The 46,987-nt window shown below is 65.0% G+C and carries 53 protein-coding genes; 38 read left to right on the forward strand and 15 right to left on the reverse strand.

The features are described 5' to 3' along the window. Positions 1 to 244 precede the first annotated feature (244 nt). On the reverse strand, positions 245 to 1,615 hold the full coding sequence (locus Q0139_RS06995; RefSeq protein ID WP_298019593.1) for a hypothetical protein: 1,371 nt from the start codon (positions 1,613 to 1,615) through the stop codon (positions 245 to 247). Between Q0139_RS06995 and Q0139_RS07000 the strand changes: the two genes are divergently transcribed. Further along, positions 1,571 to 2,347: an esterase-like activity of phytase family protein gene (locus Q0139_RS07000; RefSeq protein WP_298019595.1), complete on the forward strand. Its 777-nt coding sequence runs from the start codon at positions 1,571 to 1,573 to the stop codon at positions 2,345 to 2,347. The two genes, Q0139_RS06995 and Q0139_RS07000, sit on opposite strands and share 45 nt — an antisense overlap. A 23-nt stretch (positions 2,348 to 2,370) precedes the next feature. Here the strand turns inward: Q0139_RS07000 and rpmB are convergent, their stop codons facing one another. Beyond that, a complete protein-coding gene (rpmB, locus tag Q0139_RS07005; RefSeq protein WP_298019498.1) occupies positions 2,371 to 2,661 on the reverse strand; it encodes a 50S ribosomal protein L28 in 291 nt (96 codons plus the stop codon). A gap of 145 nt (positions 2,662 to 2,806) precedes the next feature. Here rpmB and Q0139_RS07010 point away from each other — a divergent pair, with 145 nt between their 5' ends. The 3 genes from Q0139_RS07010 to Q0139_RS07020 all read left to right on the forward strand — a co-directional run bounded on the left by Q0139_RS07010 (position 2,807) and on the right by Q0139_RS07020 (position 3,872). After that, positions 2,807 to 3,055 carry a hypothetical protein gene (locus Q0139_RS07010; protein ID WP_298019500.1) on the forward strand — a complete coding sequence of 83 codons (249 nt, stop codon included), beginning with the start codon at positions 2,807 to 2,809 and terminating at the stop codon, positions 3,053 to 3,055. 104 nt (positions 3,056 to 3,159) lie between these two features. Continuing rightward, on the forward strand, positions 3,160 to 3,375 hold the full coding sequence (locus tag Q0139_RS07015; RefSeq protein ID WP_298019502.1) for a hypothetical protein: 216 nt from the start codon (positions 3,160 to 3,162) through the stop codon (positions 3,373 to 3,375). Between the two features lie 44 nt (positions 3,376 to 3,419). After that, on the forward strand, positions 3,420 to 3,872 hold the full coding sequence (locus Q0139_RS07020) for a nucleoside deaminase (RefSeq protein WP_298019504.1): 453 nt from the start codon (positions 3,420 to 3,422) through the stop codon (positions 3,870 to 3,872). Between the two features lie 89 nt (positions 3,873 to 3,961). Here the strand turns inward: Q0139_RS07020 and msrA are convergent, their stop codons facing one another. Further along, a complete protein-coding gene (msrA, locus tag Q0139_RS07025) occupies positions 3,962 to 4,663 on the reverse strand; it encodes a peptide-methionine (S)-S-oxide reductase MsrA (protein ID WP_298019506.1) in 702 nt (233 codons plus the stop codon). Positions 4,664 to 4,702: 39 nt separating this feature from the next. Further along, complete coding sequence (gene msrB, locus Q0139_RS07030; protein ID WP_298019597.1) at positions 4,703 to 5,182, reverse strand: peptide-methionine (R)-S-oxide reductase MsrB; 480 nt, start codon at positions 5,180 to 5,182, stop codon at positions 4,703 to 4,705. A 174-nt stretch (positions 5,183 to 5,356) separates the two neighbouring features. On the opposite strand from msrB, the gene Q0139_RS07035 reads away from it, so the two are divergent. From Q0139_RS07035 to Q0139_RS07050, 4 genes are all read left to right on the forward strand, one after another. Continuing rightward, positions 5,357 to 6,208 (forward strand): prephenate dehydrogenase/arogenate dehydrogenase family protein, encoded by an 852-nt coding sequence (locus Q0139_RS07035; protein WP_298019508.1) that lies wholly within the window; start codon positions 5,357 to 5,359, stop codon positions 6,206 to 6,208. Continuing rightward, complete coding sequence (locus Q0139_RS07040) at positions 6,205 to 7,098, forward strand: prephenate dehydratase domain-containing protein (RefSeq protein ID WP_298019510.1); 894 nt, start codon at positions 6,205 to 6,207, stop codon at positions 7,096 to 7,098. The genes Q0139_RS07035 and Q0139_RS07040 overlap by 4 nt, the downstream gene beginning before the upstream one ends. A gap of 10 nt (positions 7,099 to 7,108) precedes the next feature. Then, complete coding sequence (locus tag Q0139_RS07045) at positions 7,109 to 8,287, forward strand: aromatic amino acid transaminase (RefSeq protein WP_298019512.1); 1,179 nt, start codon at positions 7,109 to 7,111, stop codon at positions 8,285 to 8,287. Between the two features lie 107 nt (positions 8,288 to 8,394). Then, complete coding sequence (locus tag Q0139_RS07050; protein WP_298019513.1) at positions 8,395 to 9,126, forward strand: hypothetical protein; 732 nt, start codon at positions 8,395 to 8,397, stop codon at positions 9,124 to 9,126. Here Q0139_RS07050 and Q0139_RS07055 read toward each other — a convergent pair. Beyond that, a complete protein-coding gene (locus tag Q0139_RS07055) occupies positions 9,115 to 9,555 on the reverse strand; it encodes a cupin domain-containing protein (protein ID WP_298019515.1) in 441 nt (146 codons plus the stop codon). The two genes, Q0139_RS07050 and Q0139_RS07055, sit on opposite strands and share 12 nt — an antisense overlap. Positions 9,556 to 9,587: 32 nt before the next feature. Here Q0139_RS07055 and Q0139_RS07060 point away from each other — a divergent pair, with 32 nt between their 5' ends. From Q0139_RS07060 to Q0139_RS07080, 5 genes are all read left to right on the forward strand, one after another. After that, entirely contained in the window at positions 9,588 to 9,908 is a 321-nt protein-coding gene (locus Q0139_RS07060) for an antibiotic biosynthesis monooxygenase (protein ID WP_298019517.1), read from the forward strand. Positions 9,909 to 9,915: 7 nt separating this feature from the next. Beyond that, positions 9,916 to 10,734: a DUF72 domain-containing protein gene (locus Q0139_RS07065; RefSeq protein ID WP_298019518.1), complete on the forward strand. Its 819-nt coding sequence runs from the start codon at positions 9,916 to 9,918 to the stop codon at positions 10,732 to 10,734. A gap of 2 nt (positions 10,735 to 10,736) precedes the next feature. Further along, positions 10,737 to 11,195, forward strand: a complete 459-nt coding sequence (locus Q0139_RS07070) for a hypothetical protein (RefSeq protein ID WP_298019519.1) — start codon at positions 10,737 to 10,739, stop codon at positions 11,193 to 11,195. A 98-nt stretch (positions 11,196 to 11,293) separates the two neighbouring features. Further along, positions 11,294 to 11,524, forward strand: coding sequence for a hypothetical protein (locus Q0139_RS07075; protein ID WP_298019521.1), 231 nt, complete (start codon positions 11,294 to 11,296; stop codon positions 11,522 to 11,524). Between the two features lie 151 nt (positions 11,525 to 11,675). Beyond that, positions 11,676 to 13,763: a TonB-dependent siderophore receptor gene (locus Q0139_RS07080; RefSeq protein WP_298019523.1), complete on the forward strand. Its 2,088-nt coding sequence runs from the start codon at positions 11,676 to 11,678 to the stop codon at positions 13,761 to 13,763. On the opposite strand, the gene Q0139_RS07085 is transcribed toward Q0139_RS07080, so the two are convergent. Continuing rightward, entirely contained in the window at positions 13,760 to 14,317 is a 558-nt protein-coding gene (locus Q0139_RS07085; RefSeq protein WP_298019525.1) for a hypothetical protein, read from the reverse strand. The two genes, Q0139_RS07080 and Q0139_RS07085, sit on opposite strands and share 4 nt — an antisense overlap. Before the next feature lie 226 nt (positions 14,318 to 14,543). Between Q0139_RS07085 and Q0139_RS07090 the strand changes: the two genes are divergently transcribed. Then, entirely contained in the window at positions 14,544 to 14,822 is a 279-nt protein-coding gene (locus tag Q0139_RS07090; protein ID WP_298019527.1) for a hypothetical protein, read from the forward strand. Between the two features lie 31 nt (positions 14,823 to 14,853). Here the strand turns inward: Q0139_RS07090 and Q0139_RS07095 are convergent, their stop codons facing one another. Beyond that, positions 14,854 to 15,084, reverse strand: a complete 231-nt coding sequence (locus tag Q0139_RS07095) for a hypothetical protein (protein WP_298019529.1) — start codon at positions 15,082 to 15,084, stop codon at positions 14,854 to 14,856. Positions 15,085 to 15,194: 110 nt separating this feature from the next. Between Q0139_RS07095 and Q0139_RS07100 the strand changes: the two genes are divergently transcribed. After that, positions 15,195 to 17,003, forward strand: coding sequence for an ABC transporter ATP-binding protein/permease (locus Q0139_RS07100; protein ID WP_298019531.1), 1,809 nt, complete (start codon positions 15,195 to 15,197; stop codon positions 17,001 to 17,003). Between the two features lie 123 nt (positions 17,004 to 17,126). Here Q0139_RS07100 and Q0139_RS07105 read toward each other — a convergent pair whose 3' ends face one another. Continuing rightward, entirely contained in the window at positions 17,127 to 17,909 is a 783-nt protein-coding gene (locus Q0139_RS07105; RefSeq protein WP_298019533.1) for a LytTR family DNA-binding domain-containing protein, read from the reverse strand. A gap of 152 nt (positions 17,910 to 18,061) precedes the next feature. Here Q0139_RS07105 and Q0139_RS07110 point away from each other — a divergent pair, with 152 nt between their 5' ends. The 4 genes from Q0139_RS07110 (at position 18,062) to Q0139_RS07125 (ending at position 22,981) form a co-directional block, all read left to right on the forward strand. Next, the gene (locus Q0139_RS07110; RefSeq protein ID WP_298019535.1) at positions 18,062 to 18,550 is read left to right on the forward strand and encodes a DUF2306 domain-containing protein; all 489 of its coding nucleotides are present in this window, start codon (positions 18,062 to 18,064) and stop codon (positions 18,548 to 18,550) included. 40 nt (positions 18,551 to 18,590) lie between these two features. Further along, on the forward strand, positions 18,591 to 20,243 hold the full coding sequence (locus Q0139_RS07115; protein WP_298019537.1) for an NAD+ synthase: 1,653 nt from the start codon (positions 18,591 to 18,593) through the stop codon (positions 20,241 to 20,243). 2 nt (positions 20,244 to 20,245) lie between these two features. After that, complete coding sequence (gltX, locus tag Q0139_RS07120) at positions 20,246 to 21,577, forward strand: glutamate--tRNA ligase (protein ID WP_298019539.1); 1,332 nt, start codon at positions 20,246 to 20,248, stop codon at positions 21,575 to 21,577. Positions 21,578 to 21,649: 72 nt separating this feature from the next. Further along, complete coding sequence (locus tag Q0139_RS07125; RefSeq protein WP_298019541.1) at positions 21,650 to 22,981, forward strand: serine hydrolase; 1,332 nt, start codon at positions 21,650 to 21,652, stop codon at positions 22,979 to 22,981. Positions 22,982 to 23,109: 128 nt separating this feature from the next. Here Q0139_RS07125 and Q0139_RS07130 read toward each other — a convergent pair whose 3' ends face one another. Further along, positions 23,110 to 23,544, reverse strand: coding sequence for a thioesterase family protein (locus Q0139_RS07130; RefSeq protein ID WP_298019543.1), 435 nt, complete (start codon positions 23,542 to 23,544; stop codon positions 23,110 to 23,112). Between the two features lie 97 nt (positions 23,545 to 23,641). Here Q0139_RS07130 and Q0139_RS07135 point away from each other — a divergent pair, with 97 nt between their 5' ends. The 10 genes from Q0139_RS07135 (at position 23,642) to Q0139_RS07180 (ending at position 32,285) form a co-directional block, all read left to right on the forward strand. Next, the gene (locus Q0139_RS07135; protein WP_298019545.1) at positions 23,642 to 24,553 is read left to right on the forward strand and encodes an acyl-CoA thioesterase II; all 912 of its coding nucleotides are present in this window, start codon (positions 23,642 to 23,644) and stop codon (positions 24,551 to 24,553) included. Between the two features lie 10 nt (positions 24,554 to 24,563). Continuing rightward, positions 24,564 to 25,814, forward strand: coding sequence for an MFS transporter (locus Q0139_RS07140; protein ID WP_298019547.1), 1,251 nt, complete (start codon positions 24,564 to 24,566; stop codon positions 25,812 to 25,814). A gap of 131 nt (positions 25,815 to 25,945) precedes the next feature. Further along, complete coding sequence (locus Q0139_RS07145) at positions 25,946 to 26,548, forward strand: energy transducer TonB (RefSeq protein WP_298019549.1); 603 nt, start codon at positions 25,946 to 25,948, stop codon at positions 26,546 to 26,548. Positions 26,549 to 26,653: 105 nt separating this feature from the next. Further along, positions 26,654 to 27,097: a hypothetical protein gene (locus Q0139_RS07150; protein WP_298019551.1), complete on the forward strand. Its 444-nt coding sequence runs from the start codon at positions 26,654 to 26,656 to the stop codon at positions 27,095 to 27,097. 10 nt (positions 27,098 to 27,107) lie between these two features. Continuing rightward, a complete protein-coding gene (gene ribD / locus Q0139_RS07155) occupies positions 27,108 to 28,076 on the forward strand; it encodes a bifunctional diaminohydroxyphosphoribosylaminopyrimidine deaminase/5-amino-6-(5-phosphoribosylamino)uracil reductase RibD (RefSeq protein ID WP_298019598.1) in 969 nt (322 codons plus the stop codon). 173 nt (positions 28,077 to 28,249) lie between these two features. Beyond that, a complete protein-coding gene (locus tag Q0139_RS07160; protein WP_298019553.1) occupies positions 28,250 to 29,275 on the forward strand; it encodes a histidine kinase dimerization/phosphoacceptor domain -containing protein in 1,026 nt (341 codons plus the stop codon). A gap of 63 nt (positions 29,276 to 29,338) precedes the next feature. Further along, positions 29,339 to 29,956, forward strand: a complete 618-nt coding sequence (locus Q0139_RS07165; protein ID WP_298019555.1) for a riboflavin synthase — start codon at positions 29,339 to 29,341, stop codon at positions 29,954 to 29,956. A gap of 56 nt (positions 29,957 to 30,012) precedes the next feature. After that, positions 30,013 to 31,287: a 3,4-dihydroxy-2-butanone-4-phosphate synthase gene (gene ribB, locus Q0139_RS07170; protein WP_298019557.1), complete on the forward strand. Its 1,275-nt coding sequence runs from the start codon at positions 30,013 to 30,015 to the stop codon at positions 31,285 to 31,287. A gap of 136 nt (positions 31,288 to 31,423) precedes the next feature. Then, complete coding sequence (gene ribH, locus Q0139_RS07175; RefSeq protein ID WP_298019559.1) at positions 31,424 to 31,843, forward strand: 6,7-dimethyl-8-ribityllumazine synthase; 420 nt, start codon at positions 31,424 to 31,426, stop codon at positions 31,841 to 31,843. A 4-nt stretch (positions 31,844 to 31,847) separates the two neighbouring features. Further along, positions 31,848 to 32,285, forward strand: coding sequence for a hypothetical protein (locus tag Q0139_RS07180; protein ID WP_298019561.1), 438 nt, complete (start codon positions 31,848 to 31,850; stop codon positions 32,283 to 32,285). 70 nt (positions 32,286 to 32,355) lie between these two features. Here the strand turns inward: Q0139_RS07180 and Q0139_RS07185 are convergent, their stop codons facing one another. Further along, positions 32,356 to 33,474, reverse strand: coding sequence for an alkene reductase (locus Q0139_RS07185; protein WP_298019563.1), 1,119 nt, complete (start codon positions 33,472 to 33,474; stop codon positions 32,356 to 32,358). Between the two features lie 145 nt (positions 33,475 to 33,619). Here Q0139_RS07185 and Q0139_RS07190 point away from each other — a divergent pair, with 145 nt between their 5' ends. From Q0139_RS07190 to Q0139_RS07205, 4 genes are all read left to right on the forward strand, one after another. Continuing rightward, on the forward strand, positions 33,620 to 34,288 hold the full coding sequence (locus Q0139_RS07190; protein ID WP_298019565.1) for a COQ9 family protein: 669 nt from the start codon (positions 33,620 to 33,622) through the stop codon (positions 34,286 to 34,288). 1 nt (position 34,289) lies between these two features. Then, positions 34,290 to 35,312 carry an LLM class flavin-dependent oxidoreductase gene (locus Q0139_RS07195; protein WP_298019567.1) on the forward strand — a complete coding sequence of 341 codons (1,023 nt, stop codon included), beginning with the start codon at positions 34,290 to 34,292 and terminating at the stop codon, positions 35,310 to 35,312. A gap of 201 nt (positions 35,313 to 35,513) precedes the next feature. Continuing rightward, positions 35,514 to 35,960: a peptidylprolyl isomerase gene (locus tag Q0139_RS07200; protein ID WP_298019569.1), complete on the forward strand. Its 447-nt coding sequence runs from the start codon at positions 35,514 to 35,516 to the stop codon at positions 35,958 to 35,960. Positions 35,961 to 35,964: 4 nt separating this feature from the next. Further along, positions 35,965 to 36,726, forward strand: a complete 762-nt coding sequence (locus Q0139_RS07205) for an SDR family oxidoreductase (RefSeq protein WP_298019571.1) — start codon at positions 35,965 to 35,967, stop codon at positions 36,724 to 36,726. Here Q0139_RS07205 and Q0139_RS07210 read toward each other — a convergent pair. Continuing rightward, on the reverse strand, positions 36,707 to 37,633 hold the full coding sequence (locus tag Q0139_RS07210; RefSeq protein ID WP_298019573.1) for a LysR substrate-binding domain-containing protein: 927 nt from the start codon (positions 37,631 to 37,633) through the stop codon (positions 36,707 to 36,709). The genes Q0139_RS07205 and Q0139_RS07210 overlap by 20 nt on opposite strands. A 335-nt stretch (positions 37,634 to 37,968) precedes the next feature. On the opposite strand from Q0139_RS07210, the gene Q0139_RS07215 reads away from it, so the two are divergent. From Q0139_RS07215 to Q0139_RS07230, 4 genes are all read left to right on the forward strand, one after another. Next, positions 37,969 to 40,287: a CDC48 family AAA ATPase gene (locus Q0139_RS07215; RefSeq protein ID WP_298019575.1), complete on the forward strand. Its 2,319-nt coding sequence runs from the start codon at positions 37,969 to 37,971 to the stop codon at positions 40,285 to 40,287. Between the two features lie 32 nt (positions 40,288 to 40,319). Beyond that, positions 40,320 to 41,108, forward strand: a complete 789-nt coding sequence (locus tag Q0139_RS07220) for a hypothetical protein (protein WP_298019577.1) — start codon at positions 40,320 to 40,322, stop codon at positions 41,106 to 41,108. 276 nt (positions 41,109 to 41,384) lie between these two features. Further along, entirely contained in the window at positions 41,385 to 42,377 is a 993-nt protein-coding gene (locus tag Q0139_RS07225) for an HWE histidine kinase domain-containing protein (protein WP_298019579.1), read from the forward strand. After that, positions 42,374 to 42,733 carry a response regulator gene (locus tag Q0139_RS07230; RefSeq protein ID WP_298019581.1) on the forward strand — a complete coding sequence of 120 codons (360 nt, stop codon included), beginning with the start codon at positions 42,374 to 42,376 and terminating at the stop codon, positions 42,731 to 42,733. The genes Q0139_RS07225 and Q0139_RS07230 overlap by 4 nt, the downstream gene beginning before the upstream one ends. A gap of 3 nt (positions 42,734 to 42,736) precedes the next feature. Here Q0139_RS07230 and Q0139_RS07235 read toward each other — a convergent pair whose 3' ends face one another. Genes Q0139_RS07235 through Q0139_RS07250 form a run of 4 tightly spaced genes read right to left on the reverse strand, consistent with a single transcriptional unit; the run spans position 42,737 to position 46,152 of the window. Continuing rightward, the gene (locus Q0139_RS07235; RefSeq protein WP_298019583.1) at positions 42,737 to 43,426 is read right to left on the reverse strand and encodes a nitroreductase; all 690 of its coding nucleotides are present in this window, start codon (positions 43,424 to 43,426) and stop codon (positions 42,737 to 42,739) included. Next, positions 43,423 to 44,034, reverse strand: coding sequence for a 2-hydroxychromene-2-carboxylate isomerase (locus tag Q0139_RS07240; RefSeq protein WP_298019585.1), 612 nt, complete (start codon positions 44,032 to 44,034; stop codon positions 43,423 to 43,425). The genes Q0139_RS07235 and Q0139_RS07240 overlap by 4 nt, the downstream gene beginning before the upstream one ends. Positions 44,035 to 44,044: 10 nt before the next feature. Further along, positions 44,045 to 44,776: an SDR family oxidoreductase gene (locus Q0139_RS07245; protein ID WP_298019587.1), complete on the reverse strand. Its 732-nt coding sequence runs from the start codon at positions 44,774 to 44,776 to the stop codon at positions 44,045 to 44,047. Then, positions 44,773 to 46,152 (reverse strand): MFS transporter, encoded by a 1,380-nt coding sequence (locus tag Q0139_RS07250; RefSeq protein ID WP_298019589.1) that lies wholly within the window; start codon positions 46,150 to 46,152, stop codon positions 44,773 to 44,775. Before Q0139_RS07250 ends, Q0139_RS07245 begins: the two co-directional genes overlap by 4 nt. Before the next feature lie 103 nt (positions 46,153 to 46,255). Between Q0139_RS07250 and Q0139_RS07255 the strand changes: the two genes are divergently transcribed. Next, positions 46,256 to 46,870, forward strand: a complete 615-nt coding sequence (locus Q0139_RS07255; RefSeq protein ID WP_298019591.1) for a class I SAM-dependent methyltransferase — start codon at positions 46,256 to 46,258, stop codon at positions 46,868 to 46,870. The last annotated feature ends 117 nt before the right edge of the window (positions 46,871 to 46,987 follow it).

Genomic DNA, 46,987 nt, shown 5'->3' on the forward strand with positions numbered 1-46,987 from the left:
TCAGCGGCGCTGCGTTGCGTTTCGGCTTATGCCGGTACGACTTGGCGTCGGCTTCGAGGTCCTCAAGTAGGACTTCGAGCAGCGGAGCCGCCACCTGCGAGGCATGCAGCTTGCGCGCCCACGGCTGGCTCGTCGAGCCGGTGCCGACCCACCCGCACGGACCCGGCGGCCATCACCACTAGTCGTTCGCGCGTAGCTTTGCGCCCGGCGCGTTAGGGTGCGAGGGCTTCCAGCTCGGCGCCTCCTATATGCCGAACATCAATCCCAAGCTGGAAGGCACGATCCACAGCGCCGCCGAGGCGGTGATCACCGTTTCGCGGCTGATCTGGTCGGGATGAAGGGCGACTCCGAAGGCGTGGCGTACCAGGATGGCCAGCTTGTCGGCCGCGTCATAGCCGTCCACATCGGCGCTTGGATCAGCCTCGGCAAAGCCCAGGCGCTGGGCCTCCGCGACCGCCTCGGCGAGGGGGACACCCCGGCCCAGCTGGCCGAGGACGAAATTGCAGGTCCCGTTCAACACACCTTCGACCGACAGCAGGGTGTCATTGGCGGCGAGCAGATCGACCAGTTCGAGGATGGGAACACCGCCGCCAATCGTGGCGGAATAGCGCAGCGAACGGCCATTCTCTTCGGCCAGCTCGTGCAGGCGTTCGAAATCGAGCGCCATCACGGCCTTGTTGGCGGTGACCAGATGGGCTCCTTCGCGCAGAACGCTTTGTGAGAGGGCGCGTGCCAGTCCCGTCCCGCCAATCGTTTCGACCACAATATCGGGGTCATTGGCCAGGGCTTCGGCGGGATCCGCTGTGAATTCGAGCGCGACCGGTGCGCCGGTTCGATGCTGGTCCGGATCGCGCACCAGGACCGGGTTGAGCGCGAATCGGCCGGGATGGGCCAGCAAGTGCGCGCAGACCCCGGCGCCGACCGCGCCATGACCGAGCACGGCGACCTTGAGCGGCCGCGCCTCCAGCCCATCGCCGGCGCGTTTGTCGACGGCGGCAATCCGGGTGGCATACGGGCGGCCGAGTGCGGCGACTTCGATGACCACATTCTGTTCCTTGGCCCGCGTGATGGCCTTGTCCTGGACCAGACCGCGGCTGACCTTGGCCGCCTCGTCATAATCGAGCTGGTCGAGCCGTTTGGCATTGGCGACCTTGGCCGGATCATCGGTATAAACCCCATCGACATCCTTGATCAGGCGAACCCGGTCGGCGCCCAGCCAATGCGCGAACTCCACCGCTGTCAGATCCGTGCCGCCCCGACCCAGGGTAACCGGCCCGTCCGCGCCTTCGCCGAAGAAGCCCGGCGCGACAATCACATCAACCTTTTCGAAGCGCGCCAGGACCCGCGCCTTGTCCAGACCGGTCAGATTGGCGTCCAGCGCTTCACCCTCGGCCCGCAAGTCCATTTCATGCGGATCGACAACGGCGGACGGAATGCCAGAGCGCTCGAGCGCCAACCCCATCAGCGCCGCTGATTTCAGCTCGCCGCAGCGGACCAGGCGAGCCAGCAAGGCGTCGGAGCAACCCTGGCCGACATCATTGCCGACGCCGAACAGGGCATCGGTCTCGCCATCCAGCGCCGAGACGACGGCGACGACTTTCTCGCGGTCGGCGATTCGGGCGGGCTCTTCCGCTTCGCCCTCGACGGCGAAGGCCGGATCCGCCGCGCCAGTATCGGTTCTCTGGTCGAGGGCCCTTCCCCGGAAAATGGCGGAGAGACCCGAAAGCGCGACCGCGACGCCGAATCGGTCGCGATTGGACCGGACGGACGCTCATTCTGGGTCGGCTATGAGCGCGCCAACGCAATCTGGCGCTATCGCACCGCCGATGGCCGCGCGACCGCCAACCGCGCGCCCGAAGCGATGGAGGATTGGCCGAACAATGGCGGAGCAGAAGCGCTGGTACGCCTGCCCGACGGCCGCTTTCTCGTTTTTTCCGAAGCGGGGGACGGCCCCGGAAGCTCGAACGATGCGCTGATGTTTGCGGGCGATCCGGCATCCGATGGAGGGGCGCCGGTCCGCTTCGGCTATCGCCCGCCCGAAGGCTTCCGGATCACCGATGCCGCGCTGGCAGGCGGAACCCGGCTGCTGATCCTCAACCGGCGCTTCACCTTTTTCGAAGGCGTCGCGGTGATCGTGACGATGGCCGATCTGTCGGACATTCGCGAAGGCGCGATTCTCGAAGGTGAGACCATTGCCCGATTCGCGCCGCCGCTAACCGTCGACAATTTCGAGGCGCTGGCGGTGACGCGCGAGAGCGGGCGCACCATCGTCTGGATGGCGTCGGACGACAATTTCACGCCGCTGCAACGGACGTTGCTGATGAAGTTCGAATTGCTGGAGCGTTGACGCGACTTACGCGCGCCGAAGCGTTAGGCTGCGGCGGCCTGCTTGGCGGCGATGTCGCGCTTTACCTTGCGCGCACGGTCGCTGAGCTTGGCGTCGGCCGTCTTCAACAGCCAGTTATCGAGGCCGCCGACATGTTCGACAGACCGCAGGCCGCTCGTCGACACGCGGAACTTGAAGCTCCGGTCGAGCGTGTCGGAGATCAGCGTGACGCGCTGCAGATTCGGCAGAAACGTCTTCTTCGTCCTGTTATTGGCGTGGGAAACGTTCATTCCCACCAGCCGGCCCTTGCCGGTCAGTTCGCAAATACGCGACATGGTCTTCGTCCTGGAGTTTCGGGTTGTCCCGGAAAGCGGCGCAGTTAGCGATTCCCCGCGCTTTCGTCAACACTGGCGGACCGTATCGGAACAAAGCCGGGCGGGTGCCGGTTATTAGGAACGAACCCACAAGGGAGGAACACCCATGCGTATCATTCTTGCCACCACCGCCGCGCTGGCCCTTCCGCTTGCGGCGTGCAGCGTCGAACAGACCGAAGAGGGCGAGATGCCCGAAGTCAGCGTCGAGGAAGGCCAGCTGCCCGAATATGACGTCGACACACCCGATGTCGATGTCGGCACGACCGAGGAAACGGTCGAGGTGCCCGAGGTCAATGTGACGACCGAGGAAGAGACCGTCGAGGTTCCGACCATCGACGTCGACCCGGCCGAGTAACGGCGGGATGACCGGATGATGAAAGGGCGCGGAGGCCGCTTCGTGCCCTTTTCTCATTGCCGGCCCCCAATGCCGGTTCGGGGGCCGAAACAGGGAGAATGCCAATGCGTGCCATATTGGGTCTGATCGCCGTGATCGCCATCGTCGTCGTGATCTTGATCGCGACCAACGTCATCGACATCAACACCGAAGGCGGCGAGATCGATGTCGATACCAACGACGTCGAAGTCGGGACCGAAACCCGAGAGGTGGAAGTTCCGGTGTTCGAGGCCAATGAAGAGAGCGATGCCGAAGACGCGCGCGAGGAAGCCGTCAACTAGGCCAAGCCTTCCGCGCCGAACCCCGACGCACTAAACGGGAGGGCATGACCTTCCCGCTCCCCGAACCGATGCGTCGCGCGCTTGCGCTCGCCGAAGAGGCCGCACGCGGCGGAGAGGTACCCGTCGGTGCGGTGGTCATGCGCGGCGACGTCGTGATCGCCGAAGCCGCCAATGGCATGCGCCGCGCCGGCGATCCGACACGCCATGCCGAAATGGATGCGATTCGCGCCGCGCTCGATGCAACGGGTAGCGGCAGGCTCGACGGCTGCGACCTGTGGGTGACGCTGGAACCCTGCGCCATGTGCGCGGGCGCGATCGCCCATGCGCGGATCGACCGGCTCTACTACGGCGCAGCGGATCCCAAAGGCGGCGCGGTCGATCATGGCCCCCGCTTCTTTGCGCAACCGACCTGTCATCACCGGCCCGAAATCTATGGTGGGATCGGCGAGGAGCGGGCGGGCGAGTTGTTGCGGGAATTCTTTGCTGGGCGGAGGTGATTTTTTCAGACTCGACCGTTCGGTCGAGCGCCGCGAGTTTGCTTGTCAGAAACTTCCTGCCGGAAGTTCGCCTAGCGAAATTCTGACGATCAGGAAGCCGGCGTTGCCCGCCAGTCGTTCGGGAAGGCTCGCCGAAAGTCGCGTACCTTCTCGACATCGTGCGCCAGGATATAGGGGTGGCGCGGATTGCGGTTCATGAAATTCTGGTGCTCTTCCTCGGCCTCGTAGAAGCGGCCGCTTTCGATCCGCGTTGCGATAGTGCGCGGGAATCGGCCGGTGCCGTTCAGCTGCGCGATATAGCGTTGCGCGACTTGCCGCTGTTGCGCGTTCTGCGGGAAGATCGCCGAGCGGTAGCTGGGTCCGACATCGGGGCCCTGCCGGTTCACCTGTGTCGGGTCATGCGCGACGGCGAAGAAGATCCGCAGCAGATGGCCATAGCTCACCTCGGTGGGATCGTAGACGATGCGGATGGCCTCGGCATGGCCGGTGCGCTCGGCGCTGACGTCGCGATAATTCGCATCCGCCGCGCTACCGCCGGCATAGCCGGAAACGACGCTCTGCACGCCGTCGACATGCTGGAACACCGCCTCCATACCCCAGAAACAGCCGCCGGCAAGGACGGCGACCTGTGTGCCCCCGGTGCGCGGCACGTTGATCTCGGGGGCGGGGATGACGACGACGGCCGCATCGGCGCGCGTCGCCGGGCCGGGAAGCGTCAGGGCCGCGATTGCGGCGATGGCCGCCGCGCCGCCGATGATCGACGATGTGATCGTCTTGCGAATATTCGCCATGCTACTCTCCTCGTGAGGGGGAATTGAGGAACCGAAAAATCAGGCCGGGCGGAAATCCATCGCCACGCCGTTCATGCAATAACGCAGGCCCGTCGGCCGGGGTCCGTCGTTGAAGACATGGCCGAGATGGCCGCCGCAATCGGCGCAGTGCACTTCGGTCCGCCGCATGCCGAGCGTCCGGTCGGTACGCGTGCCGACGGCACCATCGTCGATGGGTCGGTAGAAGCTCGGCCAGCCGGTGCCGCTTTCGAATTTGGTGATCGAGCTGAACAGCCGGTTGCCGCACCCGGCGCAGGTGAAAACGCCGCGCCGATGCTCGTCGTTGAGCGGGCTCGAATAAGGTCGCTCGGTCGCTTCCTGGCGGAGAACGCGGAATTCGGCCGGGGTCAGGCGCTCGCGCCACTGCGCCTCGGTCCGCCGGACGCGAAAATTCTCCTGCGCGTCGGCACGCGTGCCGCAGCCCAATAGCGGCAGCACGGCCGCGCCCGCACTCATCGAAACCAGTTGCCTGCGTGTCATCCGCATCGATTTGCCTCTCTTTCCAGCCATTTATGCCGAAATCCGGTTGAACCTGATGTGAAGCAGGTCACCGCTGCAGCTACAATGTTCGCAGCCCGCGCCGCCGATGTTACACGATCCCGCGCATTGCTTCACGTTGCATTCGGCGCGCAAGCCGTCATTGTGCAGCGCATCATGGCGGCAGAACTCCCTTCGCAAATCGGCCTTGTCGGGGCCGGCCTGATCGGCGGATCGATCGGGCAGAGGCTCGCGCGCATGCTGCCCGGCGTGCCGTTGCGCGTGCACGATATGAGTCCGGGCAATGCGGCATTCGTGGCCGAACGGCATCCGCGGGGAAGCGTGGCGGTCGAAATGACCGGCCTTGCCGGTTGCGATGTCGTTTTCGTGGCGACTCCGGTTTCGACGATCGCCGGCCATGTCGCCGCACTGCTGACTCTCGAAGGTGCGCCCGTGGTCATCGATACAGGCTCGGCGAAAACAGCGATACTCGACGTACTCTCCGCAAATGGCGTCGATATGGCGCGCTTCGTCCCCGGCCATCCGCTCGCCGGAGGCATATCGGCCGGCCCGGGCGAATCGCGCGCGCAGATCCTCGCTTCGCGACCGTTCGTGCTGGCCCCACACGATACGGTCGAGGCTGACGCGCTGGATGCCGCGCGGATGCTGCTCGATCATCTGGGCGTCGAAGTCGTCGAAATGAGCCCGTCCGCCCATGATGCGATGCTCGCCACGGGCTCGCACCTTCCGCACCTGATCGCCTTCGCTTTGGCCGCCATGGCCGACCCCGCCGACCGCGCGCTGATCCCCAATTCGTTTCGCGGCGTGGCCGGCTTTGCCGAGGCGGACGCACAGATGTGGGCCGATATCTTCCACGCCAATGCCGGTGAATTGCGAAAATCCGCCGAAATTTTCACAAAACGGCTTGATCTCCTGCTCGCCATGGCGGACGAGACCGCCCCCGGGGCCCTGCTGGAAACGCTGGAGGAAGCCCGCGCCAATTTCGACGCGCTGGAGAATGACGCATGACGGCCGAAACCATCGCCTATCTCGGATCGCCGGGCACCTATAGCTATCAGGCGGCCATCTCGATCTATCCCGATGCCGAGCATGTCGGGCTGCGTACCTTTGGCGAGATCATGGAGACGGTCGAGGCCGGCGAGCACAAGGCCGCCGTCATCCCGATTGAGAACTCGACGAGCGGGCGCATCCCCGATGTCCACAGGCTGATGCTGTCGACCGAAATGGCGATCGTTTCGGAGCATATGCAGAGGATCGAGCATTGCCTGATCCAGGCGCATTCCGGCCCGCGCCCGGTGACCGAGGCGAGCCAGCTCGAACGGATCTACAGCCACCGGCAGGGCTTCCTCCAATGTTCGGGCTTTATCGAGGCGCATTGCCGCGATGCCGAGCAGGTCGAATGCGTCGACACCGCAAGCGCGGTGAAGCTGGTCGCGGAGAAGGGCGATCCCGCTGCAGCCGCCATCGGCTCTTCGGTCGCCGCCCAAGTCTTCGGCGGCGTCGTGATCGAACGCGACATCGCCGACCAGAAGAACAATTACACGCGCTTCCTCGCGCTCGAAAAACCCTCGCTGCAGCCCGATTATGCCGGATGCGACATCACGACGCTGATCTTCCAGATCGGCCACCATCCGGGCGCGCTGATCGATGCGCTAGCGGTGTTCCGCGATGCCGGGATCAACATCACCACGCTCGAAACCTACACCATCTCCGAACAGACGGCGCTGCCGACCTTCTACATCGATATCGGCGGCGGGCTTGAGGACGAGGCGGTGCAGCAGGCACTTGCCGGGCTCGAGGAAAAGGCGCGCTATGTGAAGCTGCTCGGCAGCTATGTCGCCAGCGATATCCGCAACGCCAATTCGGGCTTCCTCCCCGTCAAATCGGTCAATCCATAAGGGAATGTCGATGTTCGAACATGCCGAAGCCCGCCCAATCGATCAGATCATCGCGATCAGCCGTGCCTATGCCGAGGATCCGCGGACCGAAAAGGTCGATTTCGGCATTGGGGTCTACAAGGACGAGATGGGCAACACCCCCGTCATGCGCGCGGTGAAGGAAGCCGAACGGCGGCTTGTAGAGAACCAGACGACCAAGACATATGTCGGTGTCGGCGGCGATCAGCGCTATGTGGAACTGTTCGCGAACGCGGTGCTGCCCGATCATGCCTATGGCCGGGATATTCTGGGTATCCAGTCGATCGGCGGATCTGGCGCGGTGCGCGTGCTCGCCGAGGTGGCGCTGGCGCTCAACCCCGACGCCACCTTCTGGCTTCCCGACCCCACCTGGCCGAACCACCAGGCGATCCTCGGCGCCATCGGCGCGCCGATCGAGCGCTATCCCTATGTGAAGTTCACCGCCGAGCCCGATATCGACGCGATCCTCGCGAAGCTCGACACGGCGAAGGCCGGCGACGTCGTCATCATCCATGCGAGTTGCCACAATCCGACCGGCATCGATCCGGCGCTCGAGGATCTCGGCCGGCTCGTCGACGGAATCGTGGGACGCGGGCTGATCCCGTTCGTCGATGCCGCCTATATCGGCTTCGGCACCGGCTGGAACCGCGACGCGGCGCGCGTTGCCGCCGTCGCCGAACGCGCGCCGGAGATGCTGCTCGCGCTCAGCTGCTCGAAGAATTTCGGCATCTATCGCGAGCGCACCGGCGCGGCGCTCCTCGTATCCAGGGGCAATCCGAAGCTCGCCGCCACCAATTCGACGCTGCTCGCCACGGCGCGCGCCAGCTATTCGATGCCGCCCGATCACGGCGCCGCGATCGTTCGCACGATCCTCGACGATCCGGAGCTTAAGGCCGACTGGCTGGCCGAGCTCGAAGAGATCCGCAACCGGATCAACGGCAATCGCAGCGCGCTCGCCCTTGCTCTCGCCCGGGCGAAGCAGGACCGCGACTGGACGTATATCGACAAAGGCCAGGGCATGTTCTCGCTGCTCGACGTTACGCCCGAAGCGGCGGCGCGGCTGCGTGAGGAACAGGGCGTTTACATTATTCCCGACGGGCGCATGAACATCGCCTCGCTCGATGCGAGCCAGGCCGATGTGGTGGCGGCGAAACTTGTGAGCGTGCTCTGATGGGCCGCCATTTTCAACGGCCGCTAGGGCTGAGCCTGTCGAAGCCCGCTTCACGGATTGCGAAACGCCCTTCGACAAGCTCAGGGCTAACGGGATAGTATTGCGCGATGGCCAGCCTTCCCAACTCCCCCAACCTCTTCCTCGACGGCGAAAAAGCGGCGTTCGATGAGATCATAGGCGACATCGCGGCGGGTGAGACGAGCGTCTTCGCGCTGCGGTGCCTGAACCTCACGCCCGCGCCCGATTTGACCGAGACCGTTGCGACCGCCTTCCTCTTCACGAACGCGCTGCTGATGGCGCGCTCGCAGCGGCCGATCGTCAAGCTCGTCAGCCTCGATATCGCCGACGAGATGCTGCGCTACAGCTATGTGAACAGCTTCCGCGCGCTTTTCGACAGCCAGTTTTCGAGCCTCGACAATGTCGAGCGCTGGCACGACTATCTCGAAGGCCGCCGCCATATCCCCGATGCGGCGCTGGCCGACGCGCAAAAGGCGATCGAATTCTTCCGCCATGCGGGAATCAGCCGGTCGGCCAGCTCGCTCCACCGGGCGAACGTCTATCTCGGCACCGAGGGCGTCGCTGCGGGCGAGGATGCCGGCGGCCAGTTCACGATCGACGCGACCAATCTCTACGCGCCGCGCATTGCCGGGGCGGAGCAGGCGACGGCCGTCGCGCTCAAGAGTGTGTTCCTGGCCGATGGCGTCAAGGTTCGCACCGGGCGCAAGGGCCAGAATGTGATCATCGAACTCGATTGCGCGAAGCTGGAAACCGGGATCGGCAACTGGCTCGACCATGTCGAGCGAATCCTGGCGCTGGATTTTTACCGTCTAGGCGTCTGACCCGCCGCCCGGCGACCACCCCTCCGGTGCCAGCGTGAAGCCGGAAAATTCAAACCCCGGCACGACGATACACGAGACGAGCGCCCAGCCGCGCGGCGCATGTGCGGCCTGCCAGTGAACCGGAGCGATGACATGCTGCGGCCTTTCGCCGCCCGCAATGTCGGGCCCCAACCGGATCGTTTCGACCGGGCCCTCATTGTCCGGCGCGGTCGACAGGTCGAGCGCATGGCCGCCATGCCAGAGCCAGATCTCTGCGGCATCGACCCTGTGCCAGTGCGACCGCTCGGCATGATCGAGCAGGAAATAGATCGCGGTCCCACCGGCGCGCTTGCCATCCCGCGCCGGCGCTCTCCATGTTTCGCGGAAGCGGCCGCCTTCGGGATGCGGTTCGAGGCCCAATGCATCGATCAGCGCCTTCGGATCGTTCATAGCGTATCGCCCTTTCGCAACAGGAGGCAGCAATGTTCGTCGCAGTCTATGGATGGCGCGTCCACCCGGGCAAGGAAGAACAGTTCCGCGCGGCCTGGCGACGCGGCACCGAATTGATCTCGCAGAAATATGGCGGCCTCGGATCGCGGCTGCATCGCGCCGAGGACGGGCGCTTCATCGCGGTCGCCGAATGGCCGGACCGCGAGACGTGGCAGAAGGCGTTCGATGAGAAGATGGCCTATGACGAGCCCGAGACCCGCGCCGCCTTTGTCGATGCCGTGGCCGATGCCGGCGATCCGCTGCACCTGATGGAGGTGACAGACGATTTGCTCGGCCTCGATCCTGGGGCATAAGGCGCTCATGAGCGGAATCATTCGCAGCGGCATCGGCGGCTGGACCTACAAGCCCTGGCGCGAGACCTTCTATCCCGAGGACCTGCGGCAGAAGGACGAACTGTCCTATGCCGCCTCGAAGCTCGGCACGATCGAAATCAACGGCACCTATTACCGGCTGCAGAAACCCGCGACCTTCGCAAGCTGGGCCGAAGCCGCGCCCGAGGGATTCCAGTTCGCGATCAAGGCGTCGCGCTATTGCACCAACCGCAAGGACCTGCGCGAGGCGGAAGAGGGGATCGGCAAGTTTCTGGGCCAGGGCCTGAACGAACTCGGCGACAAGCTCGGCCCGATCCTCTGGCAATTCATGGACTATAAGCAGTTCGATGCCGACGAGTTCGGCGATTTCCTTGCCATGCTGCCCGAGACGCTGGACGGACGACCGCTGCGCCATGCGCTCGAAGTCCGGCACGAAAGCTTTGCCTGCGCCGAATTCGTCGATCTCGCGCGCCAGCATAACGCAGCCATCGTCACCGCCGACAGCGACAAATATCCGCTGATATCGGACCAGACGGCCGATTTTTCCTATTGCCGCCTCCTTCGGGCCGTAGCGGATATCGAAACCGGCTATGCCGCAGGCGATCTCGATATCTGGGCCGATCGCGCGCAGGCATGGTCGCGCGGCGAAGCGGTCGAGATGGCCGGACTCGTCGGCCCGGCGACGGAACTTGGCGGCAACCGGGACGTCTATCTCTACTTCATCAACGGCGCAAAGGAACGCGCGCCCGCCGCGGCCCTGGCGATGATCGATCGTGTCGGGCTCGGCCGCGAAAACACAGGAGACTGATCATGCGCATGCCCGCTATCGCCACAGCTCTCGCCCTTGGCCTTGCCGCTTGTTCGGGCGGCGATTCCGACACCGATGAGCGCGGCACCGCCGAGAACAGCGCCGCGATGCCCGGAGCACCCCAGGCCGCGGCCGAGCCCCCAGAAGCCGAAGAGACTGAACTCGCGGCCATGCCCGAGAAGTTTCGCGGCGAATGGGATCTCAGTGAGGCGGACTGCGCCGGTTCGGGCAGCGACATGCACCTGACGATCGAAGCGGACCGGGTCGAATATTATGAAAGCGCCGCCGAACTGACGCAGTTGATGCAGACCGCACCGGGCACCGTCACCGCCGAACATGCGTTCAGCGGCGAGGGCGAGCAATGGACCGAGACCATCGCCTATGAACTGAGCGAGGACGGCGAGCGGCTGACGGTGACGACGCCGCAAGGCGATCTCACGATCCGCGTGCGCTGCGCATAGGCGAGACGGTTAAATCCCGATTACCGGTATTTCTTGCGAAAGGCGAAGCAATGCCCGGCTAGGGAATAGCCGACGCCCCAGAAGGAACGCCGCCAATCATGGCCCATTCGGAATCCCCCATCTATATGTCTTACCGGCTTGCGGGCGCCGTTTCCGCTGGACGCAAGCGGCGCGGCGCGGCTGAAAACCGCGAAGAAGTGCTGGCCCGGCTGCTCAAGAAGCGGGCCGCCGCGCATCGCGCCGGGCTGACCGATCTGGAACGGATCATGCGCGACCAGATCGAATGGTCGCTGCCCGTCAAATCGCCCAAAGAAGACGCATCCGTCTGATACGACGAGTCGCCTGTCGGCGCTACTACGACATTTGTCGAACACCGACCGCATTCGGTCGTAAAGCATTGCGGCAAAGCTTTACGCGGCGCATCGCATCGTCAAAGGCCCCCTTGGCAACAAGAACGATAATTTCAAAGGGGGCCTGTCGGTGCGTTTGCGTTATTTCCTGCTGTCGGGATCGATGATTGCGGCTTCGGCTCAGGGCCAGGCCGTCGAAACGCCGCCCGCGGAGACCGGGGACGCGCCGCCTCCGGTCGCGACGCCAGTGCCCGGTGGAGGGCGCGATTTCACCCCCGCCGATTTCGCCCGATTTTCCCCGACCACGGCGCTCGACATGGTGCAGCAGGTTCCGGGCTTCCAGATCCAGGAAGCCGAGGACCGGCGCGGTCTGGGACAGGGCGGCGCCAATGTCCTGATCAACGGCGAGCGCGTTTCGGGCAAGTCGAACGACGCCGTCACTGCGCTGCGCCGCATCTCGGCGAGCAACGTCACCCGGATCGAGCTGCGCGACGCGGCAACGCTCGATATTCCGGGCCTGTCGGGTCAGGTTGTGAACATCGTCGCCGAAACCGGCGCGGTCAGCGGGAATTTCTCCTGGCGCCCGCAGTTCCGCGCCCACAATACCAGCCCGCGGCTTTACTCGGGCGAAATATCGGTGACCGGCGGAGTGGGTCCCGTCGACTATACGCTGAGCCTTTCGAACACCAACGACTCCTTCCGCAGCGGCAATGACGGCATCGAGCGGGTCTTCGACGGCTTCGGAAACCAGATCGACGAGCGATATGAGGTACTGACCGTCAGCGGGGACAGGCCCCGCCTCGCCGGCAGCTTCCGCATCGACGGACCCGGCAGTTCGGTCGGCAATCTCAACCTGTCCTATGAGCGCTATTATTTCGGCGCCCGCGAGGAATCGGAGCGATCTTTTCCCGGCACGGTCGATCGTTTCCGGCTGTTCCGCGAGGGCGAGGATGAATGGAACTACGAGATCGGCGGCGATTTCGAGTTTGCGCTCGGTCCTGGACGGCTCAAACTGATCGGACTGAGGAGCTTCGAGCACAGCCCCTATTTTCAAAGCGTCGTCACCGATTTCGCCGACGGGACGCCGTCGGTCGGCAGCCGCTTCGAACAAGTGGGCGACGAAGCCGAGACGATCCTGCGCAGCGAATATAGCTGGAGCATGGGCGGAGACTGGCAGATTTCGCTCGAAGGTGCGCGCAACACGCTCGACGTCGAATCCCGGCTGTTCAATCTCGATATGAACGGCGACTTCATCGAGGTGCCGCTGCCCGGCGGATCGGCGCGGGTGAACGAGGATCGGGCGGAAGCCAACATCACTTACGGACGCCCGCTTTCCGAAGATCTGACGCTGCAGGTCTCGCTTGGCGGCGAATATTCGGAGATCAGCCAGACGGGCGCCGGCGGCCTGACGCGCAGTTTCTACCGGCCGAAGGGATTTGCCTCACTGGCCTGGTCGGTCAGCGATACGCTCGATCTGCGCGCCCGAGTGGAGCGCGAAGTCGGCCAGCTCAACTTTTTCGACTTCGTCGCGAGCGTCAACGTCGGTTCCGACAGCGAGGATGCGAGCAACCCCAATCTGGTCCCGCCGCAAAGCTGGAATTTCGAGGTCGAAGGCACGCAGCAACTGGGGCCTTGGGGCTCGGTCACGGCGCGCATCTTCTACGAATCGATTACCGACATCGTCGACCAGATTCCGCTGAGCCCGACCGCACAGGCTCCGGGCAATATCGACAGCGCGCGGCGCATGGGCTTCGAATGGAACAGCACGTTCAATTTCGATCCGATCGGCCTTCGCGGTGCCAAACTCGACATCGAGGCCATCGTCCAGCGCACCCGGCTCGACGATCCTTTGACCGGCCTGTCGCGGCCCGACAGTTCCGAACGCGAGCATTATATCGAAGCCGAATTCCGGCACGATATTCCGGACACCGACATCGCCTATGGATTCGAGTTCGAAAGCTATAACGAGGCGCTCGACTTCCGGCTCGATCAGCTCGGTCAGTACCGCCAGAGCAGCGCCTTTGTCGGCGCCTATGTGGAACACAAGGACGTTTTCGGATTGAGGGTTCGAGGATCGGTGTTCAACCTGATCGGCAATCGCGACGATTATCGCCGCATCACCTATGTCGATCGCCGCGACGGGCCCGTCGACTTCATCGAGGATCGCTCGCGCCGGATCGGCCCGATCTTTACCTTCACGATCAGCGGCAGCTTCTAGGCGAGCCTGCCGCCACTGAACTGGAGAATCGCCAGAACGAGAGCGATCGCTGCAAAAACCGAGGCCGCCAGCCGCCAGAGGCGAAGCTGTTCGCGGATCGGCCGGTCTGCGTCGGGCAACATCGGCGCGTCCGTCTGCGTGGCATCGATCTCGGCCTCGATATCGCCCGTCCCGGTTTCATCGGTTGGCGCTTCCTCTTCGGTGCCGAAGGAGACGGCGTAGCCGCCCTTGGGGATTGCAAAACGCAACGGCCCGGATTCGCCATTTTCTTCGTAAAACTCGTCGAGCAGCCCCCGTAGCCGGCCCACCTGCACACGCGGATAGGCATCGCTTTGCGCATCGAAGGTCGGCGGCTTCCCCAGTGCATCGACGGCGATCGTATAGGCCTTGAGCCGGCCGCCACGCCCGGCAAGCGTTTCCGACACGAGGAAACCGAACAATTTGCGCATGACCGGTGAACGGCGGAATTGGCGCGCGGCGAAGATTCGCACCATTTCCTCGCGCAGATCTTCGGCGTCGCCGAAATCGGGAATATGGTCGCGGGAATTGGGCATGGGGGGACCGCCAATCGTCTTTCTCTGCTGTTACCGCACATGTTACGGTAATCGGCTTAGAAGAACGTTAACTCCCAATATCGGCAAGCAACTGCGGAATGGGGCGTTCGAACAGGGGATTTTGGCGTAACATCGGGAATTTTCGCCGAAACATCTGCGGTCCTCGCGCGTCGTTCCGATGATGTCCCCCGCATCCACACATATCACCCCCGCTCTCAGGAGCTTTTTGCGTCTCGCCGCGATCGGCGCGCTGCTGGTGCTTGCGTTGCTGCTGATGGCGCCCGCCAAAGCGGCAAGCCAGGCTGCCGGCGCATCGGCACACGCGACCGCGAGCGTGACCATCGAACGCCCGGCGGTGATCAGGAGCGAACGACTGTTCGAGACGAACCGTTGGATAGACACGGCGGGCGAAAACACCCGCCCGCCCGCCGGCCAACGCGAGCGTCCGTGCATCGAAGACAGCGCGTCCGCGCAGTGTCGGCTGGTGATTTACGACCTGCCCTAGGCAGCGCGATTTTAGGCTATCGGAAAATCAATCAGCTCGCGGTGCGACGCTGAATGCGCTCGGCCATTTGCGGCGAGATCGAGCGGCATTGCGCGACGACCATGGGATAGGGGGCCTCGATATTCGCCTCGAGCATCGAATCGCTGTCCGCCATGCATTCGATTTCGCTGCGATAGACCGATTCGCGGCTCGCAATGTCTTCGCACATGACCGCACCGTCGCCGCAGCCCATGATGGCAAGAATGAAATAACCCGGACCCATTTTATGCTTCCTTTCCCTGAATTTAGGAAAGCATAGCGCCGCGATTTGTTCCGCCTGTGCCAGAGCGCACAGTTCTGGCCGTTCGGTGAAAAAGCGCTATTGAGTCGCCGATGCCGCCCGACCTTCCCTCCGACGACGATCGCCGACAGCCCGGCTGGTCGGTGCTGCGACGTTTCCTGCCCTTTCTGTGGCCGCGCGACGATGCGACGCTGCGGCGCCGCGTCATCGGCGCCTTCGCGCTCGTGCTCTGCGCCAAGGCGGTCGTGCTGCTGATGCCCTTTGCCTACAAGGCGGTGATCGACAGCATGGACGGCGAGAACGATCCCGCCGTCATGCTCGCCATCGCTCTCGTCGGCGCCTATGCGGGCGCGCGTTTCGGCGGCGTGGTGTTCGACAACCTTCGCAATGTCGTCTTCGAGCGCGTCGGCCAGACGGCGGCGCGGCGGCTGACCGAGAATGTCTTCGCACATCTCCACAGCCTCGGCCTGCGCTATCATCTCGATCGCAAGACGGGCGGCGTCACCAAGATCATCGAACGCGGCACCAAGAGCATCGACACGATGCTCTACTTCCTGCTTTTCAACATCGCGCCGACGGCGGTCGAGCTGCTCGCCGTCTGCATCATCTTCTGGATCAAGTTCGGCTTCGGCCTTGTTGCCGTCACGCTCGTCGTCATCGCCATCTACATCACCTTCACATGGGCCGTGACGCGGTGGCGGACGCAGCTTCGGCGCAACATGGTCGATCTCGACACCACCGCCTACAGCCACGCCGTCGACAGCTTGCTCAATTTCGAGACGGTGAAATATTTTAACGCCGAAGCGCGCGAGGCGCAGCGGTTTGGCAACGCGATTCACAGCTGGGCCAATGCCGCGGTGAAGAGCGAGAACAGCCTGGCGCTGCTCAATGTCGGCCAGGCGCTGCTGCTCAACGCCATGATGGCGGGCGCCATGGGTTATACCGTCTGGGGCTGGAGCCAGGGGATGTTCACGGTCGGCGACGTCGTGCTCGTCAACGCGCTGCTGATGCAGCTTTTTCGCCCACTCGATTTCCTCGGGACCGTCTACCGTACCATTCAACAGGGCCTCATTGACATGGAGGCGATGTTCAACCTGATCGATACGCCGGCCGAGATCGTCGATGCAGAAGGCGCGAAGCCGCTGGTCGTCGACACAGGCGCGATCCGGTTCGAGAATGTGCGCTTCGGCTACGATCCGGAACGGCCGGTGCTCGAAGGGTTCGACCTCAATGTCGCGCCGGGCGCCACCGTCGCCATTGTCGGCCCGTCGGGCGCGGGCAAGTCGACGATCGCGCGGCTGCTGTTCCGCTTCTACGATCTCGACGCCGGGCGTATCCTGATCGACGGGCAGGACATTGCCACGGTCCGCCAATCGAGCCTGCGCGCGGCGATCGGTATCGTTCCGCAGGATACGGTGCTGTTCAACGACACGATCGGTTACAACATCGCCTATGGCCGCGACGGCGCGACACAGGCGGAGATCGAAGCGGCGGCGCATGGCGCGGCGATCCACGGCTTCGTCGAAGGTCTGCCGGAGGGCTATGACACCCGCGTCGGCGAGCGCGGCCTGAAGCTGTCCGGCGGCGAGAAGCAGCGCGTCGCCGTCGCCCGCGCCTTGCTCAAGGACCCGCCGATATTGATCCTGGATGAAGCGACGAGCGCGCTCGATTCGCGCACCGAGGCCAATATCCAGGCGACGCTCGAACGCGCCGAGCGCGGCCGCACGAGCATCGTTATCGCGCACCGGCTCTCCACCGTCGTCAATGCCGACGAGATCGTCGTGCTGGAGGCCGGGCGGATCGCGGAGCGCGGGCGCCATGCCGCCCTGCTCGCACGCGACGGGCTCTATGCCGAAATGTGGGCGCGGCAGCGGGAAGAGCGGGAGGCCGTCGCTACCTAGCCGTCGCCATTGCGAGGAGCCGAAGGCGACGAAGCAATCCAGAGCCGCACGCGATCCCCTATTTGGCTCTGGATTGCTTCGCTTCGCTCGCAATGACGGTTCAATGGCAGATGAGCGTCTGCGTCAAATCCACCCAGCCGTCTTCAAATCCGCCTGCCGGTTGCGCGACACCGGCGCGATCATCCCGTTCGCCAGTTCCAGCCCCATCTTGCGGCCGTCGCGATCGACGCCGCGTACATGTTCGCGCGCGACCCACCAGCTGCGGTGAACCTGCATCCCCTCGACGCCGTCGAGTTCGGCCATCGCGTCCTTCAGCCGCATCAGGATCATCGCCGCACCCTTCAGCGTGTACGCCTTGACGTAGTGATCCTGCATTTCGAGGCAGACGAGATGATCCCCGAGCTCGGGCGGCAGCCGGTCGAAAAAGGGCGCGTCGGGGCGTTGGGGGAGCGCCAGTTCCTGCGGCGTGAGCGGCTTGGGAGGCGGCGCTGGGGACGCGGGCGCCTCGCTTTCGGCCTCGCGGAAGATCGCCCGAGTCAGGAACAGGATTGCGTATCCGATGCCGGCGACCTGAAGATAGAGGATCGGGAAGTCGGATCCGAGGTACCGGCTGCCGGTCGTCATTCCGCCGATCGCGAATCCGATCAGCCCCGTCAACGGCAGCGAGGCGAGTGCGCCTGCTATCATCAGTGCCGACCAGCGCGGGATCAGCGTCTCCTCGGCAAGCCAGAGCGCGGCGGTCTGGACCGGGCGGAAAATCGCATAGCCGATCAGGATGAAGCCGATCCAATAGGCAAGACGCAACGCTACCGGCATCGCATAGGTGCCGAACGGGCCGAGCAGCGCGAGCACCGCGCCGATCGCCGCCATCACGAACAATTCGATCGCCAATTGACGGAAATTCATGCGTGCGGCTCTCCCGTTCGCGCTTCGCCAATGGGCAAATAGCGCATTTTCACGCGCTTTGCGAAACTCTTGTCGCCGCTCGCGCAGTTGCGATTGCCCGCGAAAGGCCATGCGGCATGCTGCCTGGCGACACAGTTTGCAGGAGCATCTTCATGGCCCGGATCATCGCGCAGCAACCCACCGCCCCCGGCTTTCGGCCCGTTACCGTCATCGTTACCGCGCTTGGCACCATTGTCGTCACGCTCGCGCTGATGGCGCTCAGCTATGGCAGCGGCCAGCCATCGGCCAATGCGATGTCGATTCCGCTTGTCCTTCACCTCGCATCGGTCGTGCCCGCCATTCCGATCGGCGCGATCGTGCTCTACCGGCGCAAAGGCGACCGGACACACAAGCTGCTGGGGCGAATCTGGGTTATGCTGATGCTGACCGCAGCACTGTCGAGCTTCGGCTTCGCTTTCTCCTTCATTCATCTCTTTTCGGTGCTGGTGCTCGTTTCGATCCCGCTTTCGCTCTGGGCGCTGAAGCGCGGCGACATCGCAGGCCATCGCAAGGCGATGGAGGGAATGTATATCGGCCTTGTCGTCGCCGGTGCCTTCGCATTCATTCCCGGCCGATTTCTTGGCGGATTGCTGCTTGGCTGACGCCATTGCCCGGCAGCATGCGCGCGCCTAAGAGCGGGCCATGACCGACCGGCTGACGATCGCCTTCGCGCAATTGAACCAGGTGATGGGCGATCTGCGCGCCAATGCCGACGCCATGCTCCGCGCCCGGGCGGACGTGCCCGAGGCCGATCTGATCGTTTTTCCCGAGCTGCAACTGATCGGCTATCCGCCCGAAGACCTCGTCCTGAAACCCGCTCTGATCGAACGCGCGAAGGAAGAGCTGGAGCGCATGGCACAGGCGAGCGCCGGGGGCGGCCCGGCGATGCTGGTCGGCACGGCGATGGTCGAGGGCGGCAAGCTGCACAATTCGATGGCGCTGCTCGAAAACGGGGACATTGCGGCCGTCACGCACAAACACCAGTTGCCCAATTACGGCACCTTCGACGAGTTGCGGCTGTTCAAGCCCGGCCCCCTGCCCGAACCGATCGACTTCAAAGGCGTGAAGATCGGCGTGCCGATCTGCGAGGATATCTGGGTCGATGGCGTCTGCACGCATCTTGCGGCACGCGGGGCGGAGCTGTTCATCGTCCCCAATGGCAGCCCCTATGAGGTCGAAAAGGACGATATCCGCCTTGCGCTCGGCAAGGGGCGCGTCGCATCGACCGGCCTGCCGCTCACCTATCTCAATCGCGTCGGCGGGCAGGACGAGATCGTGTTCGACGGCTCCTCCTTTGTGCTCAATGCGGACGGCGAGGTCGCCTGGCAGTTCGCCGACTGGGAAGAGGAAATCGCGACCACGGTCTGGGAGCGCAAGGAGGGTGGCTGGACCTGCACCGACGGGCCGCGCCACGAACTCGATGCCCATCCGATGGACATCTATCACGCCATGATGATCGGGCTGCGCGACTATGTGAACCGCAACCGCTTTCCCGGCGTCGTGCTCGGCCTGTCGGGCGGGATCGACAGCGCGCTCTCGGCCGCGGTCGCCGTCGATGCGCTGGGCGCGGACCGGGTCTGGTGCGTGATGCTGCCCTCGCGCTTCACCAGCAGGGAAAGCCTCGACGATGCGGCGGGCTGCGCCGAAATGCTCGGCTGCCGGCTCGATACGATCCCGATCAACCCGGCGGTCGAAGGCTTCGATGCAATGCTCGAGGACAGCTTCGCCGACGCCACCGTCGACATCACCGAGGAAAATATCCAGTCGCGTATCCGCGGCGTCACCTTGATGGCACTTTCGAACAAATTCGGACACATGCTGCTGACCACCGGCAACAAGTCCGAAATGGCGGTCGGCTATGCGACGATCTACGGCGACATGGCAGGCGGCTATTCGGTATTGAAGGACGCCTACAAGACGACGGTCTTCGCGCTCTCCCGCCTGCGCAACGAACAGAAGCCGAGCCTGGCCATGGGCCCCGACGGCCCGGTCATGCCCGACAATGTCATTTCCAAACCGCCCTCGGCCGAACTGCGCGAGGACCAGAAGGACAGCGACTCGCTCCCGGAATATGACGTGCTCGACCCGATCCTGAAAGGTCTGGTCGAGGAAGAGATCGATATCGACACGCTCGTCGAACGCGGCTTCGATCGCGACACCGTCGCCCGGATCGAGCGGCTGCTCTATATCGCCGAATACAAGCGCCGCCAGTCGCCGCCCGGCGTCAAGATCGGCGCCCGCAACTTCGGCCGCGACCGGCGTTACCCCATCACCAACGCATTCCGGACGGTGTAACCATGGCCGTCATGACCCGCTTCGCCCCCTCGCCAACCGGCCGGCTTCATGTCGGCAATATCCGCACGGCGCTCCACAACTGGCTGTTCGCGCGGCAGCAGGGCGGGCGGTTCGTGCTGCGGCTCGACGATACCGATGCCGAGCGATCGAGCGAGGAATTCGTCGAGGCGATCCGCGCCGATCTTGGCTGGCTGGGCATCGATATCGATCGCGAGGAGCGGCAGTCGGCGCGGTTCGATCGCTACGAGGCGGCGTTCGAAACGCTGCGTGCGGCGGGGCGCGTCTATGCGTGCTATGAGACGCCGCAGGAGCTGGAGCTCAAGCGCAAGGTGCTGTTGGGGCGCGGCAAGCCGCCGGTCTACGACCGCGCGGCGCTCGCGCTGACCGACGACGAAATCGCTGCATTCGAGGCCGAAGGGCGCAAGCCGCACTGGCGCTTCAAGCTCGATCACGATGCAACCATCGAATGGGACGACCTTGTTCGCGGCCGGCAGCATTTCGATCCCGCGCTGCTCAGCGATCCCGTGATCCGGCGCGCGGACGGGAGCTGGCTCTACATGCTGCCGAGCGCCGTCGACGATGCCGAGATGGGGGTGACGCATGTCGTGCGCGGTGAGGATCATGTCACCAATACCGGCCTGCAATTGCAGATGTTCGACGCGCTGGGCGCGGCGCGGCCGCGCTTCGCCCATGAGGCGCTGCTCGTCGGCACCGAGGGCAAGCTCTCCAAACGCCTCGGATCGCTAGGCTGCGATCATTTCCGCGAACAGGGGATCGAGCCGATGGCGCTGGTCTCGCTGCTCGCGCGGATCGGGACGAGCGACGCGGTGGAGCCCTTCGCCGATCCGGCGCCGCTGGTCGAGAGTTTCGACTTTGCCAGGTTCGGCCGTGCCCCGGCTCGGTTCGACGAAGAGGAACTGAAGGCGCTCAACGCGAAGATCGTTCACCATCTCGACTATGCGGTCGTGGCGGACCGGCTGCCCGCCGCCATGGACGAGGCCGCCTGGACGGCGATCCGACCCAATCTTTCCCGCGTCGACGATGCGGCGGACTGGTGGCACGTGATCGAGGGGCCGGTCGAGCCGCCGGAATGCGACGACGAGATGCAGGCCTATCTGGACCGGGCGGCGATCCTTGCCGCGCTGGTCGACTGGTCGAACAATCCGTGGGCCGACCTGACGAGCCAGCTCAAGGCGGAAACGGGGCGCAAGGGCAAGGACCTGTTCCTGCCGCTGCGCCAGGCGCTGACCGGTCGCGACCATGGCCCGGAAATGGCGGCGCTGCTGCCGCTGATCGGCAAGGAAAAGGCGATCAGCCGGCTGCACTGCGAATAGCGATCGGCGCTTGCCAAATCCGCTTCCCCGAGACAGGATCGAAAGAAAAAAGATCTCCGGGGAGAGAGATAGATGTCACGACCAGAATTGAATCGCCGCCGCTTCCTGATGGGGCTCGGCGCGGGGGCGGGGCTCGCGCTTGCCGGATGTGCGCCGCGCATGGGGGCGATGTCTTCGTCGGCCGCGACGGCGCCGCAGGGCTGGGGCGCGACCGAGGCCTTCCTGCAGAACTACATCGCCGGAAAATCGCTGCCCGGCGCGATGGCGGCCATCGGCCGGGGCATGGAAGCGCCGGTCTATCTGACCGCCGGAACGCGGACTGCGGCCGGCACGACGCCGGTCGGTCCCGACACGATCTGGCGCATCTATTCGATGACCAAGCCGGTCACCGGCATGGCGGCGATGATCCTTATCGACGACGGACGGCTGACGCTGGATCAGGATATCGGCGAGATCCTGCCCGAATGGGCGAACCCGATGGTGATGACCGACCCGGAAAATTCGCTCGACGCGCGCCCTGCGGCGGGGCCGATCACGGTACGCCATCTCCTCACGCACAGCGCCGGGCTCGGCTATTCGATCATGGGGCCGCCGCCATTGCGCGCGGCGATCCTTGCGGCGGGCCTGTCCGGCGGCGTCGTGTCGCGCGACCCGCGTGTCGGCATGGCGATGTCGGGCGGCGCGCCGGTGGCCGAGCCGCCGGCAAGCATCGCCGAATTCTCGCGGCGCGCCGCCGAGCTGCCGCTGATCGCCGATCCGGGGAGCGTCTGGGCCTATTCGATGTCGCTCGAAATCCTGAGCCGGGTGATCGAGGTCGCCGCCGGAATGCCCTATGCCGAATTCCTTCGCACGCGGATGTTCGCGCCGCTCGGCATGAACGATACCTTCTTCCAGGTCCCCGCAGCGAAGCGGGCGCAGCTGACCGATAACCATGTCGTCTATGAGGGCCGGACGATGAACGTCGATCCGGCGGCGACCTCCATCTATCTCGATGAGCCGCCCATTCCCTTTGGCGGCGGCGGGCTGGCGTCGAGCGCGCACGATTACGACCGCTTCCTGACGATGCTGCTCGGCTATGGCGCGATCGGCGATGCCCGCGTGATGAGCGAGCGCACGGCACGGATCGGCATGTCCGATTTGCTGCCCGCTGGCATCGACAAGTCGCGCATGTATGCGCCATCGGGCTTCGGCGCGGGTGGCGCGGTCGCCTCGGCACCGGAGACCGGCGGGACCGAGGGTCAACCCGCCGGCAGCTTCGGCTGGGGCGGCGCCGCCGGTACCGCAGCCTGGGTCGATTTCGAGAACAATATGCGGGTTTCGGGCTATATCCAGCTGATGGGCGCGGAGAACGGCGATTTCCGGCCCGGCTTCACGCGGGCGGTTTACGAGGATCTCACCCAGTAGTTCCTCCCCGGTACGGGGAGGTGGCAGCGCGGAGCGCTGACGGAGGGGTCTGTCCTCCTGGTGGTGCACTTGCGGCAAACCCCCTCCACCGGCTTCGCCGGTCCCCCTCCCCGTCCCGGATAGGAATTTTACCCGCTCCTCACCTGCCGCTCTTCGAGATACTTCCGCCACTCATCCTCGATCGGCGCGGGCCTGTTTCCGTCGCGCAGGACGAGCACCGAATCGCAGGTGGCGAAACAGCGGTCGTTCTGGAAGGCGGCGAGCAGGATCGGCCAGCTCGATCTACCCGGCTCACCAAAGCCGGCGCAAACGGTCACCGGATCGGGGAAATACGCCTCGGCCAGATATTCGATGCCGACCGATACGATCAGCCCGCGCACGCCGGGCGATGACAGGGAGCGCCGCTCCTCGAACTGGAAACGCACGCGCGCGTCCTCGAACAATCGCGCGATGGCGACATTGTTGAGATGGTTGTTGACGTCGAGATCGCCGAACCGCGTCGTGATGGCGATCGACCAAGGATAGTTGGCGGGTTCGAGGCGATAGGGGGCGGGTTTCGGCATGGCGGCTCCATTCCACAACACTGCCGCCATCGCCAGCCCGTATATTGCGGACGATCCGCACGGCGCATAAGCGTGGGGCGGAAAAGGGGCAACGCCTATGGAAAAGGACGAAGACGCACTCGGCAAGGGGCTGAAGACGCCGGAGGAGCTCGTCGGCAAGCTCGTCGACCTGCTCGATATCGAGACGCTGGACGAGGATCTTTACCGTGGCCCGCGGCTGCCCGGCGGCGTCGGACGCGTGTTCGGCGGGCAGGTAATCGCGCAGGCGCTGGTCGCCGCCAACCGGTCGGCCGACGCCGATTTCTTCGCCCATTCGCTGCACGCCTATTTCATGCGGCCCGGCAATGAGGATTTCCCGATCATCTATCGCGTCGTCCGCGACCGCGACGGGCGCAGCTTCGCGACGCGGCGGATCATCGCGATGCAGAAGGGCAAGCCGATCTTCAACATGGCCGCCAATTTCCAGAAGGACGAGGACGGGCTGCACCACCAGTTCGCGATGCCCGAAGTCCCGCCGCCCGAGCAATTGACGACACGCGAGGATTATTGGCGCGACAATCTCGACAAGATCCCCGAGCAATTCCGCAAGCGCTTTCTCCGGCAGCGCGCGATCGAGTTCCGGCCGACCGAGCATCTCAAGCTGCCCGTGCCGGACAAGGGGCCACCCGAATCCGCCGCCTGGTTTCGCACGGTGGCGCCGCTTCCCGACGACCGGCGGCTGCACCAGGCCGTGCTCGCCTATGCATCGGATTCGATATTGCTCGGCACCTCGACCAAGCCGCACGGACTCGACCAGCTGTCGCACCCCAACCTGCAGATGGCGAGCCTCGATCACGCGCTCTGGTTGCACGAGGATTTCCGCGCCGACGACTGGCTGCTCTATGCGACCGATACGCCGTGGACCGGCCATGCGCGCGGCTTCAACCGGGGACAGGTTTTCACGCGTGACGGGCGGCTCGTCGCGAGCGTCGCGCAGGAAGGGTTGATGCGGCTGCGCGAGCCGTCCTAAGGCCGCCGCCGTGACGGTCGAAACAGAGCAGCACGGCGGACGGATCCGCGATCTCGGGGCGATCATCCTCGCGCTGACGCTCGTCCAGATGGCGGTTGCGGGTGTCGGGCTCTTCGTGCCGTTGCTGCTTGCCGCGCAGGGCGAATCGAGCTTCGTCATCGGCATCGTGACCGCCGCCTATATGCTCGGCTTCCTGGTCGGCGGCCGCCTCGCGCCGGGGCGGATCGGGCTGATCGGCCATATCCGCGCCTTCGTGCTGTTCGCCGCGCTGGCGGCGATCGGCTGTCTGCTCTTCCATCTCGCCGCCTCGGCGCTTTGGATCGCGCTGGTCGAGCTGCTGATCGGCTTCGGCGTCGCCTCGCTGTTCGCGACGGGCGAAAGCTGGATCGCCGATGCCGCGCCCGAGAACCGGCGGGGCCGCGTGATCAGCGCCTATTATCTCATCGCCAAGATCGGCGTGATGGCCGGGCCGATGGCGGTCTCGGCGACGACGGTGGAGACCGGCGGCGTCTACATGCTGCTCGCCGGGCTGTTCTGCCTCGCCATCCTGCCTGTGGCGGCGACCGAGCAGGTGCAGCCCGACCTGCCCTCGACCGAACCGTTCGGGATCGTCGCGCTGTGGCATGCGGCTCCGGCGGCGGTGCAGGCGGCGTTCGTCGCCGGGGTCGTCAACGGCGCCGTGCTGCAGCTCTATCCGCTCTATGTCGGCGCCGTGTTGCCGGAGAACGGCCTGTTCGCCATCGCCGCGTTCAATGCAGTGGCGCAGATCGGCGCGCTGGCGATGCAATGGCCGGCCGGCGTCGTCTCCGACCGGATCGACCGGCGCAAGGTGATCGGCCGGCTGGCGCTCGTTGGCGCGCTGGCATCGGGCGCATTGGCGATGTTCGGCGAGGAGCTGGGCCTCATCCCCGTGCTCGGCCTTGCCGCGCTCTGGGGCATGGGCAGCCTCACCTATTACGGCATCGCCGTCGCCCATGCCGCCGACCGGGCGGGACCGGGGCAGGCGGCCAAGGCGATCGCCGGGATGCTGATCATATGGGCATCGGGCGCGGTCGCGGGACCGATCGTGGCCGGGGCGCTGATGTCGGCGGCGCTGGACCCGGCCGGGCTGTTCTGGCTGTCCGCCGGCGCGCTCGGCCTGTTGGCCGGCGCCATGTTCGTGCGGCGCGTGACCGATCATGGCGCGCCGCCCGAAAAGGAACCTTTCGCCCCCGTTTCCGCAACCAGCGTCGGCTTCGCCGAAATCGATCCGCGGGTCTGACCCGCTCGATTCGGCGCTTCGGAAGCACGGCTTGTCCTTCTCCTCGAATTGGTATATTATAACATTACTGATGAGAGGAGGATGTCATGGCCAAATCGTTCACACCCACCCGGTACGGAAGGAAAAAGGGCATGAGCCCTGCCGGGATCGCCACGGTCGTCATATTGCACGGCGCAGCGATCACCGCCGTCGTGATGAGCAAATCGTATATCATCAATCCGTCCCAGACCCCGACCCAGGTCGAACTTATCGAGGTCGACGATCCCCCGCCGCCCACCATGCCCGAACAGCCGGTCGACCCCGAGCTGCCCGACGTGCCGGTGACGGTCACATCGGATCCGATTCCGCGGCAAGAGGTGCGGCCGCGTATCGAGCCTCCGATCACCTTCGACCCCGGCCCGCTGACCCGGCTCGATCCGCCGCCGCCCCCGCCGCCGCCGCCGCCGCGCGATCCAGTGGTCCGGCCGGCGCAGTTCGCCAACAACGCCGCGCTGCAGCCGCCCTATCCGCCGCGGCTGATCCGCCAGAATGTCGAAGGCAATGTCACGGTGCGCGTGCGGATCGGGGCGGACGGCCGGGTGACCGAAGTGCAGCGGGTTTCGGCCGATCATGAGCTGTTCTTCGAGGCGACCCGCGAGCACGCCCTGCGCCGCTGGCGCTTCACGCCGGAAACGCGCAACGGGCATCCCGTGGCAAGCTGGCAGACTCATACGGTGCAGTTCCGGATTTCGTGATTTGGTCAGACTCGACCTTGCGGTCGAGCGCCGCACCGGCCCGCTCAAATCCCAATCCCCTTTCGCTCGCCCGCAACCGCGCCTATCTTCGCTGCCATGATCAGGATGCCGCCCAAGCCCCGGGTTCTCTGGGACGATATCAAATCCTTCTTCTCGCGCGGGGAACGACATCACTGGATCGCGATCATTCCCGCGATGATGGTGCCGGCCGGAATCTTCTATCTTTTCGTGCTCGATGCCGAGACCAATATCGTCAGTGACGAGCCGGTGGTCATCTATGCCGAAAGCTGGCCGCTCGGCCGGACGGACGAGGAAATCATCGAACGCCAGCGCGAATTCGCGCTCGAGCGCAACGAGCAGATCGCGCTGCGCCGCCAGCGATTCCAGGAGGCGGCGGAAGCGCTGGGCGTCGAATATGACCGCGAGGCGGCGGCCGAGGCCGACCGGATCACCGAAGAGAACCGCCGCACGCTCCGCAGGGCGGAAGGCGAAGCCGCCGGCGCCGAAAATGCAGAGCCCGAAGCGGAGACCGATGCTGCCGGGCGCTGATGCGCGTTTCATGGATGCGGCGATCGCGCTGTCGCTGCGCGGGCGCGGACGTACGACGCCCAATCCCAATGTCGGTTGCCTGATCGTCAGGAACGGCACCGTGATCGGCCGCGGCTGGACGCAGCCGGGCGGCCGGCCGCATGCCGAGGCGACGGCGCTCGACAGCTGCGACGCACGCGGCGCCGACATCTACGTCACGCTCGAACCCTGTACGCACGAGAGCGAGCGCGGCCCGGCCTGCGCCGACCTGCTGATGGCAGCCGCACCGGCGCGAGTGATCGTCGCCGCATCCGATCCCGATCCGCGCACCAATGGCAAGGGGCTGGAGCGGCTCCGCGCTGCGGGGATCGCTGTGCATCAGGGCCTGCGCGAGGCCGAAGCGCGCCGCGCCATGGCGGGTTTCTTCGCACGGCAGGAGCAGGGCCGCCCGCATGTAACGCTGAAGATCGCGATGTCGCTCGACGGCCGCATCGCGCTGCCCGACGGGACGAGCCAGTGGATCACGGGGCCGGAAGCGCGGGCCCATGCCCATGTCGAACGCGCCGCCGTCGACATGATCGTCGTCGGGCGCGGCACGGCGGAGGCGGACCATCCCAGGCTCGACGTGCGGCTCACCGGCCTTGAGGATCGCCGCCCCAGGCGCGGCATCCTGACGCACGAACACAGCAATTATCAGCGCTTCGTGCTCAAGGCGGACCAGCCCGACTGGGTGCATCTGGCGGCACCGGAAGAGATCGCCCGCCTGGACGGCGTCGACCGCGTCCTGATCGAAGGCGGCGCCGGCGCGGCTGCGGCGTTCGTGGCGGCGGACCTCGTCGACCGCCTCCTCATCTACCGCGCGCCGATATTGATCGGCGAGGGGCTGCCGGCGCTCGGCGATATCGGGCTGGGAGACCTCGCCGCAGCGCATGGCCGATGGCAATCGGCCGGGAGCAGAGCGCTTGGCGCCGACAGGCTGGAGACCTTCGAGCGAACATAGCAACCCGCGCCAGCGTCACGCGGCCGGTAGCAAGCGCCTGAAATCAGGAATGAAATCATCGACTTTGCCCCGAAAAGCGCATAAGCCGGTCCCGATCAAAGGCACGGGTCCCTTTGGCCAGCGGAAAGGCGGTGTTTTGCTTTCCCGGATGTAGCCCGATTGAAAGGGCCGGTATGCAACGTCTCGCTCAATATGATGTCAGCCGCCAGTTTCTGACCCGCAAGGGCCAGATCGGGGCGCAATATATTTTCGGGTTGCTCTGCGCTGTGGCCATGGTCGGCTTGCGGACGATCATCGATCTGGGAGCGCCCACTTCGGGGCCGTTCGCGCTGATCTACCCCACCGTCTTGCTGGCAACGCTCTACGGACATTTGCGCGCGGGCATCACGGCCCTTGTGCTCACATTCCTCTGGGCCTGGTATTTCGTGCTCCCCGCGCCCGCCTCGTTCGCCTTTGTCGACCCCACGGATTCCGCGCGCGTTCTGCTGAACCTTTCATGTTGCATCGTGCTGATCATTTTCGCCGAAGCCTTTCGCCGGGTCGCGCACAGCACGGTCGAACAGGTTCGCGAAGCCGCGGACCGGCGGCTGACGCTGCTGGCGGAATTGGAGCACCGGACGAAGAACAATTTCGCGCTCGTCGCCAGCATGCTCGAAATCCAGAAGCACCGGCTCGCCGATCCGGCATTGCATCAGCCGCTCGACGACGCCGTGGGGCGGGTGCGGACCTTTGCCGAGGCCTATTCCAACCTTGACCTGGAACACGCCGGACAAAGCGAAGTCGCCATGGCCTCCTATCTAAACGTCCTGCTCGACCGGCTCGAGCAGGCAGCCGTGCCGGCAAATGTCGAATTGTACCGCGAGATCGAGGCCACGACCCTGCCGCGCGAAATCGCGGTCGCCATCGGCCTGTATCTCAACGAGGCGCTGTCCAATTGCCTCAAATATGCCTTTCCCGAAGGCCGCAAGGGGACGGTCGGCGTCTTCTTCCATGTCGGCGAGGATGGCTGGCGGCTGACGATCGACGATGACGGGATCGGCAAGGCATTGCCGTCCGACGCGGCGGGTGGCCTGGGATCGAGCCTCATGGTCGCCTTCGCGCAACAGGCCGGTGCGTCGCATAGTTCCGGACCGGCCGAGCGCGGCTATCGCGCCGAACTGACGACGCAGAAGACCCACGCCGAAGCCGCCGCGACCTAGCCCGGCAAGGGCCGCCCCCGCTTCCCCTTCGACAATCGCCCCGGCAGGCGATAAGGCACGCCCATGTTCACCGGAATCATCACCGATGTCGGTCGCATCCGCAAAAGCGACCAGCGCGGCGACCTCAGGCTCGAGATCGCCTGCAGCTACGATATCGACACGATCGATCTCGGCGCGTCGATCGCCTGTTCGGGCGTCTGCCTGACCGTCGTCGACAAGGGCATCGACGAGCAGGGTCGCGGGTGGTTCGCGGTCGACCTTTCGGCAGAGACGGTCTCGCGGACCGCGCAGGGCCATTGGAATGCTGGGTGCCCGCTCAACCTCGAACGCGCACTCAAGGTCGGCGACGAACTCGGCGGGCATATCGTCACCGGCCATGTCGACGGTATCGGCGAGGTGGTCTCGGTGACGCCATCGGGCGATTCGACGGTCGTTACGATTCGCGCGCCCGCAGCGCTCGCCCCCTTTATTGCAGCCAAGGGATCGATCGCGCTCGATGGGGTTTCGCTGACTGTGAATACCGTCGAAGACGGCGCCGGCACTGTCGGTTTTACCGTGAACCTGATCCCTCACACCGCCGAGGTGACCACTTTTGCCAAGATCGCCGAAGGCAATGCCGTCAACATCGAAATCGACACGATGGCGCGCTACCTGCAGCGGATGACCGAAGTCGCTCGCTGATATTGAAATGTGATCGGGGCTTGCAGTATCACATTTCAGTGTGATAATATGGCGTCATGTCTACGCCTCTGATCGAAAATGTCCGCAGCCTCGTCACCTCCGGAGAGGTTACCAAGGCCGGGCTCGCCAAGGCCGCCGGGCTCCACCCCAACACGCTCCGCAGCATGGACGAGGAGGACTGGAACCCGACCGCCGAAACGCTCCGCAAACTCGAAACCTATCTCGTCACCGGCGGCGGCGAGGCGCTCGCCAGCCCGGAAGAGATCATCGAGGCGGCGCGCAACGGCCGCATGTTCATCCTCGTCGACGACGAGGATCGCGAGAATGAAGGCGACCTCGTCATTCCCGCGCAGATGGCGACGCCCGATGCGATCAACTTCATGGCCAAGCACGGACGCGGGTTGATCTGCCTGTCGCTGACGCGGACGCGCGCCGAACAGCTCGGCCTCGATCCGATGACGCGCAACAACCGCGAAAGCATGGGTACCGCCTTCACCGTCTCGATCGAGGCGGCCGAGGGCGTCACCACCGGCATTTCGGCGGCCGACCGCGCGCGGACGATCTCGGTCGCGATCGACGGCTCCAAGGGACCGGAGGATATCGTCTCGCCGGGGCATATCTTCCCGCTGATGGCGCGCGACGGCGGCGTGCTCGTGCGCGCGGGCCATACCGAGGCGGCGGTCGACATCTCGCGCCTTGCCGGGCTCAACCCCTCGGGCGTCATCTGCGAGATCATGAACGAGGACGGCACGATGGCGCGGATGGGCGACCTCCTCGCCTTCGCGCAGCTCCACAACCTCAAGATCGGCACGATCCGCGACCTGATCGCCTATCGCCGCAAGCACGACCATCTCGTCGAGAAACAGGCCGAGGCGCCGTTCACCAGCCGCTGGGGCGGCGACTGGAAGGCGATGACCTTCTTCAACACGGCGACGGGGACCGAACAGGTGGCGCTGGTCAAGGGGCATATCGATCCCGACAAGCCAACGCTCGTCCGCATGCACGCGCTGTCCGCCTTTACCGATGTGTTCGGCGAAGAGAGCGAGCGCGGGCAGATGCTGTCGCGCTCGATGGAGATCATCGGCGAGGAAGGCGCCGGCGTCGTCGTCGTCATCAACCGGTCGATGCAGGGTGCGTTTACGAAGGCGCTGCAACTGAAGACCGGCGCGGCGTCGCGCGACATGGAGGAGCTGCGCGATTACGGCGTCGGCGCACAGATCCTGACCGAGCTCGGCGTCGAAGAGATGATCCTGCTGACCAACACGCATCACAGCCTGGTCGGCCTCGACGCCTATGGCCTGTCGATCGTCGACGAACGGCCGATCGAATAGGTACGATACAATAGATCGTCATTGCGAGGAGCGAATCGGCGCGGCAATCGAGAGCAACTTGCCCTGAGCAACGTGCGGTGCGCCATGAAGCTCTGGATTGCTTCGCTTTGCTCGCAATGGCGGGTAGGAGAACATCATGGCAAATTTCCTGATCGTCGAAGCGCGGTTTTACGACCGGTTTAATGACTGGCTGATCGAAGGCGCAATCGCCGCGCTCGAGGCGGCGGGGCACCGGCATGCGGTGATCACCGTGCCCGGTGCGCTGGAGATTCCGGGCACGGTCGCGATGGCAGCCGAAACCGGGCGCTATGACGGCTTCGTCGCAATCGGCGTCGTCATCCGCGGCGAGACCTATCATTTCGAAATCGTCGCCGGCGAAAGTGCGCGCGGACTGATGGCGCTGTCGATGGACGGCGTTCCGATCGGCAACGGTATCCTGACCGTCGAAAACGAAGCGCAGGCCGAAGTGCGCGCCCGGCCCGACGCCAAGAACAAGGGCGGCGAGGCGGCCAAGGCCGCGATCGCGATGTTCGACCTGAAACAGCAATTGAGCTGACCGGGTGGAGCCGCCGCCTTCCCGCTACAGCGTGATCGAGAAGGACCGGCGGCTATTCGTATTCGACCGCGGCGAACCAGTGATGACGCTGGTCCACCACGCTCATCCCGGTGAGACGCCGGGAAAGCGGCGCGAACGGGCGAAGGCCGAGCGCAAGGCCCGGACAAACGCGCCCGGACTGCCGCAGGCGCGGGCAGCGGCAAAGCGACCGGAGCGCCGCTCTAAACCCGCCACGTCAACGAACGGGCCGGCCAGCAACAAGGCCGCGGGCCGCCTGATCGGCAGCATCGCGGCGTTCAGCGTACTCATTTTCCTGTTCTGGCCACTCTTGCTGCCGCTACTGTTCATCGGCGCCGTTGCGCTTGGCGTTTTGCAGAACCAGGGGCAATCCGCGCACAAAAGGGTGCTGGGCGCCTGGTGGCGCTGGGTGAGTGCCGAATAGGGATAGATCAAATAGCGCGGCGTAACGTGATCTTGCCAGGCTTTAAGTGTCCAGCGACAAACTAACCGCCCTACTCCGCCGCGACATTCTCCTCGGCGACCGGATAGTCGACATAGCCTTCGGGGCCGTTCGAATACCAGGTTGGCGAAAAATCCCACGGCCCCTTGCCCTCGGCCACGCCGTTGAGCGGGATATCCTCACGGAAACGCCGGACGAGATCGGGGTTGGAGATAAAGGGCCGACCATAGCTGATCGCATCGGCGATCCCGCTGTCGAGCGCCGCCTGCCCGCTTTCCTTCGTATAGTCGGAATTGAGGACGAGCGGCGCTTTGAAGACCTTGCGGATTTCGGGCGAGAGCTTGGGAACGTCGGTGTTCCCGAACGTGCCTTCGGGCCCCGGTTCGCGCAGCTCGAGAAAGGCAATGCCGACATCGGCAAGCTTTTGCGCGGCGAGCGGGAAGACGCTGCCCGGGTCGCTATCGTTCGTGCCCTGCGAATCGCCATTGGGCGAGAGGCGCACGGCCGTCCGGTCGGCGCCGGCTTCTTCGGCAACGGCCTGCGCCACTTCATGCAGCAGGCGTGTGCGATTGTCGGGCGATCCGCCATATTCGTCGTCGCGCAGGTTGGTGCCGTCGCGCAGGAACTGGTCGATCAGATAGCCGTTCGCGGCATGGATCTGGACGCCGTCGAAGCCGGCCGCCATCGCGTTCGCCGTGGCCTTGCGATAGTCGTCGAGCAGGCCGGGCACTTCCTCCACGGCAAGCGCGCGCGCCTCGACATAGGGCTTCTTGCCAGTCGGCGTATAGGCTTCGCCCGGGGCCGTCGTCGCAGAAGCGGAGATCGGCTTTTCGCCGTCCAGGAAATCGGAATGGACGATCCGGCCCATGTGCCAGAGCTGCAGGATGATCCGGCCGCCATTGTCGTGCACGGCCTTGGTCGCGAGCTTCCAGCCTTCGGTCTGCTCCTCGCTCCATACGCCCGGCGCAGCAGGCCAGCCCAGGCCCTGTACGCTGATCCCCGTCGCCTCGGCGATGATCAGGCCCGCGCCCGCGCGCTGGCCGTAATATTCGGCCTTCATTTCGGTCGGCACGAAGCCCGGCGCGGCGCGGCCGCGCGTCAGCGGCGCCATCAGGATGCGGTTGGGCGCGTCGATGGCGCCGAGCTGGATGGGATCGAAGAGCGAAGGCATGCGATAAAGGCTCCTGCTAAATGGTCTGCGGCAAGACATAGCCAAAAGGTTTCAATTCGCCACCCCTTGTGCCCAAAGCAATTCTTCGCGGGGCCAAAGCCGCGTCGCGCTTGGCCCCGGCGCGCCCCGTGCCTATGTTGCTGCCATGGCCGAAACGCTCTCCCTCGAAGATCTGACGCTGGACGAGCTGCGCGTCTGGCTTGCCCCCGTCATCCCGATCCATGCGGCGTTCGACGGCTGGACGGACGATGCGCTTGCCCGCGCCGCCGAACAGGAGGGCGCCGATCCCGAAATCGCGGCGCTCGCCTTTCCGGGCGGCGCGACCGACATGATCGCCGCCTGGTTCGCCCATGTCGACACGGCGATGACCGAGCGGCTCGAGAGCGCGGAATTCGATGCGCAGCCCGTGCACAAGAAGATCCGGGCCGCGGTGCTAGAACGGATCGCCATCGTGCGGCCGAACAAGGAAGCGGTACGCCGCGCGCTCGCCATCCTCGCGATGCCGCAAAACGCCCCGCTGACCGCCAAGCTCAACTGGCGCTCGGCCGATGCGATGTGGCGGCTCGCGGGCGACACGGCGACCGATTTCAATCATTACAGCAAGCGCGCGATTCTGACCGGGGTCTACGCCTCGGCGATCCTCGCCTGGCTCGACGATGAGAGCGAGGGCGAGGCCGAGACGGTCGCCTTCCTCGACCGGCGCCTCAAAAATGTCGCCGATTTCGAGAAGCTGAAATCCAAATTCACAGGCGATCCCGACCGGCGGTTCAGCGTGTCGCGCTTCCTCGGGCGGCTGCGCTATCCGGGGCGTTGAGATGAGCTACCGGCTCTCCGTTCTCGACCAGTCGCCGGTCGCCGAGGGCAGCGATGCATCGGCGGCGATCCGCAACACGCTGGAGCTCGCGCGCACCTGCGACAGCCTCGCCTTCGATCGCTACTGGATCGCCGAGCACCATGCGAGCCCGGCGCTGGCCGGGGCCGCGCCCGAAGCGCTGATCGGCCCGATCGCGCAGGCGACCACGCGGATCCGCGTCGGTTCGGGCGGGATCATGCTGCCGCATTATTCGCCGTTCAAGGTTGCCGAGACCTTTGCTCTGCTCAGCGCGCTCGCACCCAACCGGATCGACCTCGGCCTGGGCCGCGCGCCGGGCGGCGACATGCGGACTTCGCTGGCGCTGCAGCGCGACCGCAGCCGGCGGATGCCGCATGACGATTTCCCGAACAACCTTGCCGAGCTGCTCGGCTACTTTGAGGGCACAATCCCCGAGGATCACGCCTTCGCGCCGCTCGCCGATACGCTGCCTTCGGGCGGAGGGACACCCGAGGTGTGGATGCTCGGATCGTCGATGGATTCCGCGCTCTGGGCCGCCGAAGCGGGCCTGCCCTATTGTTTTGCCGATTTCATCAATCGCGACGGCGCGGACATGGCGAAAGCCTATCGCGACCGGTTCAAGCCGTCCGTCCGGCTCGCCGAGCCGCATGTGATGGTCGCGAGCTGGGCGATCGCCGCCGAAACGACCGAGCAGGCGGAAGCGCTTGGCAAGCCCGCCGCGATGCTCGGCGCGCTGCTGATGCGCAACGTGCTGATTCCGGTGCCGAGCGTCGAGACGGCGCGCGAATGGCTCGAGGCCAATCCCGCCGCGCTGAACGCCCGCCGCCGCCGCGCGATTCTCGGCACGCCCGAAGAGGTGCATGCCGGCGTCGACGCGGTCGCCACCGAATATGGCGCCGACGAAATGATGCTCGTCAACATCATGTCCGATCATGAAGCGCGGCTCGAAAGCTATCGCCTCGTCGCGCGGGAATACGGGCTGGCCGAACGGGCCGAGGCTGCCTAGCATTTGTTCCTCCCCGGCACGGTGGCAGCCCACGGGGCTGACGGAGGGGGCTATCCGCGCAGCGCAACGGTTGTGGCGATCCCCCTCCACCGCCTTCGGCGGTTCCCCTCCCCGTACCGGGGAGGAATTGTCACTGGCCGAATGCTTCGCCGTTTCCTAGATACGCGCCACGTGACCAACGAAACGAAAGCAGGATTTCCCATGGCCGATACGCTGACCCTGACGCTGCCCGCCGGCGACGTCGTCATCAAGCTCCGCCCCGACCTCGCGCCGAACCATGTCGCGCGCATCACCGAACTCGCCGAAGAAGGTTTTTACGACGGGGTGAAGTTCCACCGCGTCATCCCCGGCTTCATGGCGCAGGGCGGCGATCCGACCGGCACCGGGATGCACGGGTCGGACAAGCCGAACCTGAAACAGGAATTCAACAGCGAGCCGCATGTGCGCGGCACGTGTTCAATGGCGCGGGCGCAAGATCCCGACAGCGCGAACAGCCAGTTCTTCATCTGCTTCGACAATGCCGAGTTCCTCGATGGCCAGTACACGGTCTGGGGCCAGGTCACCGAGGGCATGGAGCACGTCGATGCGCTGCCCAAGGGCGAGCCGCCCGCCGATCCCGGCGTGATCGAGGCCGCCAAGGTCGGCTGACCCCATGACCGGGCCGGTCACTTTGGTCACCGGCGCGTCGAGCGGGCTGGGCGAGCTGTTTGCCCGGGCCTGCGCGGCGCGCGGCGACCGGGTCGCGCTCGTTGCGCGGCGGCAGAACGAACTGAAGAAGCTCGCCAAGGAGCTGGGCGGCGACACGATCGTGCTCGGCGAGGATCTGAGCGACTATGACGCCGCCGAAGCGGTGATGGCCGAGATCGAGGATCGGGACTGCTTCGTGCAGACGCTGATCAACAATGCCGGCTTCGGGCTGCACGGCCCGTTCGAGGACATCGCGCTCGGCGACCAGGTCGACATGGTGCAGGTGAACATCACCGCGCTTCTCGACCTTACCCACCGCGCCGTGCCGTGGATGAAGGCCAATGGCGGCGGCTATATCCTCAACGTCGCCTCGACGGCCGCCTTCCAGGCCGGGCCGATGATGGCGACCTATTACGCGACCAAGGCGTTTGTGCTTTCGCTGACCGAAGCGCTGCATGAAGAGCTTGCCCCGCACAATATCCATGTGACGGCGCTATGCCCCGGTGCGACGAAGACCGAATTCGCCCATCAGGCGGGGATGGAAGAGACGACGCTCTTCAAGCGCTTTGCCGGCGATCCCGAATCGGTCGTGGCGGCGGGGCTGAACGGGCTGGCGAAGAACAAGGCCGTCGTCATACCCGGCTTCGTCAACAAGGCGATGGTGCAGGGGACGCGCCTGACGCCGCGCAGCGTCAACCGCGAGATCGTCAAGCTGCTTCAGGGATAGGACGCGCGCCATCCTTGACCGCCGTCTGGCGGCAAACATTCGCGAACAGCCAGTCGTGGAACAGCCGCACCGGTTTCGTCTGAAGCGCCGAGGGGCGGCAGGAAAACCAGTAGCTGTAGGCGCTTTCGACATCGTGATTGAACAGGCGCGTCAGGCGATCGTCATGCGCGTCCTGAAGATGCGAATCGAGCATGAAGGCGACGCCCAGACCCTGTGCCGCCGCGTCGAGCATGAGCTGGCCCGAATCGAAATGGTCCTCGGTCCCGGGCTGCAGGTCGGACAGGCCGATAGCCTTCGCCCAGTGGCGGAAGGTCTCGGGCATGTCGCGATGGAGCAGGATCGTCAGATCGGAAAGCTGGCGCGGATCGGTGATCGGCTTGCCATTCGCCAGCAGCTCCTTCGACGCGATGGGCGCGATGATATTGTGGTCGATCTTGCGGGCATAAAGCGCCGGATCGATCGACTGGGCGAGCGTGATCGCCGCGTCGAGCCCGTCGCCGAGCCGGCTTGTGCCATGGGCGGCGGTATCGATGTCGATATGAAGATCGGGATGCTCTTCGCGCAGTTCCGGAAGCCTTCCGATCAACCGCTGCGACGCGAACAGCGGCAGCACGCCGAGCCGGAGGCGCATCAGATCCTGCGCGCCCGTCGTCGCCTCGATCGCGTTCGAAAGCTCGTCGATGGGTCCGGCGATCTTGGCGAGCAGCGACTCGCCGTCGGCGGTCAACACCATGGCGTGGTGGCGCCGTTCGAAGAGCTGGCGATCGAGAAACCGTTCCAACGTCTGAACCCGGCGGCTGAGCGCAGGCGAGGACAGCGACAATTCGCCGGCCGCGGCCTTGACCGAGCCGAGACGCGCCACCTGGACAAAGGCCTCGATAGCCGAAAGAGGAGGCAATCTGCGCATAATTCTCACCCGCAAGATAATCGATAATTGTGCACCGCACAACCTGACTTTGCGCGACCTATGGCCAGAATGGCTATTTCCGAGGCCCATTTCTACCCTTAGGTTGCATAAAACGCAATCGACATCGCGCTTTTCGCACTTGCACAAAAACTTTGTGCACTGCATCTAGGGCGGGCCTTACAGGCATCCTCTCCTAAACTTTCAGGGCCGGTCCTCCCTCTCTCTGGACCGGCCCTATTTTTTTGCCCGCATTCCGCGAACGGCCCAAAGACGGTTCGCATTGGCGGCGTCGGCACCTATGTACAGCATTCCGATAGAACGAACGGAGTGCCCGCATGGCAGACGCCGAAACCCTTCCCGCAAAAACCGACGGTCAGAAGCTGCAGGTGGCCAATAGCCGCCCCGAAGATTCGGGCCGCGGCCTGGCGCGCATGTCGCGCGAGACGATGAACGCGCTTGGGCTGAACGAAGGCGATGTCGTCACGATCACGGGCAAGCGGACGACGCCCGCGCGCGCCGTGCTCCCCTATCGCGAGGATGAGGGGCTTTCGATCCTGCGTATCGACGGCCTGCAACGCGCAAATGCGGGCGCGGGCTCGGGCGACTTCGTGACCGTGGCCAAGGCCGAATCGCAACCGGCCAAGAAAGTCGTCTTCGCGCCGGCACAGCAGAATGTCCGGCTGCACGGCAATTCGCAGGCGCTCAAACGCTCCTTCGGCATGAAACCGCTGACCGAGGGCGATGTCGTCGCCACGGCAGGGCAGCAGCGCGTCGAGACCGGCGACATGCCGCCGCAGCTTCGCCAGATGATGAACGCGCCGGCCTATGCACTGCAGCAGATCCGCCTCGTCGTCGCGCAGACCAGTCCCAAGGGCATCGTCCATATCGACGCCAATACCGAGGTCGAGCTGAAGGCCGAATATACCGAGCCCGCCGAAGCACGGCGCGCCGACGTGACCTATGACGATCTGGGCGGCCTTGTCGGCACGATCGACCAGGTGCGCGAGATGGTCGAATTGCCGCTGCGCTATCCCGAACTGTTCCAGCGGCTCGGCGTCGAACCGCCCAAGGGCGTGCTGCTCCACGGCCCGCCCGGCACCGGCAAGACGCTGCTCGCCCGCGCCGTCGCGAATGAGAGCGACGCCGAATTCTTCCTAATCAACGGCCCCGAAATCATGGGATCGGCCTATGGCGAATCGGAGAAGAAGCTGCGCGAGGTGTTCGAGGCGGCAACGAAGGCCCAGCCTTCGATCGTCTTCATCGACGAGATCGATTCGATCGCGCCGAAACGCGACAAGGTCTCGGGCGAGACAGAGAAGCGTCTCGTCGCGCAGCTGCTGACGCTGATGGACGGGCTGCAAGGCCGCTCCAACCTCGTCGTCATCGCCGCGACCAACCGGCCCGAGGCGATCGACGAGGCGCTGCGCCGTCCCGGCCGCTTCGACCGCGAGATCATCATCGGCGTGCCCGACGAAGCGGGCCGGCGCGAGATCCTGGGCATCCATACGCGCGGCATGCCGCTGGCCGAGGACGTCCGGCTCTCCGAACTCGCAAAGCAGACCTATGGTTTTGTCGGCGCGGACATCGCGGCGCTGACCCGCGAGGCGGCGATCGAGGCGGTGCGGCAGATCATGCCGCAGCTTAATCTCGAAGAGCGCACGGTGCCCACCGAGGTGCTCGATGAGCTGCGCGTCACGCGCAGCGATTTCGAAGAAGCGATCAAGCGCGTTCAGCCGTCCGCCATGCGCGAAGTGATGGTGCAAGCGCCCAATGTCGGCTGGGACGATGTCGGCGGCCTCGACGAGGTGCAGAAGCGCCTCAAGGAAGGCGTCGAGCTGCCCCTGAAGGACCCCGACGCGTTCCGCCGCCTCGGCATCCGTCCGGCCAAGGGCTTCCTGCTCTACGGCCCGCCCGGCACCGGCAAGACGCTGCTCGCCAAGGCGACGGCGCATGAGGCGAACGCCAATTTCATCGCCACCAAATCCTCCGACCTGCTCTCCAAATGGTATGGCGAGAGCGAGCAGCAGATCGCGCGGCTCTTTGCGCGCGCACGGCAGGTGGCGCCGACCGTGATCTTCATCGATGAGCTCGACAGCCTCGTCCCCGCGCGCGGCGGCGGGCTGGGCGAACCGCAGGTGACCGAGCGCGTCGTCAACACGATCCTCGCCGAAATGGACGGGCTGGAAGAGCTGCAATCGGTCGTCGTCATCGGCGCGACCAACCGGCCGAACCTGATCGACCCGGCGTTATTGCGCCCCGGCCGGCTCGACGAGCTGATCTATGTGCCGGTACCCGAAGAAGGCGGCCGGCGCCGTATTCTTGCCATCCATACCGAACAGATGCCGCTCGCCGGCGATGTCGATCTCGACGATCTCGCCGAACGCACCGAGCGCTTCACGGGTGCCGATCTCGAAGACCTGACGCGCCGCGCCGGCATGTTCGCGCTGCGCGGCTCGATCGACGCGACCGAGGTGACGATGGCCGATTTCGAGCGCGCGCTCGACGAAACCCGCGCCAGCGTGACGAGCGAGATGGAGCGCGAATATGAGCAGATGGCCGCGAAGCTGAAACAAGATTCGCTCGCCATCGACCAGATCGGCTTCATCGCCCCCGGCATGCTGAAACCGCGCAACGAGGCCAAACACGAGGATTGACCTGAATGGTGTCACCGTAGAGTCTCTACGCCGTGGAGAACGCCAGACCGATCGTCTGGGCTAAACGCCTCAACATCGCGCTTTCGCTGGCGGGTCTGTCCGCTTTTCTGGCTCTCTTCATTTATGTCAGTGCCTTTCCGAACCAGTTCGATCGAACGGTTCGTACAATGGCACTCGCTGAGGTCGAGCGTCGCGTCGACGATCGGCTGAACGAGGTCGCGGATTCGCGGGCCACAGACCTCCTTGTCGGTGTCGCTGGCGCAATTTCACCCGAACTCGGTGATAAGGCCGACGAGTATCGGTCGATGTTGGCAATGGAAAGCGGTGACCTGATTGGACAGCTATTGATTGCCGCATGCCGGCTCGATTGTGAGAACCGGCAGGACGTACAGTCGCAGGTCGAAGAAATTTTTCGGTCGCAGTTTGGCCGATATCGTATCGCGCTCGATCGGCTGCAGACGATCGTGGTCGGCGAATATGACGAAGTGATGCAGGAATTTCGCGCCGATATCAGAACGGTTGCCTTGGCGAACATGTTCGCCTTTGCTTTTGCGCTAATCCTCGCTCTCGTGCGGACCCGCGCGGCACCGCACTTGCTGATCGTTTCGAGCCTCTTGAGCGTCAGCACGATTGCGATGTTCGCCTTGTATCTGTTCGGGCAGAACTGGGCGAGCACCATCATCTTCGGCGAATATTGGGGCTGGACCTATGCCGGCTGGCTCGCATTTCTCTGCGCCTTGCTGGCAGATATCGCGTTCAACAAGGCGAGGATCGTTACGGGAATCGGCAACGCAGCGGGAGGTGCCCTTTCCGCATGCTAAGCCTGAATCGAGCGGAAAACCCCACCAACCGTACCGCTTGGTCCAGCGCATCGCTTCGACACCGCCGCATTGGCGGGGGATTTCTCCTCGGGCCAAATCATGCCCACCCAAATCGTGATGGCGGCGAGCCGAGGGCGTGTCCAAAGCCCGCCCGGCCTGCCGTTGCAAGCATCAGCCACCGTGGCTCGCGCCGGGTGGCGATCCGTCTCGCAGTAAACGACATCTTAACCCTGTTACAGCAACAGTCGGCATCGGAAGCCATGATATGGGGTGGTGATGCTAGAGTGGAAATCCGCCGATTTCGTGCAGGACGGCACGTTCGAGAATGCTGCGGTGGGCATCGCCCATGTGGCGCTCGACGGCAGTTTTCTCCGCGTCAATCGCAAGCTGCAGGACATTGTCGGCTATGACCGGGATGAACTGCTGGCGCTTACCTTCGCCGATATCACCGTGGCCGAAGACCTGATCGCCGATCTCGACCGGTTCGAAGCGCTGAAGGCCGGTAAGATCGATAGCTACGAGATGGAAAAGCGCTATTACCGGCGCGACGGCGAGATCATCTGGGTGCTTTTGACCGTGGGGCTGCAAAAGGATGGCGAAGGCCGCCCGCTCTATTGCATCTCGGTGATCGAAGACATTACCGGCCGCAAGCGCGATCAGGACGCGCTGCAGACGCTGGTCCATGAGCTGAACCACCGGGTCAAGAACACGCTCTCGACGGTGCAGGCGCTCGCCCATCTGACCTTCGATCCCGAACGGCCGGTTGCCGAGACATTCAACCTGTTCTTCGATCGGCTGCAATCGCTTTCGGTCGCGCACGACCTGTTGACCGAAGAGAAATGGGCCGGTGCGGGCATCCGGCCGGTGATCGAGGCCGCGCTCGGGCCGTTCGATAGCTTTTCGAACGAGCGGCTGCGTCTGTCCGGCCCGAATTTCACCGTTGCGCCGCGAGTCGCGATTTCGACCGCCATGGCGATCAACGAACTGGCGACGAACAGCGTCAAATATGGTGCGCTTGCCAGCGAAGCCGGCATCGTCACGCTCGACTGGACCATGCAACCGGACGGGCGTTTCGATCTCGTCTGGCGGGAAAGCGGCGGCCCGGCTGTCGTTCCGCCAGTGCGGCAGGGATTCGGGACGAGTTTGCTCCAGCGCATTTTCCCCGGCGATCTCAAGGCCGACGCGGCGATCGACTATGCGCCGGAAGGCGTCGTCTACACGCTGCGCTCCGCCGATCCGGCGGGGTTGCGGCGAGGGGGCGACGCATGATCGAGTCGATCCTTTTCGTCGAGGACGAATTCTTCATTGCCGCGATGACCGAGCGCCAGCTCAAGGCGCTGGGAATCGCGACGATCGTCCATGCCGCGAATGTCGCCGAAGCGCTCGACGCGATCGAGCGCACGGATTTCGACTTCGCTTTGCTCGACGTCAATCTCGGCGAGGAGAACAGCTTCCCGATCGCCGACCGGCTTGCCGAGCGCGGCATCGCCCATGCCTTCATGACGGGGTATGACGCCAGCTTCCTCGAAGAGCGCGCCCGGGCGGCGCTGCTCCGCAAGCCGGTGCGAAGCAGCGAGCTGCGGTCGATTCTCGAAAAACAGGGACAGCGGAGCCGGGCGGCCTGAGGCTCAGTCCGGGAACCCCACGAAACGTGCGGTTTCCTCCAGCGGCTTGCGGTTCGACACCACCGCATTGGCCGGAAAATTCTCGTCGGGCCAGCCCATGGCGATGCAGATCATGATGACCTGATCGTCGGGGATGCCGGCATGTTCGCGCACCACGGGCGATTGCATGATGCCCTGCGAGTTGATGACGCAGCCCAACCCGCGCGACCAGGCGGCGTTGACGATGGCATTAGTGACGGCGCCGCAATCGAAAGGCGCGATGTCGCTGCCCAGGATCACGCGGTCGTACGTCACGACGATGCTGACCGGCGCGTCGAACTGGCGGAAGCCGCGCAGCACCCAGTCCTGCCGCCCTTCCTTGTCGTCGCGCTCGATGCCCATCGCGCCGAACAGCTGCTTGGCGATCTCGATCTGGCGGCCGCGATGTTCGTCGGGGACCTTGGTGAAGCTGCGAAATTCGCGGCTATCGGGCTTGCCAGCGAGGATGCCTTCGGTGTTGCCCTTGCGGATCGCGTCGAGCGGATCGCCTGTGACGACGGTGAAATTCCAGCACTGGTTGTTGAAGCTCGACGGCGCGCGCATCGCCAGTTCCAGCACCTCTTCGACCACGGCGCGGGGCACCGGCTTGTCGAGAAAGCCGCGGATGCTGCGGCGGCCGGCCACCACCTCGTCATAGGTCATCAATTCGGTCATGCGCTCTCCTGAAGCCATTCGTCGATCTGTTCGATCCGATCCTTGCCGAAGAACATTTCGCTGCCAATGAAAAAGGTCGGGATGCCGAAGGCGCCGCGCTCGACCGCCTCGGCCGTGTTCGCCGCCAGTTCGTCCTTCACCGCCTGATCCTGCGCCGCCTCGGCGAGCGCGGCACCGTCGAGCTCGGCGCGGTCGAGCACCGCGACGAAGACTTGCGCATCGTCCATCTTCTCACCGTCTTCCCACATCGCCTTCAGCACGGCATCGACATAGGCGGCCTCTTCGCCGCGATGCCGGGCCGCGACCATCGCGCGCATCGCCAGCAGCGTGTTGACCGGGAAATGCGGGTTCATCGCGAACCGCGTGAAGCCATGCTTCTCGATGAAGCGCCGCATCTCGAGCATCATATACTCGTTCTTCCCCTTGATCCCGGCATTGGCCATCATCGGCGCCTGGTTGCCCGTCGCCTTGAAGATGCCGCCGAGCAGGCAGGGGACGAGGTTGATCTCGGCGCCGTGCTTTCCGGCGACGTCGCGCAGCGGCGGCAGCGCCAGATAGGCGTTGGGGCTGCCGAAATCGAAGATGAAGTCGATGGTCTTGCCGGCCATTACGGATCTCCTACCAGCTTTCGCGCCAGGGGCGCAGGTCGAGCTCGTGCGTCCAGGCCGATCGCGGCTGGCGGTGGAGCATCAGGTAATTTTCGGCGATGTCTTCGGGTTTGAGGATCAGGTCCGTGTCGAGCAGTTCGCCGATATCGTCGACGCGCGACCGGGTGAACACGCCGTCGATCGCACCGTCGCAGACGATATGCGCGACATGGATGCCCTCGGGCCCCAGTTCGCGTGCCATCGACTGGGCGAGCGCGCGCAGCCCGTGCTTGGCCGCGGCGAAGGCGGCGAACCCTTCGCGGCCGCGCAGCGATGCAGTCGCGCCGGTGAAGAGGATGCTGCCCCTGCCGCGCGGCACCATCGCGCGCGCCGCCTCGCGTCCGGCCAGGAAGCCGGCGAAACATGCCATCTCCCAGACCTTGGTGAAGACGCGGGCCGTCGTGTCGCGGATGTCGAAGCGGACATTGGCGCCGATGTTGAAGACGGTGACGCCGATTGGTCCGATCTCGTTCTCGATCCGGTCGAACAGCGCGGCGGTCTCCTCCTCCGATCGCGCATCGACGCCGAAGGCATGCGCCTCGCCGCCATCGGCGCGAATGTCTTCGGCGAGCACCTCGAGCTGGTCGATATGCCGCGCCCGCCGCGTCAGGCAAACCGGGTGCCCTTCGGCCGCGAAGCGCCTCGCGACCGCGCCCCCCAGCCCGTCGCCCGCACCGATGACCAGGCAGATATCCTTGCTCATTCGTTCGACTCCTCTTCGGTCAGCCGGAAGACGGCCCAGATCGCCAGCAACAGGAACAGCCCGCCGACCAGCAGATAGGGCAGCAGCGGCGACAGGCCGTAGATCAGCACGCCGATCGCCGGTGCGGCGATGAAGGCCATGCCGTTGACCGACGCGACCATGCCGGCGACCTGCCCCTGTTCGCGCTGCCCCACGGCGAGCGAGGCGCCGGCGGTAAAGCCGGGACGGAACAGCCCGATACCGAGCGAGGCGACGGCGAAGGCGACGGTGATCGCATGCAGGCTCTGTGCAAAGGCGATCCACAGGCACCCCGCCGCGCCGAGCAGGAAGCCCCAGATGATCAACCGTTTCGGCGGCACTTTCAGTTGCGGGATCAGCCCCCATTGCGCGAGCAGCGTCGCGCCGGCGCCCGCCATCAGCACGATGCCGATCGCCTGCTGCGCCTCGTCGAGCGGGGCATGGATCCGGTCGATGACGAGAAAGCCGATGATGCCGAGCATCGCGGCATGGCCATGCCCGCCGGCCACGCCGATGGCGAGCCAGGGGAGGATGCGGCGATCCCGCCAGCGCAATCGCGGCGGTTCGCCCTCAAAATCGTCATCCTCCTCGTCATCGTCGCTCGGGCTGCTCGACCCGCCATAGCCGCCGATCGAAGGCTCGCTCGAAATGCCGCCCCGCGCGCGGTGCCGGGGCATGTCGTTCGGCAGCAGAAAGGCGACGGCGAACCAGACGACCGCACCCAGCAGCGCGAAGACGAGCAGCGGCCCCGCAAGCCCCACCACGGGCAGGATGAAGGCTGGCGCGATCGCCGGGCCGAGGATCGTACCGAGGCCGAAGGAGGAAGCGATGACCGACAGCGCGCTCGTCCGGTTCTCCCGATCGGTGCGGGCGGCGACATAGGCCTGTACGGCGGGCGGCGCGGCCGATCCGAACCCGCCGTAAAGGCTGCGCGCAAGGGCGAAGATGATGAAGGTGGTCGCGGGCAACAGCCAGCCGGCCAGTCCCGCGTAGAGGACCAGCCCGCAAATCGCCATCGACGAAATGAACCCGAACGTGCCGAGCAGCATCAGCGGCTTGCGCCCCCGCCGGTCCGACTGGCGCGCCCAATAGGGGGCGAGCAGCACCCAGAGCAAAGCCGACCATGTATAGGCGAGGCTGACCCAGAAATCGGGGATTTCAAGCGCCCGTCCGATCGTCGGCATCACCGATTGCATCGCCGTATTCCCGGCCGCCGCGATCAGCATCACCAGGAACAGCACCGCGAAGCGATCGCGCCGGATGCCGCCCGTCATCTCATCCATGGCGAGCCCCTGTCCGGGCATCCGGCCATTGGCGGGCGGTGAAGGGGAGGCGCGCGTCGCATGGATCGGTTTCATATCGATACTCTCCCCCCGCGCAAACCCGCTTCCGCCTTGCAAAGCCCCGACCATTCTGCGATTTGCGCGCCCGACCCCGCAATTAGCCCGAGGCCTCTCGCCCATGACCGACTCCGCCGCCAAAGCCGACAGCCGGCGTTCCGATGCCGCGCACGGGCCGGGGCCGCTGGCGCTGTTCTTCAAGGGCTTCGTCAAACACCCTGTGATGGTCGGTTCGATCATCCCGTCCTCGAAGAAGCTGATCGAGAAGATGCTGGCGAAATGCGACTGGCCGAACACGAAACTGTTCGTCGAATATGGCCCCGGTGTCGGCACCTTCTGCCAGACCGTGCTCGACAAGCTTCCCGACGATGCGACCTATGTCGCGATCGATACAAATCCCGATTTCATCGACTATCTGAAGCGCACCATCCCCGATCCGCGCTTCCATGCGGTGCTCGGATCGGCGGCGGATGTCGAACAGATCGTCAAGGACCACGGCCATGACAAGGCCGATTACGTCCTGTCCGGCCTCCCCTTCTCGACGCTGCCGCCGGGCGTCGGCGATGCCATCGGCCAGGCGACAGGCCGGGTCGTGCGCCCGGGCGGCGCGTTCCTGGTCTACCAGTTCTCGCCCAAATGCCGCGATTTCATCGAACCCAATTTCGACCGGCTCGAACGCGACCGCGAATGGTGGAACATCCCGCCCGCCGTGCTGTTCTGGGGCTGGCGGGAATAGGGTTATCAGACTCGATCTGACGGTCGACCGCCGCAGATTCTTTGTCAGACCTCGCCTACGGCTCGGCGCCGCACCAGCCCTCTCCCCCACCCGGCCTCCCATTCAGGATACTCACGT

Source organism: uncultured Parasphingopyxis sp. (assembly GCF_937129435.1).
In the GTDB taxonomy this organism is placed as follows: Bacteria; Pseudomonadota; Alphaproteobacteria; order Sphingomonadales; family Sphingomonadaceae; genus Parasphingopyxis.

Bases quoted from the DNA above. Each gene is read 5' to 3' on its own strand.
- Q0139_RS07195 (WP_298019567.1), top strand. From the start codon at position 34,290: ATGAGCTACCGGCTCTCCGTTCTCGACCAGTCGCCGGTCGCCGAGGGC.
- Q0139_RS07125 (WP_298019541.1), top strand. From the start codon at position 21,650: ATGTCACGACCAGAATTGAATCGCCGCCGCTTCCTGATGGGGCTCGGC.
- Q0139_RS07205 (WP_298019571.1), top strand. From the start codon at position 35,965: ATGACCGGGCCGGTCACTTTGGTCACCGGCGCGTCGAGCGGGCTGGGC.
- Q0139_RS07045 (WP_298019512.1), top strand. From the start codon at position 7,109: ATGTTCGAACATGCCGAAGCCCGCCCAATCGATCAGATCATCGCGATC.
- Q0139_RS07165 (WP_298019555.1), top strand. From the start codon at position 29,339: ATGTTCACCGGAATCATCACCGATGTCGGTCGCATCCGCAAAAGCGAC.
- Q0139_RS07110 (WP_298019535.1), top strand. From the start codon at position 18,062: ATGGCCCGGATCATCGCGCAGCAACCCACCGCCCCCGGCTTTCGGCCC.
- Q0139_RS07040 (WP_298019510.1), top strand. From the start codon at position 6,205: ATGACGGCCGAAACCATCGCCTATCTCGGATCGCCGGGCACCTATAGC.
- Q0139_RS07230 (WP_298019581.1), top strand. From the start codon at position 42,374: ATGATCGAGTCGATCCTTTTCGTCGAGGACGAATTCTTCATTGCCGCG.
- Q0139_RS07085 (WP_298019525.1), bottom strand. From the start codon at position 14,317: ATGCCCAATTCCCGCGACCATATTCCCGATTTCGGCGACGCCGAAGAT.
- Q0139_RS07115 (WP_298019537.1), top strand. From the start codon at position 18,591: ATGACCGACCGGCTGACGATCGCCTTCGCGCAATTGAACCAGGTGATG.
- rpmB (WP_298019498.1), bottom strand. From the start codon at position 2,661: ATGTCGCGTATTTGCGAACTGACCGGCAAGGGCCGGCTGGTGGGAATG.
- Q0139_RS07200 (WP_298019569.1), top strand. From the start codon at position 35,514: ATGGCCGATACGCTGACCCTGACGCTGCCCGCCGGCGACGTCGTCATC.
- msrB (WP_298019597.1), bottom strand. From the start codon at position 5,182: ATGACACGCAGGCAACTGGTTTCGATGAGTGCGGGCGCGGCCGTGCTG.
- Q0139_RS07070 (WP_298019519.1), top strand. From the start codon at position 10,737: ATGCGCATGCCCGCTATCGCCACAGCTCTCGCCCTTGGCCTTGCCGCT.
- Q0139_RS07145 (WP_298019549.1), top strand. From the start codon at position 25,946: ATGAGCCCTGCCGGGATCGCCACGGTCGTCATATTGCACGGCGCAGCG.
- Q0139_RS07255 (WP_298019591.1), top strand. From the start codon at position 46,256: ATGACCGACTCCGCCGCCAAAGCCGACAGCCGGCGTTCCGATGCCGCG.
- Q0139_RS07010 (WP_298019500.1), top strand. From the start codon at position 2,807: ATGCGTATCATTCTTGCCACCACCGCCGCGCTGGCCCTTCCGCTTGCG.
- Q0139_RS07135 (WP_298019545.1), top strand. From the start codon at position 23,642: ATGGAAAAGGACGAAGACGCACTCGGCAAGGGGCTGAAGACGCCGGAG.
- Q0139_RS07190 (WP_298019565.1), top strand. From the start codon at position 33,620: ATGGCCGAAACGCTCTCCCTCGAAGATCTGACGCTGGACGAGCTGCGC.
- Q0139_RS07055 (WP_298019515.1), bottom strand. From the start codon at position 9,555: ATGAACGATCCGAAGGCGCTGATCGATGCATTGGGCCTCGAACCGCAT.
- Q0139_RS07240 (WP_298019585.1), bottom strand. From the start codon at position 44,034: ATGGCCGGCAAGACCATCGACTTCATCTTCGATTTCGGCAGCCCCAAC.
- Q0139_RS07245 (WP_298019587.1), bottom strand. From the start codon at position 44,776: ATGAGCAAGGATATCTGCCTGGTCATCGGTGCGGGCGACGGGCTGGGG.
- Q0139_RS07215 (WP_298019575.1), top strand. From the start codon at position 37,969: ATGGCAGACGCCGAAACCCTTCCCGCAAAAACCGACGGTCAGAAGCTG.
- ribH (WP_298019559.1), top strand. From the start codon at position 31,424: ATGGCAAATTTCCTGATCGTCGAAGCGCGGTTTTACGACCGGTTTAAT.
- Q0139_RS07160 (WP_298019553.1), top strand. From the start codon at position 28,250: ATGCAACGTCTCGCTCAATATGATGTCAGCCGCCAGTTTCTGACCCGC.
- Q0139_RS07105 (WP_298019533.1), bottom strand. From the start codon at position 17,909: ATGAATTTCCGTCAATTGGCGATCGAATTGTTCGTGATGGCGGCGATC.
- Q0139_RS07065 (WP_298019518.1), top strand. From the start codon at position 9,916: ATGAGCGGAATCATTCGCAGCGGCATCGGCGGCTGGACCTACAAGCCC.
- Q0139_RS07185 (WP_298019563.1), bottom strand. From the start codon at position 33,474: ATGCCTTCGCTCTTCGATCCCATCCAGCTCGGCGCCATCGACGCGCCC.
- Q0139_RS07100 (WP_298019531.1), top strand. From the start codon at position 15,195: ATGCCGCCCGACCTTCCCTCCGACGACGATCGCCGACAGCCCGGCTGG.
- Q0139_RS07060 (WP_298019517.1), top strand. From the start codon at position 9,588: ATGTTCGTCGCAGTCTATGGATGGCGCGTCCACCCGGGCAAGGAAGAA.
- Q0139_RS07150 (WP_298019551.1), top strand. From the start codon at position 26,654: ATGCCGCCCAAGCCCCGGGTTCTCTGGGACGATATCAAATCCTTCTTC.
- Q0139_RS07095 (WP_298019529.1), bottom strand. From the start codon at position 15,084: ATGGGTCCGGGTTATTTCATTCTTGCCATCATGGGCTGCGGCGACGGT.
- Q0139_RS07235 (WP_298019583.1), bottom strand. From the start codon at position 43,426: ATGACCGAATTGATGACCTATGACGAGGTGGTGGCCGGCCGCCGCAGC.
- Q0139_RS07035 (WP_298019508.1), top strand. From the start codon at position 5,357: ATGGCGGCAGAACTCCCTTCGCAAATCGGCCTTGTCGGGGCCGGCCTG.
- Q0139_RS07250 (WP_298019589.1), bottom strand. From the start codon at position 46,152: ATGAAACCGATCCATGCGACGCGCGCCTCCCCTTCACCGCCCGCCAAT.
- Q0139_RS07020 (WP_298019504.1), top strand. From the start codon at position 3,420: ATGACCTTCCCGCTCCCCGAACCGATGCGTCGCGCGCTTGCGCTCGCC.
- ribD (WP_298019598.1), top strand. From the start codon at position 27,108: ATGGATGCGGCGATCGCGCTGTCGCTGCGCGGGCGCGGACGTACGACG.
- Q0139_RS07050 (WP_298019513.1), top strand. From the start codon at position 8,395: ATGGCCAGCCTTCCCAACTCCCCCAACCTCTTCCTCGACGGCGAAAAA.
- Q0139_RS07225 (WP_298019579.1), top strand. From the start codon at position 41,385: ATGCTAGAGTGGAAATCCGCCGATTTCGTGCAGGACGGCACGTTCGAG.
- msrA (WP_298019506.1), bottom strand. From the start codon at position 4,663: ATGGCGAATATTCGCAAGACGATCACATCGTCGATCATCGGCGGCGCG.
- gltX (WP_298019539.1), top strand. From the start codon at position 20,246: ATGGCCGTCATGACCCGCTTCGCCCCCTCGCCAACCGGCCGGCTTCAT.
- Q0139_RS07130 (WP_298019543.1), bottom strand. From the start codon at position 23,544: ATGCCGAAACCCGCCCCCTATCGCCTCGAACCCGCCAACTATCCTTGG.
- Q0139_RS07210 (WP_298019573.1), bottom strand. From the start codon at position 37,633: ATGCGCAGATTGCCTCCTCTTTCGGCTATCGAGGCCTTTGTCCAGGTG.
- ribB (WP_298019557.1), top strand. From the start codon at position 30,013: ATGTCTACGCCTCTGATCGAAAATGTCCGCAGCCTCGTCACCTCCGGA.
- Q0139_RS07015 (WP_298019502.1), top strand. From the start codon at position 3,160: ATGCGTGCCATATTGGGTCTGATCGCCGTGATCGCCATCGTCGTCGTG.
- Q0139_RS07075 (WP_298019521.1), top strand. From the start codon at position 11,294: ATGGCCCATTCGGAATCCCCCATCTATATGTCTTACCGGCTTGCGGGC.